The 57,671-nt window shown below is 68.4% G+C and carries 50 protein-coding genes (2 of these 50 only partly in view); 31 read left to right on the forward strand and 19 right to left on the reverse strand.

Going from position 1 to position 57,671, the window contains the following annotated elements; genetic code table 11:
* Nucleotides 1-798 carry the 5' portion of a chemotaxis protein gene (locus tag FBZ87_RS19235; RefSeq protein ID WP_246134486.1) on the reverse strand. 927 nt of this gene lie to the left of the window's left edge, so only the first 798 of its 1,725 coding nucleotides appear in the window; it begins with the start codon at nt 796-798; its stop codon lies beyond the left edge, outside the window.
* A gap of 347 nt (nt 799-1,145) precedes the next feature.
* Between FBZ87_RS19235 and FBZ87_RS19240 the strand changes: the two genes are divergently transcribed.
* The 9 genes from FBZ87_RS19240 to FBZ87_RS19280 are packed head-to-tail and all read left to right on the forward strand — an operon-like array spanning nt 1,146 to nt 10,981.
* Nucleotides 1,146-1,664 (forward strand): STAS domain-containing protein, encoded by a 519-nt coding sequence (locus FBZ87_RS19240; protein ID WP_246134487.1) that lies wholly within the window; start codon nt 1,146-1,148, stop codon nt 1,662-1,664.
* Nucleotides 1,664-2,032: a response regulator gene (locus FBZ87_RS19245; RefSeq protein WP_186454873.1), complete on the forward strand. Its 369-nt coding sequence runs from the start codon at nt 1,664-1,666 to the stop codon at nt 2,030-2,032. The genes FBZ87_RS19240 and FBZ87_RS19245 overlap by 1 nt, the downstream gene beginning before the upstream one ends.
* Entirely contained in the window at nt 2,029-4,176 is a 2,148-nt protein-coding gene (locus FBZ87_RS19250; protein ID WP_145612223.1) for a chemotaxis protein CheA, read from the forward strand. Before FBZ87_RS19245 ends, FBZ87_RS19250 begins: the two co-directional genes overlap by 4 nt.
* Before the next feature lie 15 nt (nt 4,177-4,191).
* Entirely contained in the window at nt 4,192-4,692 is a 501-nt protein-coding gene (locus FBZ87_RS19255; protein ID WP_145612224.1) for a chemotaxis protein CheW, read from the forward strand.
* 14 nt (nt 4,693-4,706) lie between these two features.
* The gene (locus FBZ87_RS19260; RefSeq protein WP_145612225.1) at nt 4,707-6,446 is read left to right on the forward strand and encodes a methyl-accepting chemotaxis protein; all 1,740 of its coding nucleotides are present in this window, start codon (nt 4,707-4,709) and stop codon (nt 6,444-6,446) included.
* A 15-nt stretch (nt 6,447-6,461) separates the two neighbouring features.
* Nucleotides 6,462-7,004 carry a chemotaxis protein CheW gene (locus FBZ87_RS19265; RefSeq protein ID WP_145612226.1) on the forward strand — a complete coding sequence of 181 codons (543 nt, stop codon included), beginning with the start codon at nt 6,462-6,464 and terminating at the stop codon, nt 7,002-7,004.
* 29 nt (nt 7,005-7,033) lie between these two features.
* Nucleotides 7,034-9,007, forward strand: coding sequence for a methyl-accepting chemotaxis protein (locus FBZ87_RS19270; RefSeq protein WP_145612227.1), 1,974 nt, complete (start codon nt 7,034-7,036; stop codon nt 9,005-9,007).
* Nucleotides 9,008-9,892, forward strand: a complete 885-nt coding sequence (locus tag FBZ87_RS19275) for a CheR family methyltransferase (protein WP_246134488.1) — start codon at nt 9,008-9,010, stop codon at nt 9,890-9,892.
* A 6-nt stretch (nt 9,893-9,898) separates the two neighbouring features.
* Nucleotides 9,899-10,981 (forward strand): protein-glutamate methylesterase/protein-glutamine glutaminase, encoded by a 1,083-nt coding sequence (locus FBZ87_RS19280; protein WP_145612228.1) that lies wholly within the window; start codon nt 9,899-9,901, stop codon nt 10,979-10,981.
* Nucleotides 10,982-11,038: 57 nt separating this feature from the next.
* On the opposite strand, the gene FBZ87_RS19285 is transcribed toward FBZ87_RS19280, so the two are convergent.
* The 6 genes from FBZ87_RS19285 to FBZ87_RS19310 all read right to left on the reverse strand — a co-directional run bounded on the left by FBZ87_RS19285 (nt 11,039) and on the right by FBZ87_RS19310 (nt 19,498).
* Nucleotides 11,039-12,142, reverse strand: a complete 1,104-nt coding sequence (locus FBZ87_RS19285; RefSeq protein ID WP_145612229.1) for an amidohydrolase family protein — start codon at nt 12,140-12,142, stop codon at nt 11,039-11,041.
* Nucleotides 12,143-12,152: 10 nt separating this feature from the next.
* Entirely contained in the window at nt 12,153-15,104 is a 2,952-nt protein-coding gene (locus FBZ87_RS19290; protein WP_186454846.1) for a TonB-dependent receptor, read from the reverse strand.
* A gap of 98 nt (nt 15,105-15,202) precedes the next feature.
* Entirely contained in the window at nt 15,203-16,165 is a 963-nt protein-coding gene (locus FBZ87_RS19295) for an N-acetylglucosamine kinase (protein WP_145612231.1), read from the reverse strand.
* Entirely contained in the window at nt 16,165-17,322 is a 1,158-nt protein-coding gene (locus FBZ87_RS19300; RefSeq protein WP_145612232.1) for an AgaS family sugar isomerase, read from the reverse strand. Before FBZ87_RS19300 ends, FBZ87_RS19295 begins: the two co-directional genes overlap by 1 nt.
* Nucleotides 17,322-18,608, reverse strand: a complete 1,287-nt coding sequence (locus tag FBZ87_RS19305) for a D-tagatose-bisphosphate aldolase, class II, non-catalytic subunit (protein WP_145612233.1) — start codon at nt 18,606-18,608, stop codon at nt 17,322-17,324. Before FBZ87_RS19305 ends, FBZ87_RS19300 begins: the two co-directional genes overlap by 1 nt.
* Nucleotides 18,605-19,498: a DMT family transporter gene (locus FBZ87_RS19310; protein WP_145612432.1), complete on the reverse strand. Its 894-nt coding sequence runs from the start codon at nt 19,496-19,498 to the stop codon at nt 18,605-18,607. Before FBZ87_RS19310 ends, FBZ87_RS19305 begins: the two co-directional genes overlap by 4 nt.
* 200 nt (nt 19,499-19,698) lie before the next feature.
* Between FBZ87_RS19310 and agaR the strand changes: the two genes are divergently transcribed.
* A complete protein-coding gene (gene agaR, locus FBZ87_RS19315; RefSeq protein ID WP_145612234.1) occupies nt 19,699-20,490 on the forward strand; it encodes a transcriptional repressor AgaR in 792 nt (263 codons plus the stop codon).
* Between the two features lie 100 nt (nt 20,491-20,590).
* A complete protein-coding gene (locus FBZ87_RS19320; RefSeq protein ID WP_145612235.1) occupies nt 20,591-22,681 on the forward strand; it encodes a glycoside hydrolase family 36 protein in 2,091 nt (696 codons plus the stop codon).
* A 70-nt stretch (nt 22,682-22,751) separates the two neighbouring features.
* On the opposite strand, the gene FBZ87_RS19325 is transcribed toward FBZ87_RS19320, so the two are convergent.
* On the reverse strand, nt 22,752-23,621 hold the full coding sequence (locus FBZ87_RS19325; protein ID WP_145612236.1) for an SDR family oxidoreductase: 870 nt from the start codon (nt 23,619-23,621) through the stop codon (nt 22,752-22,754).
* Between the two features lie 251 nt (nt 23,622-23,872).
* On the opposite strand from FBZ87_RS19325, the gene FBZ87_RS19330 reads away from it, so the two are divergent.
* The 16 genes from FBZ87_RS19330 to FBZ87_RS19405 all read left to right on the forward strand — a co-directional run bounded on the left by FBZ87_RS19330 (nt 23,873) and on the right by FBZ87_RS19405 (nt 40,552).
* The gene (locus FBZ87_RS19330; protein ID WP_145612237.1) at nt 23,873-24,073 is read left to right on the forward strand and encodes a hypothetical protein; all 201 of its coding nucleotides are present in this window, start codon (nt 23,873-23,875) and stop codon (nt 24,071-24,073) included.
* A gap of 135 nt (nt 24,074-24,208) precedes the next feature.
* Nucleotides 24,209-24,901 (forward strand): response regulator transcription factor, encoded by a 693-nt coding sequence (locus FBZ87_RS19335; RefSeq protein ID WP_145612238.1) that lies wholly within the window; start codon nt 24,209-24,211, stop codon nt 24,899-24,901.
* A 20-nt stretch (nt 24,902-24,921) separates the two neighbouring features.
* Nucleotides 24,922-26,049, forward strand: a complete 1,128-nt coding sequence (locus tag FBZ87_RS19340; protein WP_145612239.1) for a hypothetical protein — start codon at nt 24,922-24,924, stop codon at nt 26,047-26,049.
* Entirely contained in the window at nt 26,049-26,510 is a 462-nt protein-coding gene (locus FBZ87_RS19345; protein ID WP_145612240.1) for a hypothetical protein, read from the forward strand. The genes FBZ87_RS19340 and FBZ87_RS19345 overlap by 1 nt, the downstream gene beginning before the upstream one ends.
* On the forward strand, nt 26,507-28,315 hold the full coding sequence (locus FBZ87_RS19350; RefSeq protein WP_145612241.1) for an ATP-binding protein: 1,809 nt from the start codon (nt 26,507-26,509) through the stop codon (nt 28,313-28,315). The genes FBZ87_RS19345 and FBZ87_RS19350 overlap by 4 nt, the downstream gene beginning before the upstream one ends.
* A 117-nt stretch (nt 28,316-28,432) precedes the next feature.
* Nucleotides 28,433-29,092, forward strand: a complete 660-nt coding sequence (locus tag FBZ87_RS19355; protein WP_145612242.1) for a thermostable hemolysin — start codon at nt 28,433-28,435, stop codon at nt 29,090-29,092.
* Nucleotides 29,085-30,632: an AMP-binding protein gene (locus FBZ87_RS19360; protein WP_145612243.1), complete on the forward strand. Its 1,548-nt coding sequence runs from the start codon at nt 29,085-29,087 to the stop codon at nt 30,630-30,632. Before FBZ87_RS19355 ends, FBZ87_RS19360 begins: the two co-directional genes overlap by 8 nt.
* An 11-nt stretch (nt 30,633-30,643) precedes the next feature.
* A complete protein-coding gene (locus FBZ87_RS19365; protein ID WP_211107012.1) occupies nt 30,644-31,342 on the forward strand; it encodes an iron-containing redox enzyme family protein in 699 nt (232 codons plus the stop codon).
* Entirely contained in the window at nt 31,332-32,201 is an 870-nt protein-coding gene (locus FBZ87_RS19370; protein WP_145612244.1) for an SDR family NAD(P)-dependent oxidoreductase, read from the forward strand. The genes FBZ87_RS19365 and FBZ87_RS19370 overlap by 11 nt, the downstream gene beginning before the upstream one ends.
* Before the next feature lie 122 nt (nt 32,202-32,323).
* Nucleotides 32,324-33,016 (forward strand): tetratricopeptide repeat protein, encoded by a 693-nt coding sequence (locus FBZ87_RS19375; protein ID WP_211107013.1) that lies wholly within the window; start codon nt 32,324-32,326, stop codon nt 33,014-33,016.
* Complete coding sequence (locus FBZ87_RS19380) at nt 33,016-33,732, forward strand: class I SAM-dependent methyltransferase (protein ID WP_145612245.1); 717 nt, start codon at nt 33,016-33,018, stop codon at nt 33,730-33,732. Before FBZ87_RS19375 ends, FBZ87_RS19380 begins: the two co-directional genes overlap by 1 nt.
* Before the next feature lie 242 nt (nt 33,733-33,974).
* Entirely contained in the window at nt 33,975-35,132 is a 1,158-nt protein-coding gene (locus FBZ87_RS19385) for a porin (RefSeq protein WP_145612246.1), read from the forward strand.
* A 264-nt stretch (nt 35,133-35,396) separates the two neighbouring features.
* Nucleotides 35,397-38,849: a hybrid sensor histidine kinase/response regulator gene (locus FBZ87_RS19390; RefSeq protein WP_145612247.1), complete on the forward strand. Its 3,453-nt coding sequence runs from the start codon at nt 35,397-35,399 to the stop codon at nt 38,847-38,849.
* Nucleotides 38,842-39,786 (forward strand): response regulator, encoded by a 945-nt coding sequence (locus tag FBZ87_RS19395; RefSeq protein WP_246134489.1) that lies wholly within the window; start codon nt 38,842-38,844, stop codon nt 39,784-39,786. Before FBZ87_RS19390 ends, FBZ87_RS19395 begins: the two co-directional genes overlap by 8 nt.
* A gap of 98 nt (nt 39,787-39,884) precedes the next feature.
* Nucleotides 39,885-40,136 (forward strand): FitA-like ribbon-helix-helix domain-containing protein, encoded by a 252-nt coding sequence (locus FBZ87_RS19400; protein WP_145612248.1) that lies wholly within the window; start codon nt 39,885-39,887, stop codon nt 40,134-40,136.
* Nucleotides 40,133-40,552: a type II toxin-antitoxin system VapC family toxin gene (locus FBZ87_RS19405; protein WP_145612249.1), complete on the forward strand. Its 420-nt coding sequence runs from the start codon at nt 40,133-40,135 to the stop codon at nt 40,550-40,552. Before FBZ87_RS19400 ends, FBZ87_RS19405 begins: the two co-directional genes overlap by 4 nt.
* 7 nt (nt 40,553-40,559) lie before the next feature.
* Here FBZ87_RS19405 and urtE read toward each other — a convergent pair whose 3' ends face one another.
* The 5 genes from urtE to urtA form a co-directional block, all read right to left on the reverse strand.
* The gene (gene urtE, locus FBZ87_RS19410; RefSeq protein WP_145612250.1) at nt 40,560-41,282 is read right to left on the reverse strand and encodes an urea ABC transporter ATP-binding subunit UrtE; all 723 of its coding nucleotides are present in this window, start codon (nt 41,280-41,282) and stop codon (nt 40,560-40,562) included.
* A complete protein-coding gene (gene urtD, locus FBZ87_RS19415) occupies nt 41,275-42,081 on the reverse strand; it encodes an urea ABC transporter ATP-binding protein UrtD (protein ID WP_145612251.1) in 807 nt (268 codons plus the stop codon). The genes urtE and urtD overlap by 8 nt, the downstream gene beginning before the upstream one ends.
* Entirely contained in the window at nt 42,078-43,184 is a 1,107-nt protein-coding gene (gene urtC / locus FBZ87_RS19420) for an urea ABC transporter permease subunit UrtC (RefSeq protein ID WP_246134490.1), read from the reverse strand. Before urtC ends, urtD begins: the two co-directional genes overlap by 4 nt.
* Nucleotides 43,185-43,212: 28 nt before the next feature.
* The gene (gene urtB, locus FBZ87_RS19425) at nt 43,213-44,121 is read right to left on the reverse strand and encodes an urea ABC transporter permease subunit UrtB (protein WP_145612252.1); all 909 of its coding nucleotides are present in this window, start codon (nt 44,119-44,121) and stop codon (nt 43,213-43,215) included.
* Nucleotides 44,122-44,239: 118 nt separating this feature from the next.
* Nucleotides 44,240-45,445, reverse strand: coding sequence for an urea ABC transporter substrate-binding protein (gene urtA, locus FBZ87_RS19430; RefSeq protein WP_246134491.1), 1,206 nt, complete (start codon nt 45,443-45,445; stop codon nt 44,240-44,242).
* A 289-nt stretch (nt 45,446-45,734) separates the two neighbouring features.
* Between urtA and FBZ87_RS19435 the strand changes: the two genes are divergently transcribed.
* From FBZ87_RS19435 to FBZ87_RS19450, 4 genes are all read left to right on the forward strand, one after another.
* Nucleotides 45,735-46,088, forward strand: a complete 354-nt coding sequence (locus tag FBZ87_RS19435) for a hypothetical protein (RefSeq protein WP_145612253.1) — start codon at nt 45,735-45,737, stop codon at nt 46,086-46,088.
* 112 nt (nt 46,089-46,200) lie between these two features.
* Nucleotides 46,201-47,472 carry a TolC family protein gene (locus FBZ87_RS19440; RefSeq protein WP_145612254.1) on the forward strand — a complete coding sequence of 424 codons (1,272 nt, stop codon included), beginning with the start codon at nt 46,201-46,203 and terminating at the stop codon, nt 47,470-47,472.
* Nucleotides 47,469-48,713: an efflux RND transporter periplasmic adaptor subunit gene (locus FBZ87_RS19445; protein WP_145612255.1), complete on the forward strand. Its 1,245-nt coding sequence runs from the start codon at nt 47,469-47,471 to the stop codon at nt 48,711-48,713. The genes FBZ87_RS19440 and FBZ87_RS19445 overlap by 4 nt, the downstream gene beginning before the upstream one ends.
* Complete coding sequence (locus FBZ87_RS19450; RefSeq protein ID WP_145612256.1) at nt 48,710-51,826, forward strand: efflux RND transporter permease subunit; 3,117 nt, start codon at nt 48,710-48,712, stop codon at nt 51,824-51,826. Before FBZ87_RS19445 ends, FBZ87_RS19450 begins: the two co-directional genes overlap by 4 nt.
* Nucleotides 51,827-51,885: 59 nt before the next feature.
* Here the strand turns inward: FBZ87_RS19450 and FBZ87_RS19455 are convergent, their stop codons facing one another.
* The 6 genes from FBZ87_RS19455 to FBZ87_RS19480 all read right to left on the reverse strand — a co-directional run.
* Nucleotides 51,886-53,277: an MFS transporter gene (locus tag FBZ87_RS19455; protein WP_145612257.1), complete on the reverse strand. Its 1,392-nt coding sequence runs from the start codon at nt 53,275-53,277 to the stop codon at nt 51,886-51,888.
* Nucleotides 53,278-53,352: 75 nt separating this feature from the next.
* Nucleotides 53,353-54,894: a bifunctional 3-(3-hydroxy-phenyl)propionate/3-hydroxycinnamic acid hydroxylase gene (locus FBZ87_RS19460; protein WP_211107015.1), complete on the reverse strand. Its 1,542-nt coding sequence runs from the start codon at nt 54,892-54,894 to the stop codon at nt 53,353-53,355.
* Nucleotides 54,881-55,759: a fumarylacetoacetate hydrolase family protein gene (locus tag FBZ87_RS19465; protein WP_145612258.1), complete on the reverse strand. Its 879-nt coding sequence runs from the start codon at nt 55,757-55,759 to the stop codon at nt 54,881-54,883. Before FBZ87_RS19465 ends, FBZ87_RS19460 begins: the two co-directional genes overlap by 14 nt.
* Before the next feature lie 31 nt (nt 55,760-55,790).
* A complete protein-coding gene (locus FBZ87_RS19470; protein WP_145612259.1) occupies nt 55,791-56,708 on the reverse strand; it encodes a VOC family protein in 918 nt (305 codons plus the stop codon).
* A 32-nt stretch (nt 56,709-56,740) separates the two neighbouring features.
* A complete protein-coding gene (locus FBZ87_RS19475) occupies nt 56,741-57,163 on the reverse strand; it encodes a GlcG/HbpS family heme-binding protein (RefSeq protein ID WP_145612260.1) in 423 nt (140 codons plus the stop codon).
* Nucleotides 57,164-57,181: 18 nt separating this feature from the next.
* On the reverse strand, nt 57,182-57,671 hold the 3' portion of the coding sequence (locus FBZ87_RS19480) for a glycoside hydrolase family 3 protein (RefSeq protein ID WP_145612261.1). The gene runs 1,484 nt beyond the window's last position; the window shows 490 of its 1,974 coding nt (coding positions 1,485-1,974); the start codon falls outside the window, past its right edge — the gene reads right to left on this strand; its stop codon occupies nt 57,182-57,184.

Raw genomic sequence — 57,671 nt, forward strand, 5'->3', positions numbered from 1 at the left:
CGTCGCCACGTCATCGGGGGTGGGGGCGCCGTCAGGCTGGCGTGGACCGGCCTGGGCCGCCATCTCCGACACCAGGCCCAGGGCGTAATCGACATGTTCCATGCGCTGGCGCGTGATGTCCCCCACCTGCAGCGCCATGACCGCCAGGCCGATGCGCTTGGCGATGTCCTGGGAACGCTGGCCGACGGTGGCGGCGATGGCGCCCGCCCGCCCGCCACGATCGACCACCGTGCCGATGCTGTGGGCCAGCCGCTGGGGAACGGTGCGGATGGCGGTCGCCTGCCGCGCATCCAGGGCGGATTGGTCGGCGGCGGCGGCCTGCAAGTGCCGGCCCACACCCGCCAGTTCAGCGGCGAATTGGTCCAGGCTGGCCTGCGCCAGCCCCAGTGTGCGCCGGATTTCGGTGGCGAAGTTCATGAACTCGGCACTGGTGTCGCCGATGACCGCCGCGGCGATCTTGGCGTTGGTGGCCAGCATGCCGACGCCCTTGATCGACTTGTCCATACGCGCCAGCCTGCCGGTTATGGCCGTGACCAGCGCGGTCAGCGTGCGGAAGGACCCCGCCTCGCCGCCGGGGTTCAGGGCTGAGACGAAGCGCGCCACCTGCGACAGATCCTGCGTGGCCAGGCGCAGGCCGTCCCCCTTCATCTCGTCGGACAGCGTATCGAAGGTGCGGGTCAACGCCGTCAGGATGTCAGCCGAGGTTTCCAAGCGGCGGCCGATATCCAGGAAACGCGTGTCGGTCGATATGGACGCGGCCCTGATCGCCTTGGCCACGGTATCCAGATCCCTGCCCATGCGTATCCCCAGTCAATTTTTCGGCGTGTTGATGGCCACTTTTCATCAAACAAGTAAATTGGTGGTTAATACTGGAGTGACCATTCACCCATGTGGTGATGTGGCATCATAATGAACCCGTGAACGTTGGACCGCCCCTCGCCCGCCTAACATCCCCCAAAGAGGGGGCGGCCTGGACGCCAATTGTGATGAAGTGTGACTTCTGGGCGATGACTGTAATGGTTTCAGAATTTTTGTTAATTGCCTATTTACATTGAATTTTATTCAAAATTCTTTCCGGCCATATTGATATATATCAGTCAATATGCCGGTTGTCATTTACACTTTATCAACCAACTACCCATAAGGTGCGTCAGTCCATCCGGTTTGATTGGCATTTGCGTTGGGAAAATTCTTTTAAAGGCAAATCCTTCTCACTGATCAATAAATTCGCGACCGGCGAATACCGGCCGCAAAAGGCGAACCCATGTTCTTTTCAAAGCAACTCAAGCGGGGTGCCTATGATGCCGAAATCCTCGAATGACGATGTCGGGAAAGTCGTTTTTGAGGGCGCCCGCACACTGCGTAACGCCGAAGAGACACATGCGGCCCTCCTGAGCGCGATGAAGGCCCATGCCGTTCTGGAAATAGACTGCGGCGCGCTGGACGAGGTGGACATCAGCTTTGTCCAACTGCTGCTCGCCGCCCGGAAAAGCGCCAGGGATGCCCAGCGGGTACTCAAGCTGGCGCAGCCGGTTTCCGGGCCGCTGCGCGACACGCTGCACCGGGGCGGCTTCCTCATGACCGCAGAACTGGCGGCCGGTGTCCCCGCCCCCGCCGACCAGACCACCGATAGCGATTTCTGGCTGCACACGGAGGCACGATGATGGCCAAGACCGTCCTGAGCGTTGATGATTCCTCCAGCGTCCGCCAGATGGTGAAGCTGACGCTGTCCGGCGCCGGATACGACGTCGTGCAGGCCAGCGACGGCGCCGAAGGGCTGGCCAAGGCCAAGGACACGGTGGTGGACCTGGTGGTCACCGACCTGAACATGCCGGTGATGAACGGGCTGGACCTCATCCGCGCGCTGCGCCAGCTGCCCGCCTATCGCGGCGTGCCGATCCTGTTCCTGACCACGGAATCCGATGCCGAGATGAAGCAGGCGGCCAAGGCCGCGGGTGCCACCGGCTGGATCACCAAGCCCTTCCAGCAGGAACAGCTGGTTGCCGTAGTGCGCAAGGTTCTGGGCGCATGAGCACGCTGGACCCGGCCACCATCTTCCGCCAGGAAGCGCAGGAACTGCTGGAGCAGCTGGAGCAGGCGCTGCTCGACCTTGAGCATGCGCCGGACGACGACGACCTGATCAACAGCGCCTTCCGCGCCCTTCATACCGTGAAGGGATCGGGGGCGATGTTCGGCTTCGATGCGGTGGCGACCTTCACCCACCATGTGGAGACGGCGTTCGACCTGGTGCGCAAGGGCAAGGTGGCACCCAGCCGCGCGCTGATCGCCGTGGGGCTGGCAGCCAAGGATCACATGCGGCTGCTGATCGAGACGCCCGACCTGGCGGAGGCCGCGGACGGCGACGCCATCCTGCAGTCGCTGAAGCAGATCGTGGGCGGCCCGTCGCCATCCATGGCGGCGGCTGAAGCCGCGCCGGAGCCGGAGGATGCACCGCAGGGAACGTCCCCGGAAGGCACGTCCACCTGGCGCATCCGCTTCCGGCTGGCCCGGGACGCCATGGCGATGGGAACCAATCCCCTGCTGCTGCTGGACGAGTTGCGCGGGTTGGGCGTGGCCACGGTGGTGGCGCGGACCGAAGGTGTGCCGGCGTTGGAGGAGATGGCGGCGACGGAGTGCCACTTGGCCTGGGACGTCGTGCTGACCACCAGCCAGCCCCGCACCGCGATCGAGGAAGTCTTCATGTTCGTGATCGACGACATGGAGTTGTCGATCGACGCCATCGGCATGGCCGGCGAAGGCCGCCGCATCGGCGAAATCCTGGTGGACCGGGGAGATGTGGCGCAGCAGGCGGTGGACGCCGCCGTGGCCGCGCAGATGCCCCTGGGCACGTTGCTGGTCAAATCGGGCGAAGTCTCCCCCGACACCCTGGCGGCGGCGCTGGCGGAGCAGCAGCATGTGCGTACCGGCCTCGGCGCCGCCGGGACCGGTCCCTCGGCTCTGCCAGGGAACCCGCAGGGCGGGGTCAAGGGCGCAGCCAAGGCGGTGGACAGCATCCGGGTGCCGGCCGAGCGGCTGGACGAGTTGATGGACAGGGTCGGCGAACTGGTGATCGTGCAGTCCCGCCTGTCGCAGGTCGCAGCGTTCAGCAACGACGCCGAAGTGAAGGCGATCGCCGAGGAGATCGAGCGCCTCGCGCACGAGCTGCGGGACACGACCATGGGGGTCCGCACGGTGCCCATCGGGTCCCTGTTCGGGCGTTTCCGCCGGCTGGTCCACGACCTGGCCAACGAGCTGGGCAAGCGCATCGAACTGGTAACGGTGGGTGAGGAAACCGAACTCGACAAGACGGTCATCGAACGCCTCAACGACCCGCTGATCCACCTGATCCGCAATGCCATCGACCATGGCCTGGAGGCGCCGGAGGGGCGCGCGGCGGCGGGCAAGCCGGCGGCGGGGCGCATCACCCTGACCGCCTGCCATGCCGGGGCCGAGGTCATGGTATCCATCAGCGACGACGGCCGGGGCCTGGACCGCGCGCGCATCCAATCCCGCGCCGAGGACCAGGGACTGATCCCGGCCGGCGCCAAGCTGTCGGACGCCGAACTGTTCCAGCTGATCTTCGAGCCCGGCTTCTCGACCGCGAAAGAGGTGACCAGCCTGTCCGGCCGCGGCGTGGGCATGGATGTGGTGAAGCGCGCCATCGAAGGGTTGCGCGGCAAGATCGATATCGCCAGCACGCCCGGCGAGGGCACCCGGCTGACCCTGCGGCTGCCGCTGACGCTGGCCATCATCGACGGCCTGCTGGTGCGCGTCGGCACCGGGCGCTACGCCTTGCCCCTGTCGGCGGTGGAGGAATGCGTGGAACTGTCGGCGGAGGAGGACGCGCGCTCACGCGGGCGCAGCTTCCTGAACATCCGGGGCGACTTGGTGCCCTTCCTGCGCCTGCGCGAGCTGTTCCAGGTGACAGAGCCTCCCGACCGCTACCAGAAGGCGGTGATCGTCTCCTTCGGCGGGCGGCGGGTTGGCCTGGTGGTGGACCAGGTGATCGGCAATCACCAGACCGTGATCAAGTCGCTGTCCAAGCTGCACGCCGATGTCGAGACCTTCGCCGGCGCCACCATCCTGGGCGACGGCGCCGTGGCCCTGATCCTGGACATCGCCAACTTGGTCAAGCTGGGCATGGCCTACGAGAACCGCTTCAAAGCCGCAAGCTGACGGCAGGGGGACATCATGACAGCATGGAAAAGCGGCGCGCCGCTGGAAGTCCTGACCCTGGGCCTGCAAGGCGAGGTTTTCGCCCTGGAGGCGGCGCACGTGCGCGAGATCCTCGACCTCATTCCCGTGACCGGCGTGCCCAACAGCCAGCCCTTCGTCGGCGGGCTGATCAATGTGCGTGGCAAGGTGGTGCCGCTGGCGGACCTGCGCCTGAAGTTCGGGATGGAGCTGCAGCCGCCGACCATCGACACCCGCATCGTCGTCACCGAGGTGATGATCGACGGGGACCCCGTGATCGTCGGCATCCGCGCCGACAAGGTGTACGAGATCACCCAGATGGCGGCCTCCGCCCTGGAAGAGACGCCGCGCATCGGTATGCGCTGGCGGCCGGAATACATCCGCTGCATCGCCAAGCGCGGTGCCGAATTCATCGTTGTCCTGGACCTGGAACGCATCTTCTCCCGCGGTGACGCGCGGGACGATGCGGCCACCCCATCCCAACGCTCCGCAGCCTGACGGGAGAACCTGATATGCGTGTTACCATCAAGCTGAAGTTGGCGTTGACCTTCGCCTTCATCATCATGCTCAGCACCGCCACGGCGGGGTTGGGCATCAGCAGCCTGGCCGCCATCAACACCACGATGCGCGACATGATCGCCGGCCCGGTGCAGAAGCTGCAATGGGCGGAAGAGGTGCTGGTCAACCTGGTCCAGATGGTGCGGGCCGAGAAGAACATGCTTCTTTCGACCAACCCCGAGCAGATCGAGAAGTACGACCAAGAGATCACGCGCTATCGCCAGGACTTCGCCGACCTGGTCGGAAAGGTCCAGGCCATCATCAGCGCGGAGGGCAAGCCAAAATGGCAGGCGCTGCAGGCGACCTGGCAGCAGTTCCTGGCCGCCGACGACAAGATGCGCGAGCTGGCCAAGCGCGGCGAACAGGCCAAGGCCCTGGAGATATCCGTGGGACCGGCGCGCCAGCTGGTGGGTGAGGCGCAGCGGCAGTTGGCCGACATCATCGAGCTCTACCGCACCCAGATGGCGCGCGCCGATGCCGACGCCGTCGCCCAATACGAAAGCGCGCGCCTGATGCTGGCCGTCGCCGTGCTGGCGTCGCTGCTGGTCGCCGTGGCGGCCGGAACCTGGATCGCGCTGGGCATCAGCCGCGGCCTGAACCGGGCGGGCGCCTTGGCCCAGGCCGTGGCGGACGGTGACCTGACCCGCACCGCCGAGGTGACGTCGCGCGACGAGGTGGGCGACCTCATGCGCCATATCAACAGCATGGTCGAGAAGCTGCGGGGGGTCGTGGGCGAGGCGACGTCGGCGTCGGAGAACGTGTCGTCGGGCAGCCAGGAGCTGTCGGCGACGGCGGAGGAGCTGTCGCAAGGGGCGACGGAGCAGGCGTCGGCGGCGGAGGAAGCGTCGGCGTCGATGGAGCAGATGGCGGCGAACATCAAGCAGAACGCGGACAACGCCAGCCAGACGGAGAAGATCGCGCGGCAGTCCGCGGCGGACGCGCAGACCAGCGGCGAGGCGGTGACGCGGGCGGTGCAGGCCATGCGGACGATCGCGGAGAAGATCACCATCGTGCAGGAGATCGCGCGCCAGACGGACCTGCTGGCCTTGAACGCGGCCGTGGAGGCGGCGCGGGCGGGCGAGCACGGCCGCGGCTTTGCCGTGGTGGCATCGGAGGTGCGCAAGCTGGCGGAGCGCAGCCAGACGGCGGCGGCGGAGATCAGCACCATGTCGTCGCAGACGGTGCAGGCGGCGCAGGAGGCGGGTGAGATGCTGACGCGCCTGGTGCCGGACATCAAGAAGACGGCGGAGCTGGTGGCGGAGATTAGCGCGGCCTGCCGGGAGCAGGACATCGGCGGGGAGCAGATCAACCAGGCAATCCAGCAGCTGGACAAGGTGACGCAGCAGAACGCCAGCGCGTCGGAACAGATGTCGGCGACGTCGGAGGAGCTGGCGGCGCAGTCGGAGCAGTTGCAGGCCAGCATCGCCTACTTCCGGGTGGATGGGGCAGCGCCCGCGTCGGTCGCGGCCGCGCGCCGGCCGTCGCGGCCGGTGGCCAGCGCCGCCAAGCCGGCGCCCGCACCCGCGCGCCCGGCGAACCTGCGGGCCGTGAATGGGCACGGGCACGGACACAATGGCCGCGTGGTCCCGGCGTCGGTTCGCGTCGGGGCCGGGCGCAAGGCCGCCGCCGGCTTCGCCCTGGACCTGAGCAACGGCGCCGGCGATGCGCGCGACGCCGAGTTCGAGAAGTACTGAGGTCCCGAGGCCATCATGAACAGCCTGACCCAAACCTCGCGGGAGGCGCAGTTCGTCACGCTCGGCATCGAGCGCGAGATCTACGCTGTCCCGGTCGAAGCGGTGGTGGAAATCCTGGACATGCGGCCGGTGTTCCGCATCCCGGAAACCCCGCCCTACCTTGTCGGACTGATCGACGTCCGGGGCCGGGGTGTGCCGGTGATCGACCTGCGGCTGAAACTGGGCCTGTCGCCCGGCATCCCCTCGGAACATACCCGCATCCTAGTCCTGCATGTCCCGATCAACGGGCGGGACATCGCCCTGGGCCTGATGGCGGACCGGGTGTTCGAGGTCCTGCCGCTGGACCTAAGCCAACTGGAGACACCGCCGGATATCGGGGTGTCGTGGCGCTCCGACTACATTCGTGGCGTGGGCCGCCGCGGCGACGGCTTCGTCATCGTCTTCGACCTGGCGACACTGTTCACCGCCGACGAGGCGTCGGTCATCGGGCGTAAGGCCGTGCCCGACCTGGCGGCCAGCGCCTCCGCCCAACCGCTGCCGGCGGCCGCCACCCTTTAAGACAATTCGACGATCAAGGATCCTTCGCGATGCGCATGACCATCAAGCTGAAACTGGGGCTGACCTTCGCGGTCATCGTCGCGTTGTCGACCACCAGCGCCGTCCTGGGCATACAGAAACTGGCCGCCCTGGATGAAAGCCTGCACCACATGGCCCAGGGGCCGATGCAGCAGATCAAGCTGGCCCAGGATCTCTACACCGACCTCATGACCGTGACGCGGTCGGAGAAGAGCCTGCTGCTGGCGGACAGCAAGGAGCTGGTGAGCCAGTATGAGGCGCGGATCGCCAAGGAACAGCAGGCCCTGGAGGCCGATCGCGCCAAGCTGGACTCCCTCACCAGCGGTGAAAGCAACAAGAAGGTGGCGGCCTTTACCGCCGTTTGGAAACAATTCCTGCCCATCCAGAATCGGGTTATCGCCCTGGCGAAAAGTGAGCAGCGGGACGAGGCCGTGCGCCTGTCCCGCGTCGAGGGGCGGCAGGTGCTGGACAGCGCCGACGCGGCGCTGGACGAGGTGGTGGCCCTGGCCCAGGCGAACATGACGCAGACCGAAGCCGCGGCCACCGCCCAGTATGACACCGCGCGGACGGTGCTGACCGCCACGGTCGCCGTCTCGCTGTTGATCGCGCTGGCCGCCGCGACCTGGATCCTGATCAGCATCAGCCGGGGCCTGCAGGGCGCCATCCGCCTGGCCAACGGCGTCGCCCGCGGCGACCTGGACCAGTCGCTGGCCGTCAGGTCCGATGACGAGATCCGGGACATGGTGACCGCGCTGAACACCATGATGGACAATTTGCGGGCGACGGCCGGCATCGCCGACACGGTGGCCAATGGGGACCTGACGGTGGAGGCCACGCCCCTGTCCGACAAGGATACGCTGGGCATCGCGCTGAAGCGCATGATCGCCAACCTGCGGGCCACGGCGCAGGTAGCCGACACGGTCGCCGACGGCGACCTGACGGTGGAGGCCACGCCCCTGTCCGACAAGGATACGCTGGGCCTGGCGCTGAAGCGCATGGTCGAGAAGCTGCGGGATGTCGTGGGCGAGGCGACGTCGGCGTCGGACAACGTGTCGTCGGGCAGCCAGGAGCTGTCGGCGACGGCGGAGGAGCTGTCGCAAGGGGCGACGGAGCAGGCGTCGGCGGCGGAGGAAGCATCGGCATCGATGGAGCAGATGGCGGCGAACATCAAGCAGAACGCGGACAACGCCAGCCAGACGGAGAAGATCGCGCGGCAGTCCGCGGCGGACGCGCAGACCAGCGGCGAGGCGGTGACGCGAGCGGTGCAGGCCATGCGGACGATCGCGGAGAAGATCACCATCGTGCAGGAGATCGCGCGCCAGACGGACCTGCTGGCCTTGAACGCGGCCGTGGAGGCGGCGCGGGCGGGCGAGCACGGCCGGGGCTTCGCCGTGGTGGCATCGGAGGTGCGCAAACTGGCGGAGCGCAGCCAGACGGCGGCGGCGGAGATCAGCACCATGTCGTCGCAGACGGTGCAGGCGGCGCAGGAGGCGGGTGAGATGCTGACGCGCCTGGTGCCGGACATCAAGAAGACGGCGGAGCTGGTGGCGGAGATTAGCGCGGCCTGCCGGGAGCAGGACATCGGCGGGGAGCAGATCAACCAGGCAATCCAGCAGCTGGACAAGGTGACGCAGCAGAACGCCAGCGCGTCGGAACAGATGTCGGCGACGTCGGAGGAGCTGGCGGCGCAGTCGGAGCAGTTGCAGGCCAGCATCGCCTACTTCCGGGTGGATGGGGCAGCGCCCGCGTCGGTCGCGGCCGCGCGCCGGCCGTCGCGGCCGGTGGCCAGCGCCGCCAAGCCGGCGCCCGCCCCTACGCGCCCGGCGAACCTGCGGACCGCGAATGGGCACGGGCCCGGGCACAATGGCCGCGCGGCACCGGTAGCCGCGCGCGTCGGGGCCGGGCGCAAGGCCGCCGCCGGCTTCGCCCTGGACCTGAGCAACGGCGCCGGCGATGCCCGCGACGCCGAGTTCGAGAAGTACTGAGTGTTGGCGGATCACGGGGAGGCGGCCTCCAGGGCGGCAGCGGTGGCTGCCGCCGACCGCCTCGGCGCACGCGACTTTCGTCGGCTGGCCGCCTTCATCCAGGATTACAGCGGCATCAAGATGCCCGAGAGCAAGCGGACCATGGTCGAGGGCCGCCTGCGCAAACGGGTGGTGGCGACCGGTGCGGCCGACCTGGCGGACTATTGCGCGCGTCTTTTCGATGGCGGCGGCCTGGCGGACGAGGCCATCCACCTGATCGACGTCGTCACCACCAACAAGACGGAGTTCTTCCGCGAGCAGGAGCATTTCCGCATCCTGGAGGAGGTGGCGCTGCCGGAACTGCTGGCCCGGCGCCGCGCCGGGCCGTACACCAGCCTGAAAGTCTGGAGCACCGCCAGCTCGATCGGCGCCGAACCCTACACCCTGGCCATGGTCCTGGCCGACGCCAGCCAGCGTCATGGCGGCTTCCGGGTCGACATCGTGGCCACCGACATCTCGACCCGTGTGCTGGAAACGGCTGCCACCGCCATCTATCCGGAGGAGATGATCGCCCCCGTGCCGCCGGAAATGCGCCAGCGCTACCTGCTGCGCTCCAAGGACCGGGCCCGGCGCCTGGTGCGCATCGTGCCCGAGCTGCGCCGCATGGTCCGGTTCGGCCGGCTGAACCTGATGGACGCGACATATCCGGTCGATCGCGACCTGGACGTCATCTTCTGCCGCAACATCCTGATCTACTTTGACAAGCCGACGCAGCAGGCGGTGTTGACCCGCCTGTGCGACCACCTGCGCCCCGGCGGCTACCTGTTCCTGGGGCATTCGGAATCCCTGGCGGGATCCGGCCTGCCGATGCGTCCGCTGGGCGCCAGCGTCTTCCGGCGGGAGTGATCGGCCATGCCCCGCAAGATCCGTGTGCTGGTCATCGACGATTCCGCATCGGTCCGCCAGGTCATGACCGACATCCTGCAATCGGACCCCGGGATCGACGTGATGGCGACGGCGTCCGACCCGTTCGTCGCCGCGCGCCGCATCCAGCAGGAGGTGCCGGACGTCATCACCCTGGATGTGGAGATGCCCCGCATGGACGGCATCACCTTCCTGCGGCGGTTGATGTCACAGCGGCCGGTCCCGGTGGTCATTTGCTCCTCGCTGGCCGAGGCAGGATCGGAAACGGCCAACCAGGCCTGGGACGCCGGCGCCGTCGATATCATCCTGAAGCCCCGCGTGGGCACGGCCGAGTTCCTGCAGGACGCCAAGATCCGCATCTGCGATGTCGTGAAGGCGGCGGCCCGGGCCCAGCTGAAGCATGTGCCCGCGGCCCCGCGCGTGCGCGAGCCGGAGCGCAAGCTGACCGCCGACGTCGTCCTGCCGCCTCCGCTGGTCCGCCACCACGCCATGGCCCGGACCACGGAAACCGTGGTCTGCATCGGCGCATCGACCGGGGGCACTGAATCCCTGCGAGTGGTGTTGGAAAGGCTGCCCGCCGCCAGCCCGGGCATCGTGGTGGTGCAGCACATGCCGGAGAAGTTCACCGAAGCCTTCGCCCGCCGGCTGAACGGCCTGTGCGAGATGGAGGTCAAGGAGGCGGAGGACGGGGACACGGTGATGCGCGGGCGGGTGCTGATCGCGCCCGGGAACCGCCACATGCTGCTGCAGCGCAGTGGTGCCCGTTATTACGTCTCGGTCAAGGACGGCCCCCTGGTGTCACGCCATCGGCCGTCCGTCGATGTGCTGTTCCGGTCGGCGGCCACCCATGTCGGCCCCAACGCCATCGGCATCCTCATGACCGGCATGGGCGACGACGGCGCGCGCGGACTGCTGGAGATGAAGGGGGCCGGTGCCCATACCATCGCCCAGGACGAGGCCACCTCCGTCGTCTTCGGCATGCCGCGGGAGGCCATCGCCCTGGGCGCCGCCGGCAAGATCCTGCCCCTGGATCAGCTGGCGACGGAAATCATCCGGGCTGGCAACCGGTGATCCCCATCCCACGGCATCCCATCCCATGACACGGGGGTGGGCGGGGGCGGCGGTGACCTACCGCCGCAGATGGAACTCGCGGCGGGCATTGGACCAGTAGATCTTGTCGATCACGGCCTTCGGCAGGCCCAGGCCCTTGACCTCGGCGTTCAGCGCGTCGATCCGCTGGCTGCCGGTGGTGGCCAGGTATCGCCAGTCCGAGCGCCAGAAATGATCGGCCTCCGCCGTGATTCCACCCTCTTCACGGGGCGGGTTCTGGGCGCGCTCCTGCGGTGAGGGCGGGTTGTCGGTCAGGTCGGTGCCGTATAGCAGCCGGTCCTGGTAGCGGATGAAGAAGGCCCGCACCTTGTCGTGATCGCGCACCGACTGGTACTGCACATTGGTCAGGCGGGCGGCCAGGTCGACCACCGCGTTGGGATGGGCGTCCAGAAACTTGGCCAACAGGTCGACGTCCCATTCCAGGCTGCCCATGTGCGCCCCGTCCACCGCCAGGTTGGGATGGCGTTCGATCATCCGGTCGCGCGCGGCCAGGATGGTCTCAAGGCTCGGCTGCTCGGGATGCAGGTACATGTGGTACTCGGGGTGCTCGCGGAAATAGCTGCGGTCGTTTTCCGTCGTCATCTGGTCCAGGGGCAGCCAGCAATTCTTCGGCTCGCCCTGATGTGCGATCAGCGGGATGCGCCTTTCGGCCAGATGGTTCATCACCGGGTCGAAGCCGGGATCATCGAGCATGATCAACTGGCCCTGGGCGTTCCTTTCCACCATGCCGATGTTCTTCCACACCTTGACCGCCAGCGCGCCCTGGGCGAATTCCGCGTCCAGGTGGCGGATGGTGGCGGCGGCCCATCCTTTCCCGCCGTATCCCTTCATGGAAAAGGTGGTCGCGAAGTGAAAGCGCCCGGGGTCCAGCGTCTTCAGCGCGTGCGCCACCTTGGCCTGGTCGGCCAGCGGCGGGAAATCAGGGTAGTCAACGTTGATCGACAGCAGCTCGAACCCGTCCTTGCGGGCGATGTCGAGGAACTCGTGCCCCTGCCGGTTGGCGTGGACATGGGCGTCGAACTTGGGCACCGAGGCGAAATCCGCCTCGGTGTAGAGCAATTCGTCGGCGTTCGCCGCGAACGCGATCAGCGTCACGGCGAACGCCAGTGCAAGCTTGGACATGGGGTCGCCCTCAGAATTGATAGGCGGCGCCGGCCACGAAGGTGCGGCCATAGGCGGAATATCCGGCGCCGACGCCGCTGGTGCTCTGCCCCACGGACTGGCCGGGCGCCCAGGGCAGCAGCGGGTTGCCGTTCAGGTAGGTCCGCGCCACCGAGTTGGTCAGGTTCTTGGCCTCGACATAGACGTCGAAGCCATGCAGGAACTTGTAGTGGACGCTGGCCGTGACCCAGTCGAAAGAGTCGGCCTTGGCCGGCCAGCCGGGCACCTCGGTGCACATCGAGCAGGCGTAGGTGTAGCCCGACGCGTGGTCCCAGGTGATGTCGCCGGACAGCCCATCCTTGTCGTAGATCAGGCTCAGCGACGAGGTGATCGGTGGTACCGGGTCGATCGCGCCCAGCGATTTGCCGTTCTGGTCGTAACCCTGGCTGCTGGTGGCGGTGAACTGGGCATGGATGCCCACGCCCAGATCGGTCATGTGCTGCCAGGTCAGTTCGATGCCGGCGAAGGTGCTCTTGGCGCCGTTGGACGGGGCCGTCACCGTCCACAGGAAGGGTGTGCCAGGCACGGTGCCGGGCGGGCCGCCGACGTACTGCATGGTGCCGAGATCCACATTCGTCGTCACCCCCTCATAGATGTCGTCGCGGATCCGCTTGCCGAACAGGGCGACGGTGAAGGCGGCGTGCGGCATGTAGTACCACTCGGCCGACAGGTCCGCCTGCCAGGCCTTGATGGGGCGCAGGCCGGCGGTGCCGCCGTAGAACAGCTGGGGCTCGCCGTTGATGGCGTTGTTGGACGAGGTCGGCGCCAGCTGGTTAAGGTTTGGGCGCGATAGGGTCTGGGCCACCGCCGCGCGCAGCTGCAGTTCCTCCGGCATGGCCCAATAGGCGAAATTGGCGGACGGCAGCGGAATGATGTAGGAGCCATGCGAGTTTGAGGCCTGGCCGGTCGCGTATTGCACGTTCCAGGTCTGGGTGGCACCGACGGCGGTCGGGGTCCACAGCGACACCGGCACGGCCGCGGCGGTGCTGGCGTCGGTTTCGGTGCGCACCACGCGCACACCGATGTTGCCCGACCACCGCGCGCCCGACATCTCCGCCTCGACATAGAAGCTGTCGGTGCGTTCCTTGACGCTGTAGGAGTTGTAGGGGTTTTCCTGCGGCAGGGTCTGCGAGAAGTCAAACGGCGTATAGGGTGCTGCGCAGACGGTCGGGTAATTCTGGCAATAGAAGGGGTTGGGCTTGCCGTTCAGGCTCCTGAGGAAGTTCAGCAGCGCCGCCGAATTGAGGCGCGGCAGCGTGGTCGGGAAGGATCCGCCGGCGCCCTGCATGAAATTGGGCGGGCTGACCATGGTGACCACGTCATAACCCTGCGAGGCGAAGGAATAGGGGTTGCATTGGATGGGGCAGCCGGCGGTGTTGTACAGCGTGCCATACTGGCCCGAGCCGTTGTCCCAGTCGTTGCTGATGTCCTGGCGGCTTTTCTCGCGCCGCGTTTCCCCTCCGCCGAAGGTGAGGCGGTCGATGAAGAAGGCGTTGACGTCATAGGTGCCGTCGAGATTGATGCCGCGCACCTGGTCCTTCACGGTGTAGCCGTTGAGACCGACATAGTGGGTCGACCAGTATTTGTTGTCGTTGAGGAAGCCGGAATTCATCAGCGCCGTGTAGGAGCAATAGCCGGCATTGGTCGAACTGGCCGTTCCCGAGGGGCAGGCGCCGAGGCCGAGTTGGCTGGGCGGGATGGCGACGTTGAGGCTGGGCAGCCCCCGCACGGTATCGGACATGTTCAGGATGTCCTCGGCATAGGGCGTGGCGGACACCAGGCCGGCGGTCATGAAGGTGTCCTTGCCGCCCTCGGGCCGGTCGGCGGCGGAGCGGTAGGCGTCCACCGCCAGGGACAGCCGTGACGTGGCCTGCCACTTGGCATTGATGCCCACCAGGCTGGTGTCGACCTTGCGGGCCACGGTGTTGTTGACCATTTCCGGCTGGAAGTCGTTGACCGACACGCCGCTGATGATGCCGTTCTGGTAGGTGGCGTTGTTCCAGGTCGGATTGCCGTTCTGGTCGCTGCCATAGGGGAAGTAATAGCTTTCATTATAGCCGACCTGGGGGTCCTGCAGCCGGGTCCACAGGCCATCCACGGCGATCTTCAGCGTGTCGGTCGGGCGCCATTCGATGCTGCCCGAGACCGCGTCGCGCTTCTTCTCGTCATAGATCGAGCCGAAGGTGATGCAGCAGGGCGTCGCCGCCAGGGCGTGCGGGTTGCCGCTGCCATCGAACGGATAGGTGTTGGGGCCGTAGATGTTCTGCTGGTAGGCGTTCAGCGAGTCCGTACGGATATTGTTGTCCGAATGCACAGCGCCGATCAGGATTCCCCAGGTGCCGGTTGAATCGGTATCGGATAGGAAGGCCGTATATTTCTGGCCGTGCAGGGTCGACATGTCGTTGTAGTCGCCCTCGGCATGGACGCCGCCATGCAGGCCGGGATTGTCGAAGGGGCTGGCGGTGCGCAAATTCACCGTGCCGCCGATGCTGCCCTCCAGCGCCGACGCCTGGGGTGATTTCAGCACGTCGGCGGCGGTGATCACCTCGGACGGCAGCACGTCGAAGGCCAGGTCGCGGCCGTCATCGTCGGTGGCCAGGACACGGTTGTTCCAGGTGACGATATTGTACTGCGCGCCCAGGCCCCGGACGCTGACCTTCTGCCCCTCGCCGCCGGTGGTGCGCGAAATGGTGATGCCGGGCAGATGCGCCAGTGAGTCGGCGACGTCCGCGTCCGGAAAGCGCCCCAGCTCGGTGGAGTTGATGGAATCAAGGACGACCGATGCGTTCCTTTTCACCTCCAGCGACTTTTCCAGGTCGGCGCGGATGCCGGTGACCACGATCTCCTCCAAGTCGCCCGTGGCGGATGGGACATTGGTGGATTGGGCCCAGGCCCCGCCCCCGCATCCCATCGCCAGGATCATCGGCAGGATCCAGGCGCTTTGCGGCGTTCTTTGAGTCGTCTTCAGACCTCTCCTCATTCCTTCCACCTCCTGTTCGGTCGCGGCATTCGAGGCCGCTTTCATTTTGATGCGAGCGTCGTCACCTGCTCGCGGCTGAAACGGATCCCGGCGGCGCGGGCGGCATAAAGGGCTGCACCGACCACGGGGGTCAGCAGCGGCGGCTGCAGGTGATAGCGATGGCCGCCGGCCTCAAGCGCCGCAGCGAAGGGGTCGAGCACCAGGGCGCCGGCGCGGAACACCCCGCCAACGTACGACAGGGCCAGTTCCTCGCCGTCCGGCACGCCCAGACCCGCGCGGACGGCGGCGGCCAGACGGGCCAGTTCGCCCCCGGCCCGGACGAAGATCGCCGTGGCCGCCGCGTCGCCGGCCTGTGCGGCGGCGGCCACGGTCTGCGATACCTGGGCGACGGCGCTGCGCGCAGCACCGCCCGGCCTGTTGACCAGGCCGCACAGGTCGATGTCGCGGGCCAGCTGGAAGCGGGCGCGGACCAGATCGAGCAGCGGACCGGGCGGCATGCGCCCGTCGCTCATCTTCGAGAACAGGGCCAAGCCCTCGCGGCCGATCCAGTGGGCCGATCCCTCGTCGCCGAAGATCTCGCCCCAGCCGCCGGCGCGGGCGCCGCGGCCCTGGTATTCGCCGTAGGCGATCGAGCCGGTGCCGGCGGTGATGACGATGCCGTCCTCGCATGCCAGCGCGCCCGCCCAGCCCCCGACCATGTCGTTGCCGCAGCTGTACCGGCCGCCGGCAACGGCGGCACCGGCGGCATCCGTCAAGACGGGATCGGTGGCCGGATCCTCACCCAGGGTGGGCAAGCCGAAGAAGGCGTGGCGGATGGCGGATGGCGTCAGACCGGCCTGGGCCAGCACCGCGCGCACGCCATCGTTCAACACCGCGCGCAACCCCTCGACCCCGACCTCGGGATGGTAGGAGGAGCCGCCCTCATGACGGGCCAGCACTGCGCCCTCGGGGTTGAGCAGCAGGAAGGCGGTCTTGGTGCCGCCGCCATCGACGCCAAGGAACATCAGGTCCTCCCCGGCTCGGGATAGATGGTCACACCCTGCACCACCCGGTTGACCGCGCCGGTGCGGCTGGGGTTGTCGGGCGTGCGGCCCAGGGCCAGCGAACGGCCGAGGGCGAAGGCCTGGGCCCAGGCCAGATAAGGGAAGCTCAGCTCGGCGTCGGATGCGGCTTCCAGCCCGGGCAGCAGGTCGGCGCTCAGGCCGTCCAGGCCGTCCCCCTGCCCCGCCAGCACCAGCAGCCTGCCGGCGATGCCGTCGCCGGCGATCTCGCGCACCACGTCCAATTCGTAGCGGCGCGCCTGCGGGTCGTTGGACAGGAACAGCACCACCAGAGTCTGGCCGTCGACGAAGGTTTTCGGGCCATGGCGGAAGCCCAGCGGCGTCTGGGCCATGGCGACGATCTCGCCATCCGTCAGTTCCAGCAGTTTCAGCGCCGCCTCGTCCGCGATGCCCGCCAAGCCACGGCTGCCGAGGTAGACCACCCGCTTGAATCCGCCGTTGGCGGCAGCCGCCAGCGAACCGCCGTGATCGGCGCAAACCTGATCCGCGGCCGCGCCTATGCGGGCGACGTCGATAGGCTGCGCCGGCAGCAGGATGCGCCGCGCCGCCAGCGCCATGGAGGTGAAGCTGGATGTCATGGCGAAGCCGCGGTCGTGGGTTGCCTCCGGCAGCAGCGCGACCAGGCTGCCCGGCCTGCCGTGATGGCGCCGATACAGGGCGCCGTCGCCATTGCAGGTGATGATCAGATGGCGGCAGTCGGCCAGGTAGGTCTCGGCGATCTCCGTGGCGGCGACGCTCTCAGGGCTGTTGCCCGAGCGGGCGAAGGACACCAGCAAGGTCGGCACGTCGCGCTGCAAGAGCTGGGCGCCACCCACCACCATATCGGTGGTGGCGATCGCCTCAACCCGGCGGTCGAGGCCGGCCAGCAAGTCCGGCACCAGCGAGCGGCCGATATAGTCGGAGCTGCCGGCGCCGGTCAGCACCACCCGCAGGTCGCTGCGCGCCATCAAGGGCGCCAGGAACGCCTCGGCGCGTGGGCGCAGCACCTGCACGAGCTGCTCGGTGGCGGCCCACATGGCAGGCTGCTGGCGTATCTCGCGCGCCGTCCACCCGCCGCCGCGCGCCTCCAGCTCGTCGGCGGCCAATCCGGTGAAAGTCATTAATGGGTGCTCCGTTGATCGCAGGCGCGGGAGTACGGGGTCAGCGTCTCCCGGATGTGGTGGATGACGAGGTCCTCGCCCTTCAGGGCCAGCGCGCCGGCGCGGATCGCCTCATAGGCGGCGGGCATGTACTGGCTGACCAAGGCCAAGGGGGGCGGGTCGGCGTCGAACGCGGCGCACAGGCGGCGAACCGCGCGGGCGACCCGTCCGGTCGGCCAGTAGTAGCGGATGCGGTCGGACAGGCTGTATTGCAGCTGCAGGTCCAGCTCAGCGCCCCGCCCCCCGTAATAGGGCTTCCAATAAGTCGGGTCGTCACGCATGGCCGCCAGCACGGTGTCGCGCAGGCTGGCGGACCGATCGTCGCCCTGCCATTCCTGGCCGATGCGGTCCAGGGCCCACAGCGCCTCCCTAAGGGCGAAGGTGACGCCGGGACCGACCTTGAGGATGGCGAAATGGTCGCGCACCAAGGCGGCCAGGGCGGCGGCGCTTTGGTAATCGGTGGAATGGGCCTCGAACACCAGATGCGGCTGGCCTTCGATCGAGGCGCTCAGCTTCCGGGCCTTGGCCGGCACGTAATCGACCACATGGTGGTTGTCGAACTCGACGCCCGGCTGGACCACCAGGCCGACCACCCTTTCCCATGCCGCCTCCAGCCCGTGCCGGACGAAGGCCTGGCGATGCGCCTCGATGGTGGCGCGCGCCGCGTCCGGGTCGGTCACCGCCAGTTCATCCAGCGCTTCCTGCGCGCCGCCGGGGACCGGCACTTCCGAGCCGATGACATAGACCGGCGGTTCGCCGCCGGCGTCCTTCCAGGCCGCCTCGGTGCGTTCGCACAAGGTGGCGGTGCGCTCGGCGATCACCGCGTCTGAAAGGCCGCGCGGATCGCCGCCGCAGGACATCGAGCAATCGAGATGGATCTTGCGGAAACCGGCCGTCACATAATCCGCCACCATCACGGCGGCGCGCTTCATCGCTTCGTCCGCGTCCATCGCCCGCCAGGCGTTGGGGCCGAGATGGTCGCCGCCCAGTAGCACCCGGTCACGCGGCAGGCCGGCCTCGTCCGCCAGGCCCATGACCAGGTCGCGGAAGCCGTCGGGGCGAAAGCCGGTATACCCCCCCTCCTGGTTCACCTGGTTGGAGGTCGCCTCGATCAACGCCTGGCCGCCCGCCTCGCGGGCGTGGCGCAGCGCCGCCTTGATCGCCAGCGGATGGGCGCAGCAGACGGAATAGATGCCGACCGGTTCGCCGGCGCGGTGCCGTTCGATCAGATCGAGTATCGCTTTCATGCCTGGTCCTCGGGTTCAATGGTCAGAAGGGCCGCCGCGGCGAAGGCCAGTCCGATGCCGACCAGCTTGGGCAGGGCGGGCACCAGCCCCAGCGCCGCCAGCGAAATCAGCGCGGTGATCAGCGGGGCGCCGGCATTGGCCAGCGGCGAGACGACGATCGCCCGGCCGTGGCGGAAGGCGTAGACCAGGGTCAGCGCCCCGATCGAATTCAGGATTTGGGTGGCGGCGGCCAGGCCCGGGCCAGACCAGCCGTAATTGATCGGCTGTGAGAAGTCGGTCATGGCCAGCGCGACGGGGGCCAGCAGCAGCCCGGTCAGCGCCATATAGGCGAAGATGGCCTCGGCGCTCATCACCGGCGCCGCGTATTTCATGAAGAAGCCCTGCACGCCCCAGGCGACCAGCACCAGCAGCGCCAGCACGAACCAGGCCAGGCCCTGCCCGGCCCCAGCGCCGCCCGGCGAGAAATCGAACAGCGGCAGCGCCACCAGGGCGCACAAGATGCCCAGGCCGCCGATCCAGGTCACCCGCTCCCGCAGGATGGCGGCCGACAGGACGATGGTGACCAGCGGCGACAGGGCGATGACCGGGAAGATCAGATAGGTCGGGCCGATCCGCACCGCGTGGAACAGGACCATCTGGCCGCCGGCGCCCAGCAACCCGACCGCCGCGCCATAGATCAGGGAGCGGCGATCCCATGGCCAGTTCCAGTCGACCCGCCACAGGGCGTACAGCGCCGGCGGGATCATGGTGAACGCCCACACGACATAGATCAGCGTTTCGGGAAAACCGTTTTCCGCCGGGGCACCGGCGAAGGCGCCCCACACCCCCCACAAACCGGTGGTCAGCAGCGCGAAGAGCAGCCAGGGACGGCGATAGGCGGGGATGGCCATACTGGACACGCGGCACTCTCTTGAGGTTTGTTTTGCTAAGTTTCGTTTTCTTGTCACTTCGCGACCTTATCGAAAGAAGATGGAAAACGCAACACGCTGAATCGTGCGCTTGGACGCGAAACCCTGGCGGGCGGTTTTTCCAATTGACGCGCCTGGGCAAGTGCCGCACTCGTAGGCGACCAAGGCCAGGAAAACGAAAGATGAGCATCAAGCGCGATACCAGCGAGCGGCGCAGCCAGATCAGCGCCATGGTGCGCCAGCACGGCAGCGTCCAGGTGGCGGACCTGGCCAAAAGGTTCCGCGTTTCGATGCAGACCATCCGCAAGGATTTGCACTTCCTGACGGAGCACGGCGTCATGGCCCGCTCTTATGGCGGCGCCATCGCCTCCGACGTGGTCGCCTCGGCGACAACGGCCGCCATCGAATCCCCAGTCGCGGCCAAGCTGGAGTTGCAGCACGCGGAGAAGGAGCGCATCGGCCGCTTCGCCGCCAGCCTGATCAATCCTGGTGAGTCCATCGTGCTGGATTCCGGCACCACCACCCTGCAAATCGCCCGCTTCCTGCCGGATATCGAAGACCTGACCGTCGTCACCAACGACCTCAACATCGTGACCGAGCTGGCCGCCAAGAGCCATATCCGCGTGGTGCTGATCGGCGGGGAGCTGCGCCGCAAGAACATGGCGTTCTACAGCGCCCAGACGGTGGCGGCGCTGAGCGAGCTGGCGGTCGACAAGCTGTTCCTGGGCGTCGATGGCATAGACGTCGAGCGGGGCGTCACCACCCATCACGAGGCGGAAGCCATCCTGAACCGCAAGATGGCCGACGTGGCGCGCCAGACCATCGCCGTCACCGACAGTTCGAAATTCGGCCGGGTCTGCCTGCATCGCATCATCGGCGTGGGCGAGATCGACATGCTGATCACCGACGAGGCGGCACCCGATGCCATCGCCACCGCCTGCCGGTCGCTGGGCGTGGATTTGCGGCGGGTATAGCGACGCAAGTTTCGTTTTATTGCGATACCCCTATTGAATTTCGATTTCGTTCGCCATAGCCTTGGCAAACGAACGACATCGACAATCGTCTGGACTCGCCATGAAGCAGCCCTCCTCGCGCCGCGCCTTTCTCAAGATGACGACGAGCCTGGCGCTGGCCGCGCCCATGGCCACGCCGATGCGGGCGCTGGCGGCGCCGGGGAGGGTGGTGGTTTTCGCGGATGACCGGCTGCGCATCGAATTCGACAACCAGATGCGATCGCGCGTCGCCCTGGTGACGGGTGGCAAGCCGCTGTGGCTGACCGGTGTCGACGCCGGCGAGACCCTGTCCCTGGTCGGCGGCCATGACGCCGTGTTGTTCGCGCTGCGCGACACAACCTCGCAGGCCATCAATGACCGCCATGGCCCCGGCCGGCAGGTCCGCCTGGCCGGTCTGTCTGGGCAGGGCATCGAAAAGACCCTGACCCTGCGCCAGTACGCGCGCTACCCCGGTGTGGCGTTCATGCAGGTCTCTTACCGCAACACCACCGCGAAGGCCGTGGCGGCGACCGGCTGGCGCAACGGGGCGCATCGCCTGCTGCCACCGGGGCTGCAACCGGGCGGTTCGGTCCCCGCCTTCTGGTCCTATTCCGGCGGCACCTATGCCGACCGTCGCGACTGGCTGCAGCCGGTGAAGGCCGGTTTCGCCCAGGACAACTACCTGGGCATGTCCTCCTCGGATTACGGCGGGGGCCCGCCGATCGTGGACCTGTGGCGGCGCGAGGGCGGCCTGGCCGTGGGCCATCTGGCGCCCGTGCCGGAACTGGTGTCGCTGCCGGTCAGCGAGGACAAGGGCGGCGCGCGCCTGGCCCTGACCGCCGTGCGCGATGTCGTGCTGGCGCCCGGCGGGACGTTCGACACGCTGGAAACCCTTGTGGCCGTGCATGCGGGCGATTACTTCGCGGCGCTCGATGCCTACCGCCGCATCGCTGCCGACCGGGGCGTGCGGCCACCGCAACCCTCCGCCGCCTCTTTCGAACCCATCTGGTGTGCCTGGGGCTATGAACGGTCGTGCACGCCGGAGCTGATCGAGGCCACCTTGCCCAAGGCCAAGGAATTGGGGCTGGACTGGGCGGTGATCGATGACGGCTGGCAGAAGGCAATCGGCGACTGGGTCATCGACCCCGCCAAATACCCGGGCCGTGAAGCCGATTTCCTGAAACTGGTGGGCGGCATCCGCCAGGGCGGCCTCAAGCCGCGCCTGTGGTATGCGCCGCTGGCGGCGGCGCCGGGCAGCGATCTGCTGCACGACCATACAGACATGCTGCTGCTGTCCAAGGAGGGGGCGCCCCAACTGGTCACGTGGTGGAACAGCTTCTACCTGTGCCCGGCCTATGAGCCGACCCGCGCCCACACCGTGGCGCTGGTGAGGAAGTTCCTCGGCGACTGGGGATTCAAGGGGCTGAAGATCGACGGGCAGCACCTGAACGGGGTGGCACCCTGCTACAACCCGGCGCACAACCATGCCCGGCCCGAGGAGTCGGTCGAGGCCTTGCCCGGCTTCTTCCGCGCGATCTACGAAGCGGCGATGGCCATCGACAAGGACAACATCGTCGAACTCTGCCCCTGCGGCACCGCCTACAGCGTCTACGACTTCCCCTACGTCAACCAGGTGCCGGCCTCGGACCCTGAGTCCTCGTGGCAGGTGCGGTTGAAGGGCAAGACGCTGAAGGCGCTGATGGGCCCGTCGGCGCCCTTCGCCGGCGACCATGTCGAGTTGTCAGACGGTGGCGACGACTTCGCCTCCACCGTCGGAATCGGCGGGATCGTCTCGACCAAATTCACCTGGCCGATCGACCCCAAGCCCAAGGATTCCTTCCTGCTGACGCCGGAGCGCGAGGCCCACTGGAAGAAATGGATCGGGCTGTACCGCGACAAGCGCCTGGCCGAGGGCCTCTATCGCGGCGACGTCTACGACATCGGCTTCGACAAGCCGGAAGGCCACCTGGTGGAAAGCGACGGACGCTATTACTACGCCTTTTACGCACCGCACTGGAGCGGCCCCCTGACCCTGCGCGGGCTGCCGGCCGGGGGCCGCTTCCGGGTGCGTGACTATGTCGATGAGCGCGACCTTGGCCTGGTGCCGGCGGCCCATCCGGTACTGACGATCAGCTTCGAGAAGTCGCTGCTGCTGGAGGTGTCGCCGGCGTGAGCATAGGGCCTGCTTTTAAGGCGCGCCCTGGGCCGGAAGCCCGGGGCGCGCCTTTAAGGCAGGTTTCGGTTCAGGCCGAGGGTAGGAGCCCCCGCGCGAAGTCGCGGTAGGAATGCAGCGGGCGGCCCAGGATGCGGGTCAGCCGCTCGACATCGCCGGCTTCGGGGATCATGCCGTCGCTGACATAACGCTCGGCCATCAGGCGCATCTCGTAGGCCATCCACTTCGGCATGAAGCCGGCCATGGTGCGCTCGAAGCCGCTGGGGTCGTCACCGCCATAAGCGATCGGACGCCCCAGGATGTCCGACCAGATCGCCGCCACATCGGCACCCGTCAGCGTATCGGGACCCACCAGGTTGATGGTCTCGACCGGCACGTCGGCCGGCCCCTGCCGGCGGCGGATCAGCTCGATGGCCGCGACCTCGGCGATATCGCGGGCGTCGACCATGGCGACCCCCTGGCCGCCAATCGGCATGGGATAGACGCCGTGATTGATGATGACGTCCTTGATCATCAGTTCATTGTCGATGAAGTAGGTGGGCCGCAGGATCGTGGCGCTGGAACCCATCTGTTCGATCATGCGCTCGGCCCCCAGCTTCACCGCGAAGTGAGGCACGTTGACGAAGCGATCGGCATGGATCACCGACAGGTAGACCAGCCGCCGCACGCCCGCCTCTCGGGCGATGTTGAGGGTGATGATCGCCTGCGTGAATTCATCGCCGGTGACGGCGTTCAGCAGGAACAGCGTGTCCACGCCGGCGAAGGCGGCGCGCAGCGCGTCGATGTCCAGCAGATCGCCCTGCGCCACGTCCACGCCGGCCGGGAAGTCGGCCTTGGACGGGTCACGGGTCAGCACCCGGACAGGGGCGCCGCGCTTGACGAGCTGGTCGACGACATGGCGGCCGACGCGGCCGGTGGCGCCAGTAACAAGGATGGTCATGGGGATCACTCCAGGTTGGGGTCAGAAGACACCCCTGTAAATGACTGATCCAAATTCCACCCGATAGGCGCCGATTTTGGACATGCCGTCCCGCTGATGGGACAGTTGGCCCAATCCAGCGGCGCGTCCGGTCAGCCGCAATTCCGCAGGACTCGACAAAACTCCACAATTGGTCTCCAGGCCACGGGGTATATTGCCCTCGAAAGCGACAACGCACCCGAACCGACCGACACTTCCGTGGAGTTACGATCATGAGCATTTCTTCCATTGGCGGGTACGCCAGTTCCGTCGCCGCCCTGTACCGCCCCGCCGCCCCCACCGCGGCGACCGACACCACCGCCAGCCAGGCCGCCCCGCAGCAGCCCGCCACCCTGGATCGGGATGGCGACGGCGACGTGGACACGGGCGCCGTCGACAAGGACCGGGGCAACAACATCAATATCAAGGCTTAATCGCGCCCGCGTCGCGGGCGGCGGCACGTCCCTTTCAGGGGCGCCCCTGTCGCCGCCCACGCCGCGTCCAATCCAATATTCGCCCCCACCATGGGCGACAGTCGACTTGGCTCCCCTGTTCGCCAATAATCAGGCATGGATCGAATACTGCTCGTTGACGATGATGTCGCGCTGGTGGACATGCTGCGCGAGTATCTGGAACAGGACGGGTTCGCCGTCGACGCGGCCCATGATGGCGCCGCATGCTTCGACCATGCGCCGGAGGAATTGGACCTGATCGTGCTGGACGTCATGCTGCCCAAGCTGTCGGGTTTCGATGTCCTGAAACGCCTTCGCCAACGATCCGACGTGCCCGTCATCATGCTGACGGCCCGCGATGACGACGTCGACCGCATCGTCGGTTTCGAAATCGGCGCGGATGACTACGTGCCGAAGCCCGTCAATCCCCGCGAACTGGTGAGCCGAATTCGCGCCGTCCTGCGCCGCGTCAACGGCGGGGCCAACAAGGCGCCGGCGGACCTGCAGGTGGGCAGCGTCCGGCTGAACCCGACCGCCCGCGTCGCCTGGAACGGCGAATGGCGGCTGGACCTGACCTCGGCGGAATTCAGCCTGCTGGAACACCTCCTGCGCGGCGCGGGCCGCATCATTTCGCGGGATGAGCTGTCGGCGGCGGCGTTCGGCAGGCATCACGCGGCCGGCGCCGATCGCAATGTCGACACACTGGTGAGCAAGGTCCGCCGTAAACTCGACGCCACCATCATCGATGGCGAGCAGCCTATCAAGACCATCCGCAATGTCGGCTATCTTTACGCCCTGCCCCCATCGTGACGGGGTGGGGATCTGTTCCGATGGCCATGATCTTCCGGCACCTTTCCCGTCTTGCGCAGGCCGCTTGGCTGTCCGGCGCCATCGTGGTCGCCGCCCTGGGGGCTGGTGCCGCCCGGGCGCAAGAGGCCGAGCCGGCGGACAGTTATGTGCCGGGCCAGGGGTTCAACGTCGGTCCGGTCAACCTGGCGGGCTATTCCAGCCTGGTCGCGAGCCTGCCCGACCAGGGCCGCAAGACCCTGAGCCTTGAGGATCTCAGTCTCTACGCCAGCGCGCATGTCGGCATCTTCGTCAACCCCTTCATGGAGGCCGAACTGACGGGGCTCAACCTCCTGCCTTGGGCGAAGGGGGATGACGGCGGCGATGGCGGAAAGGGTCATGGCTATGTCGTGCTGGAGCGCCTTTACGACGACGTCCAGTTGCCGGATGGCTTCACCATACGGTTCGGCAAGATGCTGGCGCCGGTCGGCGACTGGAACCAAATCCACGCGGCGCCACTGGTGCTGTCAACGGTCCGGCCGGCGGCGACTTACCGCGGCTTCAGCCAGTACGCCACCGGCCTGTCGGTGTTGTATAACGATCCCGAGGCCCGTTGGCCGGACGTCCAGGTCTACTGGCAGCCCATGGACGAATTCTCCGCGCGGCCGGACAGCATCGTCGATGACCATTACCGCCTGGTCGAAGGCCTGCACGTCAGCTTTCCCCTGGGCCTGCTGGACAAGGTGGGGTTTTCGGTTCAGCGCACCATCGACCGGCTGGGGGTGGAACAGCATCTGGCGGGGGTCGACTTCCGGTATACGATGGGCCCGGTGACATTGCAGGGTGAAGGGGTGGTGTCCTCCCTTTCCCAGCCGGCTGGCGTGCAGACGCCGCGCAGCCTGGAGTGGAGCGCGTACGTGGCGCCGTCCTACGCCTTCGATGACCGGTGGTCCATCTACGGCTGGTACGAGATTTATGATGGGCGCGGCACCGCGTCCGCCAGCGCCGGGCAGGCCGGCCCTGCGAGCGACGGGACGGCCCAGGACGTCCTGGCCGGCTTCGCCTTCCGGCCGCAGCCGGCCATGGTCTTCAGGCTGGAATACCTGTTGAACGTCGGTGGGCCGCCGGTCAACCCCACCGGCCTGTTCGCCTCCTGGTCCGTGCTGTTCTGATGCGGCGGCGGCGGCCCCTGCTGGCGGTTCTGATAGGGTTGTTCCTGTCGGATATGGCGCGGGGAGAGGACATCCTGGTGGTGGCCAATCCGTCGGTAACCCTGGGCCACCCGCTGAGCACCGGCGATGTCGCCGCGATCTACTTGCTGCGCCTGACCTTATGGCCCGACGGGAACGCGATCATCCCCGTGAACCGCGAAATCTCCAGCGAGGTCCGCACCCGCTTCACCGCCGGCGTCCTGCACCAGGATAACGCCAGCCTGATCGTTTATTGGAATGAGATGCACTTCAAGGGTAAGGCACCGCCGGTGGTCCAGGAATCCGAACAGGCGCTGCTCACCTTCATTCGCCGGGTGCCGGGCTCGGTCGGGTACGTCAGCGGCGGCGGCGGGGTGCCGGAGGGTGTCGTGGTCCTGGCCAGGTTGCCCGTCGCGGCCGGCTCCGGCGGGGGCGGCCCATGAAGGCCGCCATCGGCAGTTCCATCGGACGCAAGATCGTCGGCGCGCTGTTGGCGATATACCTGCTGACCTATGGGCTGACGGCGGCGGTGGTGTACACCGGCGTGCACCGGTCATTGCTGGATTCCGCCGAAGGCGGCCTGGCCCAGGTGGCGGACCTGAAATACCAGCGTCTATGCAATCGGATGGACGAGCTGGCGACGGACCTGACCGCCTGGGCCCAGCTGGAGGTGATGAACGACCTGGTGTCCGGCGACGTTGACCGGCGGATCGGGACGACGCTGGAGGCGCTGCAGCGCCTATACGGGCTGGCGGGTGGGATTTACGCCTTCGATGCCGGTGGCGCCCTGATTGCCGACGCCGATGGCGACGACGGCGCCCCGCCGCGCGGCACCCGCCTTCCGGCGGCCTGGACCGTGACGGCCCACGGCGTCACCTTCTTCGACAAGCATCGGAACCCGCTGGGGGGCGGGGACGTCGTCGCCCTGGCCATTCCCATCTTCGGCAGCTTCGCCCCGGATTATCGCGTGGGCACCCTGGTCATCGCCCTGCCATGGACTATGGTCGAGACGCTGTTGAGCGGGGTGGAACCCCGCACGGTGCTGGTCCGCCGGCCTCCCCATCCCGCCGTCCTGTCCAGCGCGGCCGATCCCGACATGGACAGGGAAAGCCACATCACCGGCCGTTCCGTGCAGCGGGATGGCCTGCTGCGGTCCTGGCAGGTGGTCGTTTCGCAACCGATGTCGGTCGTGACGCGGCCCTTGCGCCGGGTCGCGCTGGAACTGGCCCTGCTGGGCATCCTGCTCGCGGCGCCCATCTTCGCCTTCGTGCGCTGGATGGGCCGGCGGCTGACGGCGCCCATCATGGAACTGACCCGGGCGGTGCGGGTCATCGCCGACACGGACCAGCTGGACATCCAGGTCCCGGTCACCAGCCAGGACGAACTGGGCTTCCTGGCCCGCTCGTTCAACCGCATGACGGCCAGCCTGCGGAACGCCCGGGCGGAGCGTGACCGCAGCATGCGCGACCTGGAACACCTGAACCTGACATTGGAAGGCAAGGTGGCGGACCGCACAGCCGAGCTGGAGGCCGCCGTGACCGCCCAGCGGCGCCTGATCAGCGACATCTCCCATGAGATCAAGTCGCCGCTGGCCCGGCTCAGCATGGCCTTGGGCCTGGCCCGGCGCCAAGTGGAACCGCAGGCCCCCCGCCACTTCGACCGGATGGAACAGGAGATCGCGGCCGTCGCCGCCCTGGCCTCGGAACTGCTGACCCTGGCCCGGCTTGAAGGGGCGGCTGCGGGGTTGCAGCGGGCCCCGGTGGACCTGCCGGACCTGCTGCGCGCCATCATCGCCGATGCCGCCTATGAACGGCCCGACCGGCAGCGTGACCTGGCCCTGGTGGTGGCGCCGGACTTGCCGGACGGCGGCGTCCTTCCGGGTAACGCCGACCTGCTGCGCCGCGCCATCGAGAACGTCATCCGCAATGCGCTGTTCTATACGACGGCGGGGGTGCAGGTGACCGTGACCCTGGCGACGCCGGCGGCGAACGCCCCCACCGGCCTGAGCCTGACCGTGGCCGACAGGGGCCCGGGGGTATCCGACGACGCCATCGGGCAGCTGTTCGATCCGTTCTACCGCGCGGATCCGGCCCGAGCCCGCGACACCGGCGGCACCGGCATAGGCCTGACCATCTGCAAACGCGTGGTGGAACTGCATGGCGGAGCGGTAAGGGCGACACACAACCATCCCACCGGGCTGGTGGTCGAAATCACCCTGCCCGCCATGCCGCACACGCCGCAGAACTGAAAATAACCGGTGGGCAAGTCCACACAACTCCACGACGCGCGGCCCTAGCATGGGACCCATCGCTTCACCGCCCTGACGGCGGCCGAGGCGCGGTTCCACCAGCGAAGGCGCGGCCCCATGAATGCGAACCCCCATCCCCGCCCCGTCCCGACGGAAGACGCCTGCAGGTCCGTGTCGGCCCAGGCGAGGCTTACCGACATCGTGGTCCTGTCCGCCGGTCATCCATCCCGGCCCGCCGTTGAGCAGCTGGTCCGCGAAACCTATGCCCAGGCTTATGGCGCGCGCATAGGCCGCTTTCCCCGCCTGATGATGGCGGCGTTCGATCAGCACGGGAACCCCGCCTGTGCCGCGGGCGTGCGCACCACCGCCGATGGTTTCTTTTCCGAAGCCTATCTTGACCAGCCCATAGAGCGCGTCCTTGGCCAGAGGAGCGGGCGCCACGTGCACCGCGCGCGGGTGTTTGAGATCACCACCCTGGTCAGCCGCCGCGCCGACCTGTCCGCCGGCTTTTTCCACAGCCTGGCCTGCCGGGGGGCCCTTGACGGCTACGACTGGTGCTTTTTCACGGCCACGTCGCGCCTGCGGCAGCTGTTGGCGCGCCTTTATCCGCCCCTGCTGGTCCTGGCCCAGGCGGACTCCGCCCGCCAAGCCGATGCCGCCGCCTGGGGACGTTACTATGAAAGCGCCCCGGCCGTGTGCGCGGCGGATGACTGGCCGTTCCTGAGCCCCGGGCCGACGCGAACGGCGGAAGCGGCTGCGGGGGCGGCGCATGCATGAGATCCTGCGCGCCATGCGCCGGCACGCCGCCGTCACGCCCCACCGGCCGGCGGTCACCGACGGCATCTCGTCCCTTGATTATGCGGAGTTGGCGGCCCGCGTCGCCGGCGCGGCGCAGGCGCTGACGGCGCTGGGGGGAGCCGGCCCGCGCCCTGTGGTGGGCATCCTGGGCGCCAACCGTGTCGAATGGGTCGTGGCCCAACTGGCCATTTGGCAGGCGGGCTATACCGCCGTCCCGCTGCCGCCCTTCTTCTCAGCCGCCCAGTGCCGGCACATCGCCGCCGACGCCGGCATCACCCATATCATCCACACACCCGACGCGGATCCGGGCCCAGGCGGCCCCTCGGACCTGCCCCTCCAGCCCGTCCCAGCCATGACCGCGGCCACCGCGGCCCTGGACCTCGCCGGAACGGCGCGGCAGGTCATTTACACCTCGGGCAGCACGGGCACGCCGAAGGGCGTGCTGCTGGAGGGGCGCCAGCTGTCATGGAGCACCCTGGCGCTGGCCCAGGCCATCGACGCCCGACCCGACGACCATTACCTCAGCCTTCTGCCCATGGCGCTGTTGCTGGAGACCCTCTGCGCCATCACCATGCCGCTCAGCGCCGGTGCGCGGGTGACCCTGATGCCCGGGCTCACGGACCGCATGGGTGGTCCAGCCCCCGGCCCGGCCCCCTTGCGGCTGGCCGACGCCATCACCGCCGCGGCCCCGACCTGCCTCATGCTGGTGCCCCAGCTTCTGGCCGCCTGGGTGACGGAGCTGGAGCGGACGGGCGGCACGGTCCCACCGGGGCTACGCCTGGTAGCCGTGGGCGGGGCGGCCGTTCCCCCCGCCCTGGCCGAGAGGGCCTGGGCCCTGGGCATTCCCGTGCACGAAGGCTATGGCCTGTCCGAGTGCTGCTCGGTCGTGGCCTTGAACCGGCCCGGCCAGCGGCGGCCTGGCACGGTGGGCCGGCCCCTGCCCGGCCTGCGCGTGACCCTCGACGGGGGGGAGATCGTGGTCACCGGCCCGTCGGTCATGTCGGGATATCTGGGGACGACGCCAGCGAATGAGCCTGCCGGCCCGGCGACCTGGCGCACCGGCGACCTGGGGACCTTCGATGACGACGGTCACCTGACGGTCCATGGACGGCGGGACGCCCTGATCGTGACGCCCGGGGGGCGCAACATCAGCCCGGAATGGGTGGAGGCGCATTTCCTGAACGACCCCCGCCTGTCGCACTGCCTGCTCAGCGATGGCGGAATGGACGGGCTGGCGATGCTGCTGGTTCCGGCGCCGGCGGCGGAATCATGGTTCGAGGCCGCCGGGAACGACGCCATCGCTGCCTTGGCATCGACCGCCGCCGCCGGCCTGCCTGCCTATGCCCGGCCCCGCCGGCATCACGTAGCACCACTGCGCGACCTGGCAGCGCGCGGCCTGCTCACCGCCAACGGACGGCTGCGCCGCCGGGAAACCACAGCGGCCTACCACCTGCAGCTCCATCCACCGGCCATGCCGGCGATCCCGACCCCGCTGGACCATTCGACCACCGACCATTGACGGAGGCCCCCTTGCCCGACACCTCACCAACACCCTATCAGCGCCTGCTCGCGGAGACCGCCCAAGCCCGTGGCGCCTTCCTGTCCATCCCCGTGCTGAGCATGGCAATGGATGGGGCCGTGCCGCTGCCGCTTTATCGTGATTTCCTGGCGCAGGCCTACCATCATGTGCGCCATACCTGCCGGCTGCTGGCCCTGGCGGCGGCCCGGACGAACGACGAGGATTACCGGGCCGCGCTGTTCGACTACATCACCGAGGAACAGGGGCACGAGCAATGGATCCTGGACGACATCGACGCGGCGGGCGGTGATGCCGCGCGGGTGGCCGCATCCGTGCCGGGCCAGGCCTGCCGTGTCATGCTGGCCTATGTCTACGACGCCATAGAGCGCGTCAGCCCTTACGCCCTGCTGGGCATGGTCCATGTCCTGGAGGGCATGTCGACGCTGCTGGCCTCCCGCGCGGCCGATGCCCTGCAACGGGCCTACCGGAGCGACGGCACCGCCGGCTTCCGCTACCTGACCTCCCACGGGGCGCTGGATAAGGAGCATGTGGCCTTCTTCCAACAGCTGGTCGACGGTTTGCGCGCCCCGGAGGCGCTGCCGGTCATCGCCGACACGGCGAACATGGTCTATCGCCTCTATGGCGACATCTTCCGCGACCTGAGCCGGGGCTTGGACAGCGCGCAAGGAGATGCTTGCCATGCCGCATGACTCCGCCTCAAGCGGCATGACCGCGCTGATCACCGGCGCCGGCTCGGGCATAGGCCAGGCGCTGGCCGTCGAAGCGTCGCGGCGGGGGTTGGGGCTGGTTCTGGTCGGACGGCGGCGCCCGCCGCTGGATGCCACCAAGGCGCTGTTGCGACCCGGCACGCGGTGCCTTGTCCTGCCAGCCGACGTGACCCTGGCCGAGGATCGCGGGGCCCTGGTGGACGCTGTGCGGGACCATGCCGGCGGGCTGGACTTTCTGGTGAACAACGCGGGCCTGGTATGGGCGGGGGCCTTGTCGACCCTGGACGACCGCACGCTGACCGCGCTGGTGGCCACCAACCTGATGGCACCGCTGGCCCTCACGCGGGACTTCCTTCCGCTGCTGTCCGCCGCGGCCGGGCGGGTGGTCAACATCGGTTCCCTGCTGGGGGATATTCCCTATCCCCTGTTTGCCGGCTATTGCGCGTCCAAGTATGGCTTGCGCGGCCTGTCCGACGCCTTGCGGCGGGAACTGCGATGCCAGGGCGTGGGCGTGACCTATGCCGCACCGCGGGGCGCCCGCACGCCCGCGACGGAGGCTCTTGAACCGCTCCTGGCTTTGCTGGACATGCCGACGGACCCGCCGGCGGCCATCGCGAAACGGATATGGGCCGCAGCATTGGCCGGCGCCGACACCGCCTATCCCGCCGGCCCGGAACGCCTGTTCGTCCTGCTCCAGCGCCTATTCCCCCGCCTGGTCGATGCCGCGGTGCGGCGCCAATTGCGGCGCGGTCCCCTGGACGCGCTGATGGCGCCGCCGGTGCCAGCACCGCAGCCCGGCCGTCGCACCAGCCCCCGCGTCGATTGCCTGCCCCTGGTTTAAGCTTTTGTTTCGTCATGCAATTCACGCCTCGGATGAGCCCGTCCGAGGCGATTACACTCTAAAAGGAACCGCCGCCTATGGATCATACCCTCACGCCTAGGGCGCGCCGATTGGCCCTCGCCATGACGGTCGCCCTCCTCCCCCTGTCGGTACCGGCGGCAGGGCATGCGTCGCCGATGGAAAGCGAGGCCATCGCCCAGACGGTCGCGACCGATGCCACGCCATCCGGGATGCTGACCGCCCTGGCCGGCGTGGAACGGGAATGGTCCCACATCTCGTTCAAGGTGACGGATCACGACGCGCGCGTGCAAGCCATGACGGCACTGGCCGACCAGGCCGGCCAGCTGGCATCGCAATACCCCGGCCATGCCGAACCTCTGATCTGGCAAGCCCTGACCCTCAGCAGTCTGGCCGGCTTGAAGGGTGGCATGGGCGCGCTTTCCCTGGCGCGCGAAGCCCGCACGCTGCTGGAGACGGCAGGGCGCCTGGACTATCGCGCGGTGGGAGGTGCTGTGCCCACCAGCCTCGGCTCCCTCTATTACAAGGTGCCTGGCTTTCCCCTGAGCTTCGGCGACGATGACAAGGCCCGCCGTTACCTGGAGGAAGGACTGGCGATCAATCCCGATGGCTTGGACGCCAACTACTTCTATGGCGACTTCCTGTTCGAACAGGGGGATTACCGCAAGGCGGCGGAGGTGCTGGCGCACGGCCTGGCCGTGCCGCTCACCCCCGACCGGCCCGTCTGGGACGCGGGACGGCGCGTCGAAATCCGCTCGCTGCTGAAGCGTGCGCAACAGAAACTGGCGGCCGGGTGATGGACGCCTTCAATCAGCTGGCGCGGCCGCCGATCCGTTTCCGCGCGGCCTGGCACGCCCTGGGTAGCCAACTGCGCCATCCCACCGGCGTCCTGGGGCATTTGCTGGGCTTGGTCATGAACCGCCTGAACGCCCATCCCAACCGGGTGGCGGTGGAGGCTTTGGCGCCCCGCCCCGGCGACACGGTCCTGGAACTGGGCTGCGGTCCGGGCCATGCGCTGGCCCTGGCTGTGAAAGCGGTGGGGCCAGCCGGCACCGTCCACGGCATCGACCAGTCGGCGGTGATGCTGCAACAGGCGGCCAAGCTCAACCGGCAGTCCCGACAGCAGGGACAGCTCCACCTTCATCTCGGCCGTTTTGATACGCTGCCGCTTCCGGCCGGCGCGGTCGACGGGATGCTGGCGGTCAACGTGGCCTATTTCTGGCAGAACGCGGCCGATGTCCTGCGGGAAGCGCGTCGCGTGCTGCGACCGGGCGGACGGCTGGTGGTTTACGTGACGGACGCGGCCACCATGCAGCGCTGGCCGTTCGCCGGGACCGGCACCCACCGCCTGTTCACGCCCCTGGACCTGCGGGCCATGCTGCTGGCGGGCGGCTTTCCCGGTGCCGGTATCTCCATCCGATCCGTGCGGCTGGGGTATGGGATGACCGGCCTTGTCGCCATTGCCGAAAACCAGCCCTCCCGCCCGTTGCGACAGGTTGGCGCTGAATTATAGGCAATCTTTATGTGGAATCGAAAATCAAAAAACGGCGAACCAGCAACAGAGAACAGTTTATGAGAATACCGGTTTTGCACAATGGTCTTTTATTTAGACCATCACCAGCAAACAAAACATACGCAGTTTGACGTATTAGGATTTCGCTTTCCCACCCCCATCCTGCCCCTGAAGCCGACGCTGGGGACCTGAGTTCCCGGCACCGATAACGGCAATGGGACCTAAGGACGGGGGAATACATCATGTCGGGCATCATCAACACGACGCAACGCCGCCTGCGCTTGGCGCTTTTGGCCACGGCCCTCACCCTGCCCGCCCTGGCGGCGCAGGCGGGCGAGACCATTTCCGCCGGCGGCGACAAATCCATCACAGTGGGCCTGGGCGTGCGCGCCAGCTTCACCAGCGTGGAGGATGGGGCGCCGGACGGCACCTCGCGCTCCGCCGATTTCAACCTGGACAGCGTGCGCCTCTACATCAGTGGCCAGCTGACGCCCATGATCAAGGCCACCTTCAACACAGAGCGCGACAGCGCCGGCCGGGTGGAGGTGCTGGACGGTTACGCCCAGTTCGAGCCGGCGGACGGCATCAACCTGTGGGTGGGCCGCATGCTGCCGCCCAGCGACCGTGCCAACCTGGACGGCCCCTATTATCTGAACACCTGGGCCTACCCCGGCACCGTGTCGCAGTACCCGGCCAAGTTCGCCGGCCGCGACGACGGCGCCACTGTCTGGGGCAAGCTGCTGGACAAGAAGCTGGTCTATTCCGTCGGTGCGTTCGAGGGGCACAACCGCATCACCGGCGCCAGCAACCAGTCCGACAACCTGCTGTACGCGGGCCGCGTCGCCTATAACTTCCTGGATGCCGAGCCCGACCCCGGCTACTACACCAGCAGCACCTACTATGGTTCCGTCGACGTGCTGACCCTGGCCTTTGCCGCCCAGTACCAGCAGGACGGCGTGGGCACCCTGGCCCGGCGGGGCGACTACACCGCCTGGAACGTGGACGGCCTGTTCGAAAAGAAGCTGGACGGCATCGGCGTGGTGACGCTGGAAGGCGCCTATTACCAGTACGACACCGGCGGCGTGGCCGACGTGCCCAGCAGCTTCGGCGGCGCCGGCCCCACCGACAATGTCGGCGGCCTGACCCAGGGCAAGGCCTATCTGGTGGGCGGCGCCTTTCTGATCCCGGCCAAGGTGGGCTGGGGCCAGTTCCAGCCCACGGTGCGCTACCAGCATTTCGATGCCGACCTGACCGGCATCTCCACCAGCCAGACGGACCTGGGCGTCAACTACATCATCGACGGCCACAACGCCCGCATCAGCGCGGAATACGTCATCACCAGCACCACCGGCAAATCCGACGGCAACGCCGTGGTTCTGGGCGTGCAGCTGCAGTTCTGACAGCGGCAGGACGCGTCGGCGACCAACCGCATTTGAACCGGACCATACGTCAAACGCCCCATGGGGTTCTCCCCGCCCCCACCCCTATCCTGCCGGCGGCGGCTAGCCACCTTGCCCCTGGCCGGGCCCCTTTCTTGAGGGGACGGGACCGAGGGGGCTTCCTTACAGCCCCGCGACCGGTAAAGTCGGTCGCGGGGCCGCCTCTTTGGGAAAGAAGCACGGGGAACGATGGGGGATAGCAGGGCCGCCATTAAGGCGGGGGGCATGAGCGCGCGGCAGCGGATCGTCAGGGAACGGCGCCAATACAACCAGCTGGCCGCCAGCCAGACGCTGGAGGACTACGCCCTGCGCTTCACCGCCACACGGGCGCGGCGCTGGTCGTCGTTCCGCGTGGCCAACACCGCCTTCGGCGCCATCAGCTTCCTGGCGTGCGAGGCCATCGGCGGCAGCGCCACCCTGACCTATGGCTACAGCAACGCCAGCGCCGCCATCCTGGCCGTCGCCGTCCTGATGTTCCTGGTGGGACTGCCCATCACCTATTACGCCGCCCGCCATGGCGTGGACATCGACCTGCTGACCCGCGGGGCGGGCTTCGGCTATCTGGGGTCCACCCTCACCTCCCTGATCTACGCCAGCTTCACCTTCCTGCTGTTCTCGATCGAGGCCAGCATCATGTCGGCGGCCCTGCAGATGGCGCTGGGAATCCCGCTGTGGCTGGCCCACATCGTCAGTTCCCTGGTGGTCATCCCCATCGCCGTCTACGGCATCCGCCTGATCAGCCGCATGCAGCTGCTGACCCAGCCCATCTGGCTGCTGCTGCAATTGGCGCCCCTGGCCTATCTGGCGCTGAACCATGGCGCGGACCTGGCCGCCTGGCGGGAATTCCCTGGCGCGCTGGGCCATGCCGATGGCCATATCGACCCGCTGCTGTTCAGCATGGCGGCCAGCATGCTGCTGTCCCTGCTGCCGCAGATCGGGGAGCAGGCGGACTATCTGCGCTTCCTGCCCACCCTGCGCAAGACCGGGCGCTGGGCCTGGTGGACGGCCCTGATCACCACCGGACCGGGTTGGGTCGCCATGGGCGGGCTGAAGCTGCTGGCCGGTTCCTTCCTGGCGGTGGTGGCGTTGCGCCATGGCCTGTCGGCGGAACAGGCCACCCAGCCGACAGAGGTGTTCTACATCGCCTTTCAGGAGATGCTGTCCTCCCCCACCATGGCTTTGGTCCTGACCGGCGTCTTCGTCGTCGTCTGCCAGATCAAGATCAACGTCACCAACGCCTATGCCGGGTCCATCGCCTGGTCCAACTTCTTCTCCCGCCTGACGCACAGCCATCCCGGCCGAGTGGTTTGGCTGGTGTTCAACGTCATCCTGGCCCTGATGCTGATGGAGCTGGGCATCTTCCGCGTGATCGGCGGCATCCTGGGCCTGTATGCCAACTTCGCCGCCGGCTGGATCGGGGCGCTGACGGCCGACCTGGTGGTCAACAAGCCCCTGGGCCTGAGCCCGCCGGGCATCGAGTTCAAGCGCGCCCACCTCTATGACATCAACCCGGTGGGCGTGGGCGCCATGGCCCTGTCGGTCGTGGCCTCCACCCTCGCCTCGCTGGGCGCCCTCGAGCCGCTGCTGGGGCCCCTGCCCCAGGCCATGGCACCGTTCATCGGCCTGGCCGTGGCCTTCGTCACCGCCCCTTTGATCGCCAAGGCCACCCGGGGCCGCTACTACCTGGCGCGGCCTGACACCGACCTGCCGGCCGATGCGGCGGAGGCCCGCTGCGTCATCTGCGAGAACGTGTTCGAGCGGCGGGACATGGCCCATTGCCCCGCCTATGCTGGCGCCATCTGTTCCCTGTGCTGCACGCTGGAAAGCCGCTGCCACGATCTGTGCAAGAAGCAGAGCCGCATCACCGACCAGTTGGCCCGCCTGATGGAAACCCTGCTGCCCAGCCGCATGGCGGGCGGCGTGCGCACCCGCACCGCCCGTTTCCTGGGCGTCCTGGCCGTGTTCACCCTGGTCAACGGCGGCCTCTTGTCCTTCATCGGCATGCAGTATGGCGCCGCGGTGCCGGAGGCGCGCGGCGTGGTCGCCACCACCCTGTGGATCGTCTTCTTCGCCCTGCTGATCGTCTCCGGCGTCGCCGCCTGGCTGCTGGTGCTGGCCCTGGAAAGCCGCCGCGTGGCGGAGGAGGAGACGGCGCGCCAGACCGGCATGCTGATGGAGGAGATCGAGGCGCACGAGCGCACCGACGCCGCCTTGCAGAAGGCCAAGGAGGTGGCGGAGGCCGCCAACGTGGCCAAGAGCCGCTACATCATCGGCATCAGCCATGAGATCCGTACGCCGCTGAACGCCATCTTCGGCTATGCCCAGTTGCTGGAACGCGACGCCAGCATCAGCAACCCGGACGGCGTGCGCGTCATCCGCCGCAGTGCGGAGCACCTGTCCAACCTGGTGGACGGCCTGCTGGACATCAGCAAGATCGAAAGCGGCCTGCTGCGCCTGACCCGCGACAAGGTACGGCTGGTGGAATTCCTGGACCAGATCGTGGACATGTTCCGCCTGCAGGCCGCCGCCAAGGGCATCCAGTTCCACTACGACCGCCCCGCCTACCTGCCGGCCTTCGTCCATACCGACCAGAAGCGCCTGCGCCAGATCCTGATCAACCTGCTGTCCAACGCCCTGAAATACACGGCCCAGGGCCACGCCACCCTGCGCGTGCGTTATCGCAGCCAGGTGGCGGAGTTCGAGGTGTCGGACACCGGCTTCGGCATCCTGCCCGAGGACAGGGAGCGCATCTTCGAACCGTTCGAGCGGGGGCGGATGGCCAACGCCCGCGCCGTGCCCGGTACCGGCCTGGGCCTGACCATCACCCGCCTGCTGACCCGCATCATGGGCGGGGAGATCGCCGTGGCCAGCGTGCCCGGCCAGGGCAGCACCTTCACCGTGCGCCTGCTGCTGTCGGAGGCGCAGTCCGGCCCGGACGACCCGCCGGCGGCTCGGACCATCCACGGCTATGCCGGCCCGCGCCTGCGCGTGCTGGTGGCCGATGACGACCCCGACCATCTGGCCCTGATCCAGAACCTGCTGCGGCCGCTGGATTTCCTGCTGTTCGCCGCCCGCGACGGGCGGGAATGCGTAGCGCTAGCGCGGGAGTGCCGGCCGGATCTCGCCCTGCTGGACATCTCCATGCCCCACATGACGGGGTGGGAGGCGGCGGCGGCCCTGCGCGATCTGGATCTGCCGCGCCTGAAGATCATGATGGTGTCGGCCAATGCCCACGACTACACCCCCGGCCGCGACGCCGCGGGCGGGCAGGATGGCGGCAGCGCCGCGCACGACGCCTTCCTCATCAAGCCGGTGGACATGGACGTGCTGCTGGAACGCATCGGCGCGCTGCTGGGCCTGGAGTGGCTGTACGCCCCCGCCGACGCGCCGCCGCCGGCCATGGCAGCCGATGTCGTGCCGGCCCTGGCCCAGCCGCATCTGGAAGCGCTGTGGCAGCTGGGCCGCATCGGCCATGTGCGCGGCATCGAGGCCAAGCTGCGCGAGCTGGAGGCGGAGGACGCGGCCACCGCCGCCTTCGCCGCCCAGCTGCGCACCCTGGTGCGCGCCTTCGACCTGAAGCGCTATATGGCGGTGCTGGAGGCGGCACGGACACAGGCGGGAGGGAGTGATGGCGGTACAGGCGATGGACAGGACCGGGTGGAGCATGGCGATGACTGATGCCGTTCAGGCCGCCCCCGCCCGCCGCGACACCGTGCTGGTGGTGGATGACACGCCGGAAACCCTGGGCTTCCTGACCGACGCCCTGGACCAGGCGGGCCTGACCGTGCTGGTGGCGACGGACGGCGAGGGCGCCCTGGCGCTGCTGGAGCAGGTGACGCCGGACCTGGTGCTGATGGACGCCGTCATGCCCGGGCTGGACGGGTTCGAGACCTGCCGCCGCCTGAAGCGCGACCAGGCCCTGGCCCACCTGCCCGTCATCTTCATGACCGGCCTCAGCGAGACGGAACACGTGGTGCAGGGCCTGCAGGCCGGCGGCGTCGACTATGTCACCAAGCCCATCGTGGTGGATGAGCTGATGGCCCGCATCCGCGTGCATCTGGCCAACGCCCGCGTCGCCTACGGCGCCCAGGTGGCGCTGGACACCACCGGCCGCTATCTGCTGGCGACCGACGCGCGCGGGCGCTTGCGCTGGTGCACGCCCCAGGCGCAGCGCCTGCTGGCGGCCTTCTTCCCCGATGATGGGTCCGGCGGGAACACCCCCGACCGCCTGCCCCCGGCGGTGGCGGAGCGCCTGGCCCAGCTGCGCCGCGACGGCGCGCCGTCCATCCTGATCGACGGCCCGGACGCGAACGATACCCGCCGGCTGGAGGTCGCCTACCTCAGCCAGACCGAGCCGGACGAATTCCTGTTCCGCATCAGCGAGACCGGCGCCGGCCGCGAGGAACGCGCCCTGCAACAGGCCCTGGGCCTGACGGCGCGCGAGGCTGAGGTGCTGGTGTGGATCGCCCACGGCAAATCCAACCGCGACATCAGCGACATCCTGGGCATCAGCCCCCGCACGGTGAACAAGCACCTGGAGCAGATCTTCGTGAAGCTGGGGGTTGAGAACCGGGCGTCCGCCGCCGCCGTGGCCGTAAGGGTGATGGCGGGGTAGTGTTCCACCCTGAAATGGGCGCCTCCGCACTCCCCCGATGTTGCCGCACTACGCGTCAGCGCTTAGACTTCCCATAGCGCAGATAGCCGGAGGATGCCGTGGCCAGCCTCACCATCCGAAACATGGAAGAACCATTGGAGAGCCGCCTACGGGCCCAAGCCGCCGGCCATGGACGTTCCATGGAGGAAGAGGCTCGGCACATCCTGCAAGCCGTTCTGGTCCATGATCTACCGCCGGCGCCGACTGATTTGGCAGGATCGATCCGCCGTCGCTTCGCCCCGTTCGGTGGCGTGGAGCTGGCGTTGCCCCCACGTGAGCCATTACGTAATCCGCCCAGCTTCCCGGAATGATTATTCTTGATACCAACGTGCTATCGGAGCTGATGCGCCCGGCGCCATCGGATGCGGTTTTGCGTTGGCTTGACCAACAACCCCCGTCCTTATTGTTCACCACCACCATCACCCAGGCTGAAATCCTGTCAGGCATCGCCCTGCTCCCAGAGGGACGTCGGCGGGTCGGTTTGGAGAATGCCGCGCTACAGATGTTCGTCGCCGACTTCGCCGGCCGAATATTGCCCTTCGACACTCAGGCCGCGATTTCATTTGCGGGCATTACAACAGTGAGACGCCAGGCTGGGCGCCCCATCTCCACCCTGGATGCCCAAATCGCAGCGATTGCCCACTCGCTCGCCGCCACAGTAGCCACCCGTAATACCGACGATTTCTCCGGCTGCGGCGTGTCGCTGATCAATCCTTGGACGCCATAGTCTACTCTCAAATGTTCACCAGGTGCGCCACCTCCGCCGCCGTCTCCTCCCGCGTGCTGCCGGCGCGGATGATGCGGCCGCGCTGCATGACGCGGTAGCTGTCGGCGAAGGACCAGGCGAAGTCCAGGTACTGTTCCACGATCAGGACGGTGACGCCCAGGTCGGCGCGGATGCGGCGCAGGGCGTCCTCGATCTGCTGGACCACGGAGGGCTGGATGCCTTCCGTCGGCTCGTCCAGCAGCAATAGGCTGGGCTGGCCCGCCAGGGCGCGGCCGATGGCCAGCTGCTGCTGTTCGCCGCCGCTGAGCACGCCGCCCTTGCGGTTGATGATTTGCGCCAACTTGGGGAACAGGTCGAAGATGTGGTCGGGCACGCCCGCCTTCATCGCGCCGCCGCCGCGGCCGGCCAGGGCGGACAGGCCGGTCTCCAAATTCTCCCGCACCGTCAGGTGGGGGAAGATGTGGCGGCCCTGGGGAACGTAGCCGATGCCGGCGCGGGCGCGCTGGTGGGGGCCCAGGGCGCTGACGTCGCGGCCCTGGAAGGTCATGCGGCCGGCGGTCAGGCGCTGGGCGCCGATGATGGTCTTCAGCAGGGTGGTCTTGCCCACGCCGTTGCGGCCGATCAGCGCCACGGCGCCGCCGGCCGGCACCGCCATGTCGATATCCCACAGGACCTGGCTCTGGCCATAGGATGTCGCCGCCCCGGTGAGCGTCAGCAACGGTTCAGACATGATGGGTGTTCTCCTTGGCCCGGCCCAGATAGACGGCGGCGACATCCGCGTCGGCCCGGATGGCGGCCACGCTGCCCTCCTTCAGGAACTGGCCCTGGTGCATGACGGTGACGCGGGCGTCCAACTGCTCCAGGAAGCTCATGTCATGGTCGATGACCAGCACGGTGTGCTGGCCCACCAGGCGGCGGATCAGGGTGGCCGTCTGGCTGGTTTCCGCCGGGCCCATGCCGGCCGTGGGCTCGTCCAGCAGCAGCAGGTCGGCGCGCGTCGCCACCACCATGCCGATCTCCAGCCACTGCTTCTCACCATGCGCCAGCTGGCCGGCGGGGGCGGCGGCGCGGTCGGCCAGGCCGATGGTCTCCAGGATGTCGGCCACGCGGGCCTTCTCCTCCGCCGCCACGCCGTGGCGGAAGGATGACCACCAGCGACGGTCGCGCTTGGCGGCGATCATCAGATTGTCCACCACCGACAGGCCGGGCAGCACGCCCGGCGTCTGGAACTTGCGGCAGATGCCCCGGCGCACGATCTCATGCTCCGGCAGGTGGGTGATATCCTGGTCCTTGAAGATCACCCGGCCGCTGGTGGCCCGCACCCGGCCGATGATGGTGTCGCACAGCGTGGACTTGCCCGCCCCGTTGGGACCGATCAACACCCGCAGGGTGCCCCGGTCCAGGGTCAGGCTGAAGCCGTTCAGGGCCTTGAAGCCGTCGAAGTCCACCGTCACCCCATCCATCGCCAGCAGCAGGTTGCTGGCGGGGGCGGTGGTGCCGATATGGGACGCGGTCGCCTGCGCGCTCATTTCGCCTCACCAATGATCAAGGTTTTAAGCCGCTTTCCCCAGCCGGTCGCGCCGGCATCGGCCACCAGGCCGGCCAGGCCGCCGGGCAGCAGGGTCACCACCAGCACGAACACCAGACCCAGGGCGTAGAGCCACAGGTCGGGGAAGGCGCTGCTGACGCCGTCCTTGGCCAGGTTCACGGCCAGGGTGCCGGCGATGGCACCGGCCAGGCTGTTGCGGCCGCCCACCGCCACCCAGATGACCATCTCGATGGAGGGCACCACGCCCACCAGGGCCGGCGACACCACGCCGGCGTGCAGCGTGAACAGCGCCCCGGCCAGGCCGGCCAGCACGGCACCGATGGTGAAGGCCACCACCTTGAACGGCGTGGGGTCGTAGCCCAGGAAGCGGATGCGGTTCTCACCATCCCGGATGGCGCGCAGCAACAGGCCGTAGCGCGACGCCATCAGGGCGCGCAGGGCAACGAACACCCCCACCACCAGGGCCAGGGTCAGCCAGTACAGGCCATGCGCCGCCGCCGGCGTGCCCAGTTCCAGGCCCATCACGGTCTGGAAATCCGTCAGGCCATTGAAGCCGCCGGTGGAGGGCTGCTGGCTGATCAGCAGGGTGGCGAAGGCCAGCGCCAGCGCCTGGGTGATCAGGGCGAAATAGACGCCCCCCACCCGCCGCCGGAACACCGCCCAGGAGAACAGGGCCGCCAGCGCGCCCGGCACCAGCACCACGCCCAGGATGGCCACCAGCGGGCTTTTGAACGGCACCCACCACCAGGGCAGCGCGTCCAGGCCGCTCCACACCATGAAGTCGGGCAGGTCACCGTCGGCCAGCGCCGCCAGCTTCATGTGCATGGCGATGGCGTAGCCGCCCAGGCCGAAGAATACCCCCTGGCCCAGGCTGAGCACCCCGCCCTGGCCCCACACCAGCACCAGGCCCATGGCCAGCAGCGCCATGGCCAGGAAGCGGGCCAGCAGGTTCAGTTCATAGGCCGACACCAGCCAGGGGGCCAGGGCGGCCAGGACCACCACCGGCAGCGTCAGGGCCATGGGCCGGCCTAGGGTGACGCCCGCCAGGCCCCCCGACAGCGGCGTCTCTTTGCGCATGCTCATATCCATGCCGTCCTCCTTCATGTGCACCTCACGCGTCCAGCGCGCGGGACCGTACGGCCACCACCCCCTGGGGACGGAACTGGATGAACCCGATGACGAACAGCAGCAGCAGCACCTGCGCCAGGCTGACATCCACCAGGATCTGCACCAAGGCCGAGAACAGCCCCACGATCAGCGAGGCGATGGCCGTGCCCTTCAGGCTGCCCAGGCCGCCCAGCACCACCACCAGGAAGGCCGGCACGACATAGCTTTGCCCGACATTGGGGGTGACGGGGCCCAGAAGGGCCAGCACCACCCCCGCCAGGCCGGCGATGCCGGTGCCCAGGCAGAACACCGACAGATCCACCGCCCGCACATTGATGCCCGCCGCCGCCGCCATGCCCCGGTCCTGGTTCACGGCGCGCACCAGCAGGCCGATGCGCGTGCGGGCCAGCAGCAGGCTGAGCGCACCCATGACGGCGAACGCCACCGCCAGAATGAACAGGCGGGTGGCGGGTATGGTCAGCCCCTCCAGCAGGCCGGACTGGACGGTATAGGCGTGGTTCAGCCACTGCGGCGCCCGCACGTCCACGCCGATGGCGCCGAAGATGTTGCGCGCCGCCTGCTGCAGGATGAGGCTGACACCCCAGGTGGCCAGCAGCGTGTCCAGCGGCCGGGCCGACAGGCGCTTGATCAGCGTCGTCTCCAGCACCGCGCCCACGGCGGCGGCACCCAGGAAGGCGACGGGCATGGCGGCCAGGATGCCCAAGGGCCCCGGCACCACCTGCAGGGTCAGGTAGGCCAGGTAACCGCCCAGCATCAGCATCTCGCCATGAGCCATGTTGATGACGCGCATGAGGCCGAAGCTGAGCGCCAGGCCCAGGGCCGCCAGCACGTACAGCGACGCGACGCTGAACCCGTTGAAGATTTGCCCAGCGATAAGGGGCCACTCACCCATTTCTTTTCTCCCTCATACGCCGGGCGTCGGCATCCGCCGGCTTGGCTGATCCTCGCTCCGGCGCCCGCGGTCGCGGGCTACTACGGCAAGAGGCCGAGCCTCTTGCCGTTGGGATTCATCAGCTCGCCGGGCACTTCTTGCCCGGGAAGACCAGCGGGTCGTAGGGGTCGGGGTCGATGGTGCCCTTGGACTGCCAGATGATCTTGAACTGGCCGGTGGGGTCCAGCTGGCCGATGTAGCCGGTCTGCACCAGGCTCTGGTTGGCGGCGAACTTCACCTTGCCCATGGCGGTGTCGAGATAGTCCAGCGCCACCGCCGCCGCCCGCACCTTCTCCGGATCGAAGCTGCCGGCCTTCTCCACCGCCGCCTTCCAGGCGTAGACATCGACATAGCCATGGACCATCGGGTCGGTGACGGCCGCACCGGCGCCGAACTTGGCCTGATAGGCGGCCACGAACTTTTTGTTGGCCGCACCGTCCAGGCTCTGGAAATAGTTCCAGGCGGCGTAGCTGCCCTCCACCAGGCTGGGGCCCATGGCCACGGCCTCCTGCTCGCCGATGCTGAAGGACATGACGGGCAGCTTGGCCGAGGGCAGGCCGGCGGCGGCCATCTGTTTGAAGAAGCTGACGTTGCTGTCGCCGTTCAGGGTGCTGAAGATGATGTCCGGCTTGGCCGCCTGCACCTTGGCGATGACGGCGCTGAAGTCGGTGCCGCCCAGCGGCACGTATTCCTCACCAGCCACCTTCAGCTTATCTGCGTCGATATGCTTCTTCAGGATCAGGTTGGCGGTGCGGGGGAAGACATAGTCGGAGCCGATGAGGAAGTAGCTCTTGTAGCCCTTCTCCACCGCCCAGGTCAGGGCCGGCAGGATTTGCTGGTTGGGCTGGGCGCCGGAATACATGATGTTGGGCGAGCACTCGTTGCCCTCGAACTGCACCGGGTACCACAACAGGCTCTTCAGCTTCTGGAACACCGGCAGCATGGCCTTGCGGCTGGCGGAGGTCCACCCGCCGAAGACGGTGACAACGCCGCCATCCTGCACCAGCTTGGTCGCCTTCTGGGCGAAGATGGCGGGGTCGGACGCGCCGTCCTCCACCACCGGCTCAATCTTCTTGCCCAGCACGCCACCGCTGGCGTTGATCTCTTCGATGGCCAGGATCTCGGCGTTCTTCACCGTGACCTCGCTGATGGCCATGGTGCCGGTCAACGACTGCAGCACGCCCACCTTCACCGTGTCGGCGGCCCAGGCCGTCGCCGGCGCCGACAGGCTGGTCGCCGCCAGCAGTAGGGCCGCGAGACCGACCGGCTTGTACATCCCCCTCATCACCATCCCCTTCCCGTTCGCTTTGGTCTTTCGCCGCCATGGACACGGCGACCACGGGGCAAAGGCTAGGGCCGGTAGAGGGAACCGGGTATGGGGCGTTTAACGTAGCGGCCCGGAACGGAGGCCGGCACGGGGAGGCATCCCACGGCCCACTTCCCGCACGGAATTGCGCGTGCACCCGCGTGCCGCATTGCATTCCCAGCCGGCGTAGCCTACCTCTAGCGACATGCCGCGCCGCCCACGTCCCCCTTCGCGGAAGACGCCCGCCTTCCCCGCCCACCGGCTGGGCATGGTGGCGGCATGCCTGCGCGGCCTTGTCATGGCCTTCCTGCTGCTGTCCTTCCTGGGCGCCACCACAGTTCAGGCCATGCCGGTGGACCCGCCCGCCACCACGGGCCCGGCCATGCCCGACGATTGCCCCATGGCCCATTCCGCCGGCACGCCGGCCAAGGGCGGGCCCTGCCACGGCTTGAACGCGGCCTGCCTCAAGCAGATGGGCTGCCTGGGCATCTCGCTGCTGCCGGAGCGAACCGGCCAGCCCACGGCGCCGGCCGTTTTCGGCGACGCCTTCTTCTGGCACCCGTCGGCCTCCATGGCCGGCCTGTCCATCACGCCGGAACCCTTCCCTCCCATCGCCGCGTGAGCGGGGCGCCCTGAGGGTGCCCCTGTCGCCTCGGGGCATCGACGCCCGAGGCCCGTTCACGCCGTCGGCATCGCCATGCCGGCCCCGGTACCCTTTCGGGAAGGGAAGCCTCATGACCCGATACATCCATGCCCGCACGGCCACCGCCGTGGCGGCGTTGGCCCTTATGCTCGCGTCCGGCACGCGGGCGGATATCATCCCCACCCCTGACGCCCCGGCGCTGGGCGCCAGCCTGGACGGCCTGCTGGACGCCGCCCGGCAGCTGAACCCATCCCTGCAGGCCGCCGCGCTGGAAACCGCAGCCGCCGATGCCGGGGCTTCCGCCGCCGGCGCGCTGGACGACCCGACCTTCCGCGTCAACTCGGACGAGGTGGACCGCACCAGCGGCCCCCGCATCAACAAGACCTACATCACGGTGGAGCAGGAGTTTCCGCTGTGGGGCAAGCGCGACCTGCGCCGCAGCGCCGCCCTGGCGGCGGTGGACGCGGCACGGGGCCGGGAACGGGCGGTGGGCCTGGAACTGGAGGAACGCATCAAGGGCGCCTACGCCCTGTACGCCGCCGCGTCAGCCGCCCTGGCCGTCAACGGCGACGTCCTGCGCCTGGATCGCCAGATGGCCAGGAATGCCGCCGACCGCTATGGCCAGGGCCTAGGCAGCCAAGGCGACGCCCTGACGGCCGCCGCCGAAGTGGCCCGCACGGAGGTGGAGAACGCCCGGCTGACCGCCGACCGCACCGCCGCCGCCGCCCGCCTGAACGCCCTGCTGGCGCGTCCGGCGGATGCGGCCCTGGTCGTCCCCTCCGGCGGCCGTCCCCTGCCGGCGTCCACCCCACCCCTGACCGTGCTGGCCGACCGGGCCCAGGCCGACAACCCCCGCCTGGCGGCCGGATTGGCGGAGGTGCGCGGTGCCGAGGAAGAACGCCGCCTGGCCGCCAAGGCCTGGTACCCTGACCTGACCTTGGCCGTGGGCGCCATCCAGCGCGACAACGGCCCCACCGGCTATACCGCCACCGTTGGCTTCAAGATCCCCCTGCAGGCGGAGCCGAAGCGGGCGAGGGAACGCCAGGCGGTGGCCAAGGCCAACGCCAGCCGGCAGAGCTTGGCCGCGACGGCCGCGGACATCGAGGGCGACCTGGCCGAGGCGCTGGCGGCGCTGACCGCCGCCCGCCAGCAGGCCGGCATATACCGGGCGCAGCTGCTGCCAGACCTGGGCGGCGCCCATGACGCCGCCCTGGCCGCCTATGGCCGGGGGCAAGGCAGCCTGGCCGCCGTGCTGGAGGCGGAGCACCGCCTGCACCAGGCCCGCCTGGATTTGCTGCGCATCGAGGTCGATGGTCAAAAAGCCCTGGCTGCCCTGGAACGCCTGGTGGGAGGTCCGCTATGACCCGCACCCGCTTCCTTATTGGCCTGGCCATCGCCCTCACCGCCACCCAGGTGGCCCAGGCTGAGACGTCGCCCCAGACATCCGCCGACAAGGGCAAGGTTCTGTACTACCGCAACCCTATGGGGCTGCCCGACACCTCGCCTGTGCCCAAGAAGGACAGCATGGGCATGGACTATCTGCCGGTCTATGCCGAGGGGGCCGAGCCAGCGGGCACGGTGCGCATCGCCCCCGGCAAGCTGCAGACCCTGGGTGTGAGGACCGCCCCGGTGGAGGAAGTGCCGGCCCTGGCGGGGTCCGTGCAGGCCACCGGTACCATCGCCCTGGATGAACGGCGCCAGGTCGTGGTGACCACCCGGGCGGAGGGTTGGGTGGAGACATTGGCTGTCGCCGCCACGGGCGACACCGTGCGCCGCGGCCAGCTGATGGCCCAGCTTTACGCCCCGGACCTGCTGACGGCGGAGAAGGAGTATCTGCTGGCCCGGTCTCTGGCATCGGACGGCCATGCCGACATGGGTCATGGCAGCTCGGCCGACCTGGCGACCGCCGCCTTGTCACGCCTGAAGGCGCTGGACATCCCTGCGGAAGAGATCGCGCGGTTGCAGCGGAGCGGCGAGGCCGCCAGCCGGATACCGATCCGGGCGCCGGCGGACGGCGTGGTCATCGACAAGCCGGTGGTGGCAGGCATGCGCGCGGGCCCGGGCGAGCCGCTGTACCGCATCGCCGACCTGTCCACCGTCTGGTTGGTGGCCGAGGTGGCGGAGCGCGAGGTGGGCCAGGTGCGGCCCGGCCAGATGGCCCATGCCACCCTGGCGGCCTATCCCGGCCGCCGTTTCGACGGGGTGGTGGACTTCATTTACCCCGCCCTGTCGCGGGAGACGCGGACGGCGCGGGTGCGCATCGTCCTGCCCAACCGCGACCGCGCCCTGCTGGCCGACATGTACGCCAGCGTGACCATAGAAACGCCGCACGCCGCCGGCGGCGGCCCCGCCCTGCTGGTGGTTCCGGAGTCCGCCGTCCTGGACGGGGGCAGCCGCCAGACGGTGCTGCTGGACCTGGGCGATGGGCGCTTCCAGCCGCGCGCCGTCCATCTGGGCGTACGGGGCGATGGCAAGGTGGAGGTGCGCGACGGCCTGCGCAAAGGTGATCGCGTGGTGGTTGGCGCCAATTTCCTGATCGACGCGGAAAGCAACCTGAAGGCGGCCTTGCAGGCATTCACCGCCAGTGCGGGGGGACAGCCATGATCGCCCGCCTCATCGACTGGTCCGCCACCAACAAGGTGCTGGTGCTGGCGGCCACCCTGTTCATCGCCGCGCTGGGCGCCTGGTCCTTGCGGCACACGCCGCTGGACGCCCTGCCCGACCTGTCCGATACCCAGGTCATCGTCTACACCGATTATCCCGGCCAGGCGCCGCAGGTGGTGGAGGACCAGGTGACCTATCCCCTGTCCACCGCCCTGCTGGCGGTGCCCCGGTCCAAGGTGGTGCGCGGCTTTTCCAACTTCGGTGTGTCCTTCGTCTATGTGGTGTTCGAGGAAGGGACGGATCTCTATTGGGCGCGCTCCCGCGTGCTGGAATATCTGAACGTCGCGCAAAAACGGCTGCCGGCCGGCGCCACGCCCTCGCTGGGGCCGGACGCCACCGGTGTGGGCTGGGTCTACCAGTATGTGGTCCAGGGTGCGGGCCGCACGCTGGCCGAACTGCGCAGCATCCAGGACTGGCTGGTGCGCTACCAGCTGGCCAAGGCCGACGGTGTGGCCGAGGTGGCGGCCCTGGGCGGGTTCGAGCGCCAGTACCAGGTGGTGGTCGATCCCCGCAAGCTGCAGGCCTACGGTATCCCCCTGTCGGTGGTGTCGGACGCCGTTCGCGCCAGCAACCGCGATGTCGGCGGCCGCACGCTGGAAATGGCGGAGACCGAATACATGGTGCGCGGGCGGGGCTATCTGCGTGACGCCGGCGACCTGGAGCGGGTGGTGCTGAAGGCGGATGCCGGCGGGGCGGCGCCCGTGCTGCTGCGCGACGTGGCGCGGGTGGAGCTGGGGCCGGACGAGCGGCGCGGCATCGGCGAGCTGGACGGCCGGGGCGAAGCTGTCGGCGGCATCGTGGTCAAGCGCGACGGCGCCGACGCGCTGACCACCATCGCCAGCGTCAAGCAGCGCCTAGCGGAGCTGCTGCCGGCGTTGCCGGAGGGCGTGACCCTCAAGGCGGTGTACGACCGGTCCGACCTCATCGACCGGGCCATCGAGACGCTGAAACATACCTTGCTGGAGGAAAGCCTGATCGTGGCGGCGGTCTGCGTACTGTTCCTGTTCCACGTGCGCAGCGCCCTGGTTGCCATCATTACCCTGCCCATCGGCATCCTGGCGGCCTTCGCCGTCATGCGGCCGCTGGGCATCGGCGCCAACATCATGAGCCTGGGCGGCATCGCCATCGCCCTGGGCGCCATGGTGGACGCCGCCATCGTCATGATCGAGAACGCCCACAAGCATGTGGAACGGCTGGCGCCGGGCGAGCCCCGGGGCCCCGCCCTGCTGGCGGCGGCGCGGGAAGTGGGGCCGTCGCTGTTCTTCAGCCTGCTGGTCATCGTCGCGTCCTTCCTGCCGGTGTTCGCGCTGGAGGCGCAGGAGGGGCGGCTGTTCAAGCCGCTGGCCTACACCAAGACCTTCGCCATGGCCGGCGGCGCCCTGCTGTCCGTCACCCTGGTGCCGGTGCTGATGCTGTTCTTCGTGCGCGGCCGCATCGTGCCGGAGGCGCGCAACCCCCTGAACCGCGCCCTGATCGCGGCCTATCGTCCGCTGATCACGCTGGTGCTGCGCTGGCCCAAGGTGACGGTGGTCGCGGCGGTCCTGGCCCTGGCGGCCACGGCCTGGCCGGTGTCGCGCCTGGGCTCGGAATTCATGCCGGATTTGAACGAGGGCACGCTGCTGTTCATGCCCGTCACCCTGCCGGGCATCTCCGTCACCAAGGCGGCGGAACTGCTGCAGACGCAGGACCGCATCCTGAAGTCGTTCCCCGAGGTCGCGTCCGTCTACGGCAAGGCGGGCCGCGCAGCGACGGCCACCGACCCCGCCCCGCTTGAGATGAGCGAGACGGTGGTTACCTTGAAACCTCAAGACCAGTGGCGGCCGGGCCTGACCCTGGACGGCCTGGTGCGGGAGATGGACCAGGCCCTGCAACTCTCCGGCGTCAGCAACGCCTGGACCATGCCCATCAAGGCCCGCATCGACATGCTGTCCACCGGCATCCGCACGCCGGTTGGCGTCAAGGTGTTCGGGCCCGACCTGGCCGTGCTGGAACGGCTGACAACAGCGGTGGAGACGGCGGTGCGTGGCGTGCCCGGCACCACCAGCGCCTATGCCGAGCGCCTGGGCGGCGGCCATTACCTGGAGATCACACCCGACCGCGACCGCATCGCCCGCTATGGCCTCAGCATCGACGCCGTGCAGCAGATCGTGGCCACGGCCCTGGGCGGGGAGACCGTCACCACCACGGTGGAGGGGCGGGAGCGGTATGGCGTCATCGTCCGCTATCCCCGCGACCTGCGGGACAGTCCCCAGGCCATTGCCACCCAGGTTCTGGTGCCACTGCCCAATGGGGCCATGGTGCCGCTGGGCGACCTGGCCAGCGTGGCCCTCACCCAAGGCCCGCCGTCCATCCGCACCGAGAACGCGCAGTTGGTTGGCTATGTCTATGTCGACATGCATGGTCGCGACGTGGGCGGTTATGTGGCGGAGGCGGCGCGGACCGTGGCGGCCAAGGTCAACCTGCCACCAGGCTATCGCCTCGAATGGAGCGGACAGTTCGAGTACCTGCAGCGGGCCAAGGCCAAGCTGGCTTTGGTCGTCCCCGCCACGCTGGGCGTCATCTTCATTCTGCTGTACCTGAACTTCGGACGCCTGGCGGAAACCCTGATCGTCATGCTGTCGGTGCCCTTCGCCCTGGTGGGCGGCGCTTGGTTGCTGTGGGCCCTGGGCTACAACATCAGCGTCGCGGTTGCTGTGGGGTTCATCGCCCTGGCCGGCGTGGCGGCTGAGACGGGGGTGGTGATGCTGATCTACCTGGACCACGCCTGGTCGGCCACCTTGGCCCAGCGGACGCGCGAGGGCGCCCCGGCAACACCCGCCGACCTGCGCGCCGCCATCCTGGAAGGAGCGGTGGAGCGGGTGCGGCCCAAGATGATGACCGTGGTGGCCATCATGGCCGGCCTGCTGCCCATCCTGTGGAGCACAGGCACGGGTTCCGAGGTCATGCGCCGCATCGCCGTGCCCATGGTGGGCGGCATGGTCTCCTCCACCGTCCTGACCTTGCTGGTGATCCCGGCGCTGTATGCTCTGGTGAAACGGCGCCCCGTCGGATAAGGGCGCAAGGGGCGCGGTCGTCACAGCCGCGCCCCGCCTTCCAAGGACATCCGATGCCGTCACCGCGGGGATGGCGCGCACGCCGCCCGCGCGACGGCATCGTCGTGCATCGCCGCCGAACTGGCGCCCTGCCGCCGGGCGGCCGTCACCTCCGCCCCGCCCAGCAAACTGATCAGCCCCGCCAGCAGCGCCGCCGCCGCCAGGACCAGGAACACGTACAGGGGATCGGCACTCAGCGTGCCGATGACGCCGATGACCGAGGGCCCCAGGATGCCGCCCACCCGGTTCAGGCCCACCGCCACCCCCAGACCCGTGCCGCGCACCTCGGTATGGTAGGTCATGGCCTGATAGTTGTTGAGCACGGCCTGGGCGCCGAAGATGCAGAACCCGGCCGCCGCCACCAGCGCCACCGTCGCCGGGCCGCCGCTGACCACGCCCAGCCCCGCCATGGCCAGGACGGCCAGCAAATACCCGCCGGCCATGGTCTTTACCCGGCTGCGCCAATGGTCGGCCAGCCAGCCGGCGGCCATGCCACCGAAGATGGACGCGACCATGATGAGGGTGCCGTAGGCGAAGGCCGAGGAAACCGCCGCCCCCCGTGCCACCACGATGGTCGGCAGCCAGCCCGTCAGGCCATGCACGCAAAAGAGGCTGAGGAAGCCCACCGCCCAATGCACCAGGGTGTTCCGGCGGTATATCGGCGCCAGCAGCACCCCAACCGCCGCCTTGGGCGCGCGCCGCGGGTGGACCAGCGCCGCCGTATCGTAGAGCCACGCCCGGTCGGGCCGCAAGGCTGCGAGCAGCCGCCGCACCTGGCCGAAATCCCCCTTGAGGGCCAAGTACTGCACGGATTCCGGCAGCCATAGGGTGGCAGCGACGGCGACCAGACCTGACAAGGCGCCGGTGTAATAGAGCGCCTGCCATCCATGGACGGCGGTCAGGAAGACGCCGGCGAGGCCAGCGCAGATTCCTCCAAGCGACAGCCCCAGCTGAAACACCCAGGTGACATAGGTGTTGGCGCAGCGGGCCGGCGTCCATTCGTTCAAATAGGTCAGCACCAAGGGGGTCACCATGCCCAAGGCCAGGCCCAGCACCAGCCGGCAGACGGCGAAGGCCACCGGCCCCTGCACCACCAGGGCCAGCACCAGGTTGGCGGCCATCAGCAGCCACAGGGCCGCCACCAGGACACGCCGCCGGCCATAGCGGTCCGCCAGCAGGCCCTGCAGGACCGAGCCGATGGCTAGGCCGAAAATGCCAGCCGACAACATGATGCCGATCAGGGAGGGCGACGGCTGCCAGCTGCGGCGGACCAAGGGAATGACATAGGCGGCGTTGAACAGGTCATAGCCGTCGAAGAACATGATGAGGCCCATCAGCAGGGCGAACCGGCGATGGAAGATCCCCATCGGGGCCGTCGCCAATTCCTCCGCCGCGTTAACCGCCGTCGCCATGCCCTACCTCCCTGTCGTTCTTCTTTGATTTCATAGGCCCGGTAATCCGGGGCCCAGTAATCAGGGGCCCGGTAATCAGGCCATTTGCCGTTCCAAGGCCACCCAGTGGGCGGCCCAGTCGTCCGGGCGCGTCCCTACCCCGTAAACGTAATTGTCGGGCCTGACCAGGGCGGCGCTGCAGGCATGGGTCTTGAACCAGGCCGCCAGCACACCGTCCGCCTCCTCAAGGCCACCAGCACCAACGCGCACCAGCGCCAGTCCCGGCAGCGCGGCCACCGCCTCCGGCCCGGTCCAGTCATCCACGATGACCAGCCGCCAGCCGGTGCCGGTCAGGCTATCCAGCCGCCGGCGGCGGCCGTCCACGTCCAGGATCCAGGGTTGGGGAAACAGGGTGCCGTTGGCGGGGTGGGGCGTGACCGCCAGGAGCCCCTCCTCCAGCCGGGGCAGCACGTTCTGCCGCGGTTCATCCCGCACCGGCCCGCCGGCCTCGGCCAGCAGGCGACGGTCGCGCATCCGGGCCAGGTCGCGGTCGCGCTCGCAAATGACGGCGCCGATGGCCTTGATGCGGCCGGTGAGGTCGCGCACATGACGCGACCGTTCCACGCCATAGCTGTCCAGCAGGCCCTCGCCACCATGCCCCTCCAGGACGGCGGCCAGCTTCCAGGCCAAGTTGGCCACGTCGCGGATCCCCTGGCACATGCCCTGGCCCAGGAAGGGCGGCTGCTGATGGGCGGCGTCACCGGCCAGGAAGGCCCGCCCGCGCCGCCAGTCATGGGCCACCAGGGCGTGGAAGCGATAGCTGGCCTGGCGCCACAGGGTGCCGTCCTCCGGCGTCAGCCAGCGCGACAGCAGGCGCCAGGCCCCCGCCTCCGTCGCGGCCTCGCGCAGATCCTCGCCCTCGTTCAGGGAGATTTCCCAGCGGCGGTGGTTCCCGGGCCCGATGACGTAGGTGGCCGGACGGTCAGGATCGCAGTACTGGACGCTGACGGCCGGCAACTTGGCCTGACCACGCTCGTTCACCCGGACATCGACCACCAGCCAAGGCTCATCGAAGGCTAGGTCGTCCAATTCGATCCCCAGCAAGGTGCGCACCAGGCTGGACGCGCCGTCGCAACCGATGACGTAGCGGGCGCGTATCGCCTTCGCGGCGCCCATCGCATGCCGCAGCGCCAGGGTCACGCCACCAGCATCCTGCTCCAGCCCTTCCAGGGTCACGCCCAGGTCCACCGTCACCGACGGCAGCGCCCGCGCCCGATCGCGCAGGATGGCCTCAACCGGCGGCTGAGTGAAGACAAGGGACGGCGTGTAGCCCAGGGGGAAGGGCGGCGCCACAGTGGTGAAGCGTTTGATCAACTGGCCGTCCACGCCGTAGTACTCCGACGGCGTGAAGGGTTCGACCCACGGTTCCACCGCCTCGGCCACGCCCAGATGCTGGAACACGCGCATGATCTCATGGTCCAGCGCGATGGCCCGGGGCTTGTCATAGACCTCGGTGCTGCGATCGCAGACATAGGTCCGCACCCCCGCCTGGCCCAGGAGACCCGCGGCCACGGCGCCGGACGGGCCGAAGCCGACGATGGCGACGTCGTAAACCTCCGCCATCTCAGCCGACTTCATCCTGGCCAACCTCGTCTTGAATCATGTTGGCCAGCAGGCCCACGCCTTCGATCTCCACCTCCACCCGGTCACCGGCGCGCATCCAAACCGGCGGCGTGCGGGCGAAGCCCACGCCGGCGGGGGTACCCATGACGATGACGTCGCCCGGCTCCAGCGTCAGGCATTCGGTCAGAAGGGCGATGGTTTCGGCCACGCCCCAGATCATGCTGTCGGTGTTGGCGCTCTGCATCACCTGGCCGTTCAGACGGCATTGGATGGCCAGGCCAGCCCCGCCGGCGGGTAGGGCGTCGGCCGTCACCAGTTCAGGCCCGAAGGCGCCGGTGCCGTCGAAATTCTTGCCGATGGTCCATTGCGGCGTGCGCTTCTGGTAATCCCGCACCGAGATGTCGTTGAAGCAGCTGTAGCCGAAGACATGCGCCAGCGCCCGGTCCTGCGGGATATGGCGGCCGGCCTTGCCGATGACCACGGCCAGCTCCGCCTCATAATCCAGCTTTTCCGAGACGCGCGGGCGCAGCGCCGGCGCGCCCGCGCCGATCAGCGAGGTGGCGGTGCGCATGAAGAACCAGGGATAGTCCGGCTTCTCCCGCCCGCCTTCCTTGGCGTGGTCGTAGTAGTTCAGGCCCAGGCAGATGATCTTGCCCGGCCGGGGCACCACCGGCGCCAGGGTCAGGGATGCGCGGTCCAGGCGGGGCGCGGCGGACGCCAGGGCTGCCTTGCCCGCCGCGACCAGATCCACACCGGCCAGCAAGCCGGCGGTGACGTCGGCGGGCACCTGGGGCTGGGCCTGGTTCAGGTCGATGACGGCGTTGCCATCGACGACGCCCAGGCGGGGACCGGCTTTTGAGGTGTAGGTGACGAACTTCAAGGGAGCCACTCCTGAGAAAAGGTAAGGGAGATCAGCCGGCGGGTGCGAAGAACACGGCGCGTTGCGCCTGCTTCAGCGCCGGGGACGGCGGATGGGAAATGCCCCACTGGTCGACGCGGCCGGGCGGCCAGGTCCAGTTCTCCGGCGCGCCGGTGGGATAGCTGTCGTCCACCTGCTGCACCTCGGCCGTGTATTCGATGACCACGCCGAAGGGACCGATGAAATAGTTGAAGCCGTTGTTGCCGGGCCCGTGCCGGCCGGGACCCCATTCGATGGCGTAGCCGGCGTCGCGCATGCGGCCACCACCGCGCATGACAGACTCCAGATCCGGCATGAGGAAGGCGATGTGGTTCAGGCTGTCGGTATCGGCATCGCCCAGGGCCACGCTGTGGTGGTCAGGACCGCAACGCAGGAAAGCCATGATGCGGGTGCGGTCCGAAAGCTTGAAGCCCAGGGCCTGCTCAAAAAAAGCCTGGGTGCGGGCCACGTCCCGGCTGTTCAGCACCACGTGCGTCAGGCGGATGGGACGGTCCGGCACCTCGCCCGCGTCGGCGTGTTCCGCATCACCGTGGACGAAGCGCAGGATGCGCCCGTCCGGATCGGCCACGGTCAGCCCCATCCCGCCCCCCGGCTCCGTGACCGGGCCCACGGGCGCCAGGATGCGACCGCCCGCCTCGACCACCGTCCGCGCCAAAGTATCCAGCGCCGGCAGGCTGCGCACCTGGAAGGTGACATTGCGGATTTGCGTCACCGGCCCCGCATGCAGGGACAGCAAATGATGCGCGGCGGCGGTACCCCGCAGATAAACGGCGTCATGGGTCCGGGCAACCACGTCCAGATGCCAGACCCGGGTGTAGAAATCCTCGGCCACGCCCACGTCGGGCACCGTCAGGGCGACGCTGCGCAGGCCGGCGACGTGGGGTGAGGCGATGTAAGGGGATGGGGTCATGAGCGTCCTCATCAGGGCCAGGATGGACGGCGTCACCCGTGCACCAAACCGGCGCCGGCCACGCCGTGGATGCAGATGGCCTCATCTTCGTCGCCGGTGCCGCCGCTGGCACCCACGGCGCCCAGGATGGTGCCGGCCGCGTCCTTGATGACCACGGCCCCGGTCTGCGGGATGAAGCGCCCCTGCCCCGCGGCGGCCAGGGCGCCGAAGAAGGTGGGGTTGTCCTGGGCCCGCTGGTTCAGGGCGCGGGAGCTGGCGCCCATCGCCGCCGCCGCCCAGGCCTTGCCCAGGGCGATGTCGGTGCGGAACATGCTGGCGCCATCCTCGCGCTGCAGGGCCTTCAGGTTGCCGCCCTCATCCACCACGACCACGGCCATGGGGCGATGGCCCTGGGCCCGGGCGTGGGCCAGGGCGCGGCCGAGGATGTCGTTGGCTTGGGCAAGGGTCAGGGTCATGGGGTATGCCTCCAGGGATCAGCGGGCTGATCCCGTGCCTATGGGGTAGAGCGGATCCGGGCTGTCGTGGGGGATGTCGGACGCCTGCGCCACCACCGCCGCCATGCTGCGCGGCAACTCCACCGGCAGGTGGCCTTGGGGCGCGGCCTTGCCCGTCACCACGTCCAGCAGGGCGGTGTCGCTGACGCCGAAATCGACATAGAGACGGGCCGCCTTGTCGCGGATGTCGGTCAGGATGGCGGGGCGGTCCAGATAGACGCTGACGACGGCCGGTACCTTGGCCGCCACCGCCGCCTTCAGCACCTCATAGTCCGCGTTGCCGTCATGGAAGCCCAGGTCGCCCTCATGCTGGATCTGGCCGAAGGTGTAGTTGGGGTGCAGGGTCTGGAAGGGCGCGGACAGGCGCAGCAGCGCCACGTCGGCCTGTTTCAGGTCATCCACCACCGTCAGTCCCGCGGCCCTGGCGGCCTCGGCGGAGACACCGCGCAGGTAGACCTTGCGGCCCATG

Origin of the sequence: Nitrospirillum amazonense, assembly GCF_007828035.1 — a bacterium.
Taxonomy (GTDB): domain Bacteria; phylum Pseudomonadota; class Alphaproteobacteria; order Azospirillales; family Azospirillaceae; genus Nitrospirillum; species Nitrospirillum amazonense.

Coding starts and splice junctions, on each gene's coding strand:
- FBZ87_RS19245 (WP_186454873.1), top strand. CDS start 1,664: ATGGCCAAGACCGTCCTGAGCGTTGATGATTCCTCCAGCGTCCGCCAG.
- FBZ87_RS19250 (WP_145612223.1), top strand. CDS start 2,029: ATGAGCACGCTGGACCCGGCCACCATCTTCCGCCAGGAAGCGCAGGAA.
- FBZ87_RS19255 (WP_145612224.1), top strand. CDS start 4,192: ATGACAGCATGGAAAAGCGGCGCGCCGCTGGAAGTCCTGACCCTGGGC.
- FBZ87_RS19260 (WP_145612225.1), top strand. CDS start 4,707: ATGCGTGTTACCATCAAGCTGAAGTTGGCGTTGACCTTCGCCTTCATC.
- FBZ87_RS19265 (WP_145612226.1), top strand. CDS start 6,462: ATGAACAGCCTGACCCAAACCTCGCGGGAGGCGCAGTTCGTCACGCTC.
- FBZ87_RS19270 (WP_145612227.1), top strand. CDS start 7,034: ATGCGCATGACCATCAAGCTGAAACTGGGGCTGACCTTCGCGGTCATC.
- FBZ87_RS19280 (WP_145612228.1), top strand. CDS start 9,899: ATGCCCCGCAAGATCCGTGTGCTGGTCATCGACGATTCCGCATCGGTC.
- FBZ87_RS19285 (WP_145612229.1), bottom strand. CDS start 12,142: ATGTCCAAGCTTGCACTGGCGTTCGCCGTGACGCTGATCGCGTTCGCG.
- FBZ87_RS19290 (WP_186454846.1), bottom strand. CDS start 15,104: ATGATCCTGGCGATGGGATGCGGGGGCGGGGCCTGGGCCCAATCCACC.
- FBZ87_RS19295 (WP_145612231.1), bottom strand. CDS start 16,165: ATGTTCCTTGGCGTCGATGGCGGCGGCACCAAGACCGCCTTCCTGCTG.
- FBZ87_RS19300 (WP_145612232.1), bottom strand. CDS start 17,322: ATGACTTTCACCGGATTGGCCGCCGACGAGCTGGAGGCGCGCGGCGGC.
- FBZ87_RS19305 (WP_145612233.1), bottom strand. CDS start 18,608: ATGAAAGCGATACTCGATCTGATCGAACGGCACCGCGCCGGCGAACCG.
- FBZ87_RS19310 (WP_145612432.1), bottom strand. CDS start 19,498: ATGGCCATCCCCGCCTATCGCCGTCCCTGGCTGCTCTTCGCGCTGCTG.
- agaR (WP_145612234.1), top strand. CDS start 19,699: ATGAGCATCAAGCGCGATACCAGCGAGCGGCGCAGCCAGATCAGCGCC.
- FBZ87_RS19320 (WP_145612235.1), top strand. CDS start 20,591: ATGAAGCAGCCCTCCTCGCGCCGCGCCTTTCTCAAGATGACGACGAGC.
- FBZ87_RS19325 (WP_145612236.1), bottom strand. CDS start 23,621: ATGACCATCCTTGTTACTGGCGCCACCGGCCGCGTCGGCCGCCATGTC.
- FBZ87_RS19330 (WP_145612237.1), top strand. CDS start 23,873: ATGAGCATTTCTTCCATTGGCGGGTACGCCAGTTCCGTCGCCGCCCTG.
- FBZ87_RS19335 (WP_145612238.1), top strand. CDS start 24,209: ATGGATCGAATACTGCTCGTTGACGATGATGTCGCGCTGGTGGACATG.
- FBZ87_RS19340 (WP_145612239.1), top strand. CDS start 24,922: ATGGCCATGATCTTCCGGCACCTTTCCCGTCTTGCGCAGGCCGCTTGG.
- FBZ87_RS19345 (WP_145612240.1), top strand. CDS start 26,049: ATGCGGCGGCGGCGGCCCCTGCTGGCGGTTCTGATAGGGTTGTTCCTG.
- FBZ87_RS19350 (WP_145612241.1), top strand. CDS start 26,507: ATGAAGGCCGCCATCGGCAGTTCCATCGGACGCAAGATCGTCGGCGCG.
- FBZ87_RS19355 (WP_145612242.1), top strand. CDS start 28,433: ATGAATGCGAACCCCCATCCCCGCCCCGTCCCGACGGAAGACGCCTGC.
- FBZ87_RS19360 (WP_145612243.1), top strand. CDS start 29,085: ATGCATGAGATCCTGCGCGCCATGCGCCGGCACGCCGCCGTCACGCCC.
- FBZ87_RS19370 (WP_145612244.1), top strand. CDS start 31,332: ATGCCGCATGACTCCGCCTCAAGCGGCATGACCGCGCTGATCACCGGC.
- FBZ87_RS19375 (WP_211107013.1), top strand. CDS start 32,324: ATGACGGTCGCCCTCCTCCCCCTGTCGGTACCGGCGGCAGGGCATGCG.
- FBZ87_RS19380 (WP_145612245.1), top strand. CDS start 33,016: ATGGACGCCTTCAATCAGCTGGCGCGGCCGCCGATCCGTTTCCGCGCG.
- FBZ87_RS19385 (WP_145612246.1), top strand. CDS start 33,975: ATGTCGGGCATCATCAACACGACGCAACGCCGCCTGCGCTTGGCGCTT.
- FBZ87_RS19390 (WP_145612247.1), top strand. CDS start 35,397: ATGAGCGCGCGGCAGCGGATCGTCAGGGAACGGCGCCAATACAACCAG.
- FBZ87_RS19395 (WP_246134489.1), top strand. CDS start 38,842: ATGACTGATGCCGTTCAGGCCGCCCCCGCCCGCCGCGACACCGTGCTG.
- FBZ87_RS19405 (WP_145612249.1), top strand. CDS start 40,133: ATGATTATTCTTGATACCAACGTGCTATCGGAGCTGATGCGCCCGGCG.
- urtE (WP_145612250.1), bottom strand. CDS start 41,282: ATGTCTGAACCGTTGCTGACGCTCACCGGGGCGGCGACATCCTATGGC.
- urtD (WP_145612251.1), bottom strand. CDS start 42,081: ATGAGCGCGCAGGCGACCGCGTCCCATATCGGCACCACCGCCCCCGCC.
- urtC (WP_246134490.1), bottom strand. CDS start 43,184: ATGAGCATGCGCAAAGAGACGCCGCTGTCGGGGGGCCTGGCGGGCGTC.
- urtB (WP_145612252.1), bottom strand. CDS start 44,121: ATGGGTGAGTGGCCCCTTATCGCTGGGCAAATCTTCAACGGGTTCAGC.
- urtA (WP_246134491.1), bottom strand. CDS start 45,445: ATGAGGGGGATGTACAAGCCGGTCGGTCTCGCGGCCCTACTGCTGGCG.
- FBZ87_RS19435 (WP_145612253.1), top strand. CDS start 45,735: ATGGTGGCGGCATGCCTGCGCGGCCTTGTCATGGCCTTCCTGCTGCTG.
- FBZ87_RS19440 (WP_145612254.1), top strand. CDS start 46,201: ATGACCCGATACATCCATGCCCGCACGGCCACCGCCGTGGCGGCGTTG.
- FBZ87_RS19445 (WP_145612255.1), top strand. CDS start 47,469: ATGACCCGCACCCGCTTCCTTATTGGCCTGGCCATCGCCCTCACCGCC.
- FBZ87_RS19450 (WP_145612256.1), top strand. CDS start 48,710: ATGATCGCCCGCCTCATCGACTGGTCCGCCACCAACAAGGTGCTGGTG.
- FBZ87_RS19455 (WP_145612257.1), bottom strand. CDS start 53,277: ATGGCGACGGCGGTTAACGCGGCGGAGGAATTGGCGACGGCCCCGATG.
- FBZ87_RS19460 (WP_211107015.1), bottom strand. CDS start 54,894: ATGAAGTCGGCTGAGATGGCGGAGGTTTACGACGTCGCCATCGTCGGC.
- FBZ87_RS19470 (WP_145612259.1), bottom strand. CDS start 56,708: ATGACCCCATCCCCTTACATCGCCTCACCCCACGTCGCCGGCCTGCGC.
- FBZ87_RS19475 (WP_145612260.1), bottom strand. CDS start 57,163: ATGACCCTGACCCTTGCCCAAGCCAACGACATCCTCGGCCGCGCCCTG.